General features: G+C 36.8%; 64 protein-coding genes, 2 tRNA genes and 1 other RNA gene (2 of these 67 only partly in view). 52 read left to right on the forward strand and 15 right to left on the reverse strand.

Features of this window, described 5'->3' with window-relative positions; translation table 11 throughout:
• A protein-coding gene (locus tag CP352_RS01445) for an APC family permease (protein WP_035443094.1) crosses the window boundary here: on the reverse strand, positions 1-1335 show its 5' portion. The gene continues 291 nt to the left of window position 1, outside the view; the window shows 1335 of its 1626 coding nt (coding positions 1-1335); its start codon is at positions 1333-1335; the stop codon falls past the left edge of the window.
• Positions 1336-1710: 375 nt separating this feature from the next.
• On the opposite strand from CP352_RS01445, the gene CP352_RS01450 reads away from it, so the two are divergent.
• The 19 genes from CP352_RS01450 to CP352_RS01540 all read left to right on the forward strand — a co-directional run bounded on the left by CP352_RS01450 (position 1711) and on the right by CP352_RS01540 (position 16443).
• Entirely contained in the window at positions 1711-1896 is a 186-nt protein-coding gene (locus tag CP352_RS01450; RefSeq protein WP_005718732.1) for a type Z 30S ribosomal protein S14, read from the forward strand.
• A gap of 28 nt (positions 1897-1924) precedes the next feature.
• The gene (locus CP352_RS01455) at positions 1925-2569 is read left to right on the forward strand and encodes an SDR family oxidoreductase (protein WP_023488033.1); all 645 of its coding nucleotides are present in this window, start codon (positions 1925-1927) and stop codon (positions 2567-2569) included.
• 70 nt (positions 2570-2639) lie between these two features.
• Entirely contained in the window at positions 2640-3161 is a 522-nt protein-coding gene (locus tag CP352_RS01460; RefSeq protein ID WP_005722771.1) for a VanZ family protein, read from the forward strand.
• Between the two features lie 84 nt (positions 3162-3245).
• On the forward strand, positions 3246-3974 hold the full coding sequence (locus tag CP352_RS01465) for a YebC/PmpR family DNA-binding transcriptional regulator (RefSeq protein WP_005718738.1): 729 nt from the start codon (positions 3246-3248) through the stop codon (positions 3972-3974).
• Positions 3975-4172: 198 nt separating this feature from the next.
• Positions 4173-5147: a competence type IV pilus ATPase ComGA gene (gene comGA, locus CP352_RS01470; RefSeq protein ID WP_005718739.1), complete on the forward strand. Its 975-nt coding sequence runs from the start codon at positions 4173-4175 to the stop codon at positions 5145-5147.
• Positions 5116-6117 (forward strand): type II secretion system F family protein, encoded by a 1002-nt coding sequence (locus tag CP352_RS01475; protein ID WP_057726482.1) that lies wholly within the window; start codon positions 5116-5118, stop codon positions 6115-6117. Before comGA ends, CP352_RS01475 begins: the two co-directional genes overlap by 32 nt.
• A 60-nt stretch (positions 6118-6177) precedes the next feature.
• A complete protein-coding gene (gene comGC / locus CP352_RS01480; protein ID WP_005721477.1) occupies positions 6178-6519 on the forward strand; it encodes a competence type IV pilus major pilin ComGC in 342 nt (113 codons plus the stop codon).
• Complete coding sequence (locus CP352_RS01485; RefSeq protein ID WP_005721476.1) at positions 6494-6919, forward strand: hypothetical protein; 426 nt, start codon at positions 6494-6496, stop codon at positions 6917-6919. Before comGC ends, CP352_RS01485 begins: the two co-directional genes overlap by 26 nt.
• Positions 6916-7185 (forward strand): hypothetical protein, encoded by a 270-nt coding sequence (locus CP352_RS01490; protein ID WP_005728527.1) that lies wholly within the window; start codon positions 6916-6918, stop codon positions 7183-7185. The genes CP352_RS01485 and CP352_RS01490 overlap by 4 nt, the downstream gene beginning before the upstream one ends.
• Complete coding sequence (locus CP352_RS01495; RefSeq protein WP_089142998.1) at positions 7139-7666, forward strand: ComGF family competence protein; 528 nt, start codon at positions 7139-7141, stop codon at positions 7664-7666. Before CP352_RS01490 ends, CP352_RS01495 begins: the two co-directional genes overlap by 47 nt.
• Positions 7667-7860: 194 nt before the next feature.
• The gene (locus tag CP352_RS01500; protein WP_005718747.1) at positions 7861-8862 is read left to right on the forward strand and encodes a class I SAM-dependent methyltransferase; all 1002 of its coding nucleotides are present in this window, start codon (positions 7861-7863) and stop codon (positions 8860-8862) included.
• A 44-nt stretch (positions 8863-8906) separates the two neighbouring features.
• Complete coding sequence (locus CP352_RS01505) at positions 8907-10091, forward strand: acetate/propionate family kinase (protein ID WP_057726486.1); 1185 nt, start codon at positions 8907-8909, stop codon at positions 10089-10091.
• 53 nt (positions 10092-10144) lie between these two features.
• Positions 10145-10513, forward strand: a transfer-messenger RNA (tmRNA) gene (gene ssrA, locus CP352_RS01510).
• Positions 10514-10721: 208 nt separating this feature from the next.
• Complete coding sequence (locus tag CP352_RS01515) at positions 10722-11612, forward strand: DUF3737 family protein (protein WP_089147351.1); 891 nt, start codon at positions 10722-10724, stop codon at positions 11610-11612.
• Positions 11613-11620: 8 nt separating this feature from the next.
• A complete protein-coding gene (locus CP352_RS01520; protein WP_089147350.1) occupies positions 11621-12784 on the forward strand; it encodes a MalY/PatB family protein in 1164 nt (387 codons plus the stop codon).
• Between the two features lie 92 nt (positions 12785-12876).
• Entirely contained in the window at positions 12877-13839 is a 963-nt protein-coding gene (manA, locus tag CP352_RS01525) for a mannose-6-phosphate isomerase, class I (protein WP_089147349.1), read from the forward strand.
• Between the two features lie 35 nt (positions 13840-13874).
• Positions 13875-14264, forward strand: coding sequence for an SdpI family protein (locus CP352_RS01530; protein WP_005721386.1), 390 nt, complete (start codon positions 13875-13877; stop codon positions 14262-14264).
• A gap of 2 nt (positions 14265-14266) precedes the next feature.
• The gene (locus CP352_RS01535; protein ID WP_089150920.1) at positions 14267-14989 is read left to right on the forward strand and encodes a response regulator transcription factor; all 723 of its coding nucleotides are present in this window, start codon (positions 14267-14269) and stop codon (positions 14987-14989) included.
• Complete coding sequence (locus tag CP352_RS01540) at positions 14989-16443, forward strand: HAMP domain-containing sensor histidine kinase (RefSeq protein ID WP_089147347.1); 1455 nt, start codon at positions 14989-14991, stop codon at positions 16441-16443. The genes CP352_RS01535 and CP352_RS01540 overlap by 1 nt, the downstream gene beginning before the upstream one ends.
• A gap of 43 nt (positions 16444-16486) precedes the next feature.
• On the opposite strand, the gene CP352_RS01545 is transcribed toward CP352_RS01540, so the two are convergent.
• Positions 16487-18685, reverse strand: coding sequence for an LTA synthase family protein (locus CP352_RS01545; protein WP_179210810.1), 2199 nt, complete (start codon positions 18683-18685; stop codon positions 16487-16489).
• A 124-nt stretch (positions 18686-18809) separates the two neighbouring features.
• Between CP352_RS01545 and CP352_RS01550 the strand changes: the two genes are divergently transcribed.
• The 3 genes from CP352_RS01550 to CP352_RS01560 all read left to right on the forward strand — a co-directional run bounded on the left by CP352_RS01550 (position 18810) and on the right by CP352_RS01560 (position 22332).
• Positions 18810-19412 (forward strand): VanZ family protein, encoded by a 603-nt coding sequence (locus tag CP352_RS01550; protein WP_005721383.1) that lies wholly within the window; start codon positions 18810-18812, stop codon positions 19410-19412.
• An 87-nt stretch (positions 19413-19499) separates the two neighbouring features.
• Positions 19500-20837 carry a glucose-6-phosphate isomerase gene (locus tag CP352_RS01555; RefSeq protein WP_089150921.1) on the forward strand — a complete coding sequence of 446 codons (1338 nt, stop codon included), beginning with the start codon at positions 19500-19502 and terminating at the stop codon, positions 20835-20837.
• 121 nt (positions 20838-20958) lie between these two features.
• Positions 20959-22332, forward strand: coding sequence for a DHA2 family efflux MFS transporter permease subunit (locus CP352_RS01560; RefSeq protein WP_089143004.1), 1374 nt, complete (start codon positions 20959-20961; stop codon positions 22330-22332).
• A 108-nt stretch (positions 22333-22440) separates the two neighbouring features.
• Here the strand turns inward: CP352_RS01560 and CP352_RS01565 are convergent, their stop codons facing one another.
• On the reverse strand, positions 22441-23451 hold the full coding sequence (locus tag CP352_RS01565) for a serine hydrolase (RefSeq protein WP_089147344.1): 1011 nt from the start codon (positions 23449-23451) through the stop codon (positions 22441-22443).
• 81 nt (positions 23452-23532) lie between these two features.
• Here CP352_RS01565 and CP352_RS01570 point away from each other — a divergent pair.
• The 3 genes from CP352_RS01570 to CP352_RS01580 all read left to right on the forward strand — a co-directional run bounded on the left by CP352_RS01570 (position 23533) and on the right by CP352_RS01580 (position 24809).
• Positions 23533-23604: transfer RNA gene (locus tag CP352_RS01570), tRNA-Glu, on the forward strand.
• A 5-nt stretch (positions 23605-23609) separates the two neighbouring features.
• Positions 23610-23682, forward strand: a tRNA-Gln gene (locus CP352_RS01575).
• Positions 23683-24407: 725 nt separating this feature from the next.
• Positions 24408-24809 carry a hypothetical protein gene (locus CP352_RS01580; RefSeq protein ID WP_089150922.1) on the forward strand — a complete coding sequence of 134 codons (402 nt, stop codon included), beginning with the start codon at positions 24408-24410 and terminating at the stop codon, positions 24807-24809.
• Between the two features lie 714 nt (positions 24810-25523).
• Here the strand turns inward: CP352_RS01580 and CP352_RS01590 are convergent.
• From CP352_RS01590 to CP352_RS01615, 6 genes are all read right to left on the reverse strand, one after another.
• Positions 25524-26492, reverse strand: a complete 969-nt coding sequence (locus CP352_RS01590; protein WP_089147071.1) for a replication initiation factor domain-containing protein — start codon at positions 26490-26492, stop codon at positions 25524-25526.
• Positions 26493-26652: 160 nt separating this feature from the next.
• Positions 26653-26979, reverse strand: a complete 327-nt coding sequence (locus tag CP352_RS01595) for a helix-turn-helix domain-containing protein (protein ID WP_089150924.1) — start codon at positions 26977-26979, stop codon at positions 26653-26655.
• Entirely contained in the window at positions 26969-27304 is a 336-nt protein-coding gene (locus CP352_RS01600; RefSeq protein ID WP_089150925.1) for a hypothetical protein, read from the reverse strand. The genes CP352_RS01595 and CP352_RS01600 overlap by 11 nt, the downstream gene beginning before the upstream one ends.
• 14 nt (positions 27305-27318) lie before the next feature.
• Entirely contained in the window at positions 27319-27891 is a 573-nt protein-coding gene (locus CP352_RS01605; protein ID WP_089150926.1) for a hypothetical protein, read from the reverse strand.
• Positions 27872-28285, reverse strand: a complete 414-nt coding sequence (locus CP352_RS01610; protein ID WP_089150927.1) for an HTH domain-containing protein — start codon at positions 28283-28285, stop codon at positions 27872-27874. The genes CP352_RS01605 and CP352_RS01610 overlap by 20 nt, the downstream gene beginning before the upstream one ends.
• A 114-nt stretch (positions 28286-28399) precedes the next feature.
• Positions 28400-28588 carry a helix-turn-helix domain-containing protein gene (locus tag CP352_RS01615; protein ID WP_089150928.1) on the reverse strand — a complete coding sequence of 63 codons (189 nt, stop codon included), beginning with the start codon at positions 28586-28588 and terminating at the stop codon, positions 28400-28402.
• A 147-nt stretch (positions 28589-28735) separates the two neighbouring features.
• On the opposite strand from CP352_RS01615, the gene CP352_RS01620 reads away from it, so the two are divergent.
• Both CP352_RS01620 and CP352_RS01625 read left to right on the forward strand, forming a co-directional pair.
• Complete coding sequence (locus CP352_RS01620) at positions 28736-29572, forward strand: helix-turn-helix transcriptional regulator (protein ID WP_089150929.1); 837 nt, start codon at positions 28736-28738, stop codon at positions 29570-29572.
• Positions 29573-29857: 285 nt separating this feature from the next.
• Complete coding sequence (locus CP352_RS01625) at positions 29858-31030, forward strand: tyrosine-type recombinase/integrase (protein ID WP_089150930.1); 1173 nt, start codon at positions 29858-29860, stop codon at positions 31028-31030.
• A gap of 190 nt (positions 31031-31220) precedes the next feature.
• Here CP352_RS01625 and CP352_RS01630 read toward each other — a convergent pair whose 3' ends face one another.
• A complete protein-coding gene (locus CP352_RS01630; RefSeq protein ID WP_089147343.1) occupies positions 31221-32573 on the reverse strand; it encodes a Mur ligase family protein in 1353 nt (450 codons plus the stop codon).
• Between the two features lie 135 nt (positions 32574-32708).
• Here CP352_RS01630 and CP352_RS01635 point away from each other — a divergent pair, with 135 nt between their 5' ends.
• From CP352_RS01635 to CP352_RS01720, 18 genes are all read left to right on the forward strand, one after another.
• Positions 32709-33308 (forward strand): thymidine kinase, encoded by a 600-nt coding sequence (locus CP352_RS01635; protein ID WP_005718762.1) that lies wholly within the window; start codon positions 32709-32711, stop codon positions 33306-33308.
• Positions 33309-33324: 16 nt separating this feature from the next.
• Positions 33325-34413, forward strand: coding sequence for a peptide chain release factor 1 (prfA, locus tag CP352_RS01640; protein WP_089143151.1), 1089 nt, complete (start codon positions 33325-33327; stop codon positions 34411-34413).
• On the forward strand, positions 34406-35251 hold the full coding sequence (gene prmC / locus CP352_RS01645; protein ID WP_089143152.1) for a peptide chain release factor N(5)-glutamine methyltransferase: 846 nt from the start codon (positions 34406-34408) through the stop codon (positions 35249-35251). Before prfA ends, prmC begins: the two co-directional genes overlap by 8 nt.
• Before the next feature lie 5 nt (positions 35252-35256).
• Positions 35257-36258 (forward strand): L-threonylcarbamoyladenylate synthase, encoded by a 1002-nt coding sequence (locus tag CP352_RS01650; RefSeq protein WP_005721381.1) that lies wholly within the window; start codon positions 35257-35259, stop codon positions 36256-36258.
• Between the two features lie 84 nt (positions 36259-36342).
• Positions 36343-36972, forward strand: coding sequence for a uracil phosphoribosyltransferase (upp, locus tag CP352_RS01655; protein WP_005718766.1), 630 nt, complete (start codon positions 36343-36345; stop codon positions 36970-36972).
• Positions 36973-37094: 122 nt separating this feature from the next.
• Entirely contained in the window at positions 37095-37808 is a 714-nt protein-coding gene (atpB, locus tag CP352_RS01660) for a F0F1 ATP synthase subunit A (protein WP_005728516.1), read from the forward strand.
• Positions 37809-37828: 20 nt separating this feature from the next.
• Positions 37829-38053, forward strand: a complete 225-nt coding sequence (gene atpE / locus CP352_RS01665) for a F0F1 ATP synthase subunit C (protein ID WP_005718768.1) — start codon at positions 37829-37831, stop codon at positions 38051-38053.
• 56 nt (positions 38054-38109) lie between these two features.
• Entirely contained in the window at positions 38110-38616 is a 507-nt protein-coding gene (gene atpF / locus CP352_RS01670; RefSeq protein ID WP_089143153.1) for a F0F1 ATP synthase subunit B, read from the forward strand.
• On the forward strand, positions 38616-39164 hold the full coding sequence (gene atpH / locus CP352_RS01675) for an ATP synthase F1 subunit delta (protein WP_013086110.1): 549 nt from the start codon (positions 38616-38618) through the stop codon (positions 39162-39164). Before atpF ends, atpH begins: the two co-directional genes overlap by 1 nt.
• A gap of 14 nt (positions 39165-39178) precedes the next feature.
• The gene (gene atpA / locus CP352_RS01680) at positions 39179-40690 is read left to right on the forward strand and encodes a F0F1 ATP synthase subunit alpha (protein ID WP_005721378.1); all 1512 of its coding nucleotides are present in this window, start codon (positions 39179-39181) and stop codon (positions 40688-40690) included.
• A gap of 10 nt (positions 40691-40700) precedes the next feature.
• A complete protein-coding gene (locus tag CP352_RS01685) occupies positions 40701-41663 on the forward strand; it encodes a F0F1 ATP synthase subunit gamma (protein WP_005728513.1) in 963 nt (320 codons plus the stop codon).
• Positions 41664-41685: 22 nt separating this feature from the next.
• A complete protein-coding gene (gene atpD, locus CP352_RS01690; RefSeq protein ID WP_005718775.1) occupies positions 41686-43125 on the forward strand; it encodes a F0F1 ATP synthase subunit beta in 1440 nt (479 codons plus the stop codon).
• An 11-nt stretch (positions 43126-43136) separates the two neighbouring features.
• A complete protein-coding gene (locus CP352_RS01695) occupies positions 43137-43577 on the forward strand; it encodes a F0F1 ATP synthase subunit epsilon (protein ID WP_005718776.1) in 441 nt (146 codons plus the stop codon).
• A 66-nt stretch (positions 43578-43643) separates the two neighbouring features.
• Complete coding sequence (locus CP352_RS01700) at positions 43644-43874, forward strand: DUF1146 family protein (protein WP_013086111.1); 231 nt, start codon at positions 43644-43646, stop codon at positions 43872-43874.
• 83 nt (positions 43875-43957) lie between these two features.
• Positions 43958-44947 (forward strand): rod shape-determining protein, encoded by a 990-nt coding sequence (locus CP352_RS01705; RefSeq protein WP_013086112.1) that lies wholly within the window; start codon positions 43958-43960, stop codon positions 44945-44947.
• A gap of 13 nt (positions 44948-44960) precedes the next feature.
• Complete coding sequence (yidD, locus tag CP352_RS01710; protein ID WP_089143154.1) at positions 44961-45254, forward strand: membrane protein insertion efficiency factor YidD; 294 nt, start codon at positions 44961-44963, stop codon at positions 45252-45254.
• A gap of 8 nt (positions 45255-45262) precedes the next feature.
• A complete protein-coding gene (locus CP352_RS01715) occupies positions 45263-45490 on the forward strand; it encodes a DUF2969 domain-containing protein (RefSeq protein WP_013086114.1) in 228 nt (75 codons plus the stop codon).
• A gap of 21 nt (positions 45491-45511) precedes the next feature.
• A complete protein-coding gene (locus CP352_RS01720) occupies positions 45512-46705 on the forward strand; it encodes an FtsW/RodA/SpoVE family cell cycle protein (protein ID WP_013086115.1) in 1194 nt (397 codons plus the stop codon).
• 81 nt (positions 46706-46786) lie between these two features.
• Here the strand turns inward: CP352_RS01720 and CP352_RS01725 are convergent, their stop codons facing one another.
• The 5 genes from CP352_RS01725 to rpsD all read right to left on the reverse strand — a co-directional run bounded on the left by CP352_RS01725 (position 46787) and on the right by rpsD (position 50382).
• Entirely contained in the window at positions 46787-47251 is a 465-nt protein-coding gene (locus CP352_RS01725) for a universal stress protein (protein ID WP_005718784.1), read from the reverse strand.
• A gap of 60 nt (positions 47252-47311) precedes the next feature.
• The gene (locus CP352_RS01730; RefSeq protein ID WP_005718786.1) at positions 47312-47593 is read right to left on the reverse strand and encodes a hypothetical protein; all 282 of its coding nucleotides are present in this window, start codon (positions 47591-47593) and stop codon (positions 47312-47314) included.
• A 310-nt stretch (positions 47594-47903) separates the two neighbouring features.
• Positions 47904-49211 (reverse strand): replication-associated recombination protein A, encoded by a 1308-nt coding sequence (locus CP352_RS01740; RefSeq protein WP_013086116.1) that lies wholly within the window; start codon positions 49209-49211, stop codon positions 47904-47906.
• The gene (locus tag CP352_RS01745; RefSeq protein ID WP_013086117.1) at positions 49212-49679 is read right to left on the reverse strand and encodes a YueI family protein; all 468 of its coding nucleotides are present in this window, start codon (positions 49677-49679) and stop codon (positions 49212-49214) included.
• A 91-nt stretch (positions 49680-49770) separates the two neighbouring features.
• Positions 49771-50382 carry a 30S ribosomal protein S4 gene (gene rpsD, locus CP352_RS01750; protein WP_005721374.1) on the reverse strand — a complete coding sequence of 204 codons (612 nt, stop codon included), beginning with the start codon at positions 50380-50382 and terminating at the stop codon, positions 49771-49773.
• 284 nt (positions 50383-50666) lie between these two features.
• On the opposite strand from rpsD, the gene ezrA reads away from it, so the two are divergent.
• The 7 genes from ezrA to CP352_RS01785 form a co-directional block, all read left to right on the forward strand.
• A complete protein-coding gene (gene ezrA / locus CP352_RS01755) occupies positions 50667-52379 on the forward strand; it encodes a septation ring formation regulator EzrA (RefSeq protein ID WP_005718795.1) in 1713 nt (570 codons plus the stop codon).
• Between the two features lie 87 nt (positions 52380-52466).
• On the forward strand, positions 52467-53627 hold the full coding sequence (locus CP352_RS01760) for a cysteine desulfurase family protein (RefSeq protein WP_089143155.1): 1161 nt from the start codon (positions 52467-52469) through the stop codon (positions 53625-53627).
• A complete protein-coding gene (thiI, locus tag CP352_RS01765) occupies positions 53627-54844 on the forward strand; it encodes a tRNA uracil 4-sulfurtransferase ThiI (protein WP_089143156.1) in 1218 nt (405 codons plus the stop codon). Before CP352_RS01760 ends, thiI begins: the two co-directional genes overlap by 1 nt.
• Positions 54845-55243: 399 nt before the next feature.
• Positions 55244-56032: a helix-turn-helix domain-containing protein gene (locus CP352_RS01770; protein WP_089143157.1), complete on the forward strand. Its 789-nt coding sequence runs from the start codon at positions 55244-55246 to the stop codon at positions 56030-56032.
• An 89-nt stretch (positions 56033-56121) separates the two neighbouring features.
• Entirely contained in the window at positions 56122-56637 is a 516-nt protein-coding gene (locus tag CP352_RS01775; protein WP_089143158.1) for a hypothetical protein, read from the forward strand.
• 251 nt (positions 56638-56888) lie between these two features.
• A complete protein-coding gene (locus CP352_RS01780) occupies positions 56889-57404 on the forward strand; it encodes a Panacea domain-containing protein (RefSeq protein ID WP_023488088.1) in 516 nt (171 codons plus the stop codon).
• An 11-nt stretch (positions 57405-57415) separates the two neighbouring features.
• Positions 57416-57671, forward strand: partial view of a hypothetical protein gene (locus tag CP352_RS01785; protein WP_023488089.1) — the beginning only. It continues 497 nt past the right edge of the window; only the first 256 of its 753 coding nucleotides appear in the window; its start codon is at positions 57416-57418; its stop codon lies beyond the right edge, outside the window.

Here is a 57671-nt window from a genome sequence, read left to right on the forward strand (position 1 = left end):
AGTTCCTTGCTTAACATCTTGTGGTGCAAAGCCAAGGATAGTTGCAGCAGCAGTGACTAATAGTAATAGTAAACCGACAAGCCAAGCTAACTTATCGTTTTTAATATAAACATATTGTGATGGAAACTTCTTGGAATTCTTTCTAATTCGCATAAATGAGTAGAAGATCCAGCAGGTTACACCTGGTGAAATAATTGAGTTAAGGTTCAATAACCAGTTAAAAATATCATTCATATCAGGTAGGAAAATACCCAAGATCATAATGAATGATGAAAGAGCAACAGTTAAGATATAGCCGTTAACTGGCAAGCCATTCTTATCCTTTTTACGCAAAAACTTAGGCATGTACTTGTCACCAGTGTCTGAAATCAACATTCTGGTCATCGCGTCAAGCAAGACTGCAACCAAAGCACAATTGAAGAACAGTGATGTCCAAGCCCAGAAGTAAAGTAAGAAGTGTCCCATGCCGAATTGTTTTCCTAACATATCGAAGAGGTAGTAAGCACCATTCATCTTCAAGTCATTAGGAATATGGTTAGCGTCGAAGTAAATACCTAAGGCAAATGAACCTAAGATAGTCAAGAAGGCAGTCATTACGGCTAAAGCAATCATGGCCTTAGGAAAATCAGTTTTAGGTTTTTTCATCTTGGTTACGTATGGTGCAACCAATTCACAACCATTCATGGCGTAAATCAACATACCAACTGTTGACCAGTAGTGTAAGTTGAAGTTAGGCACAATTGAATGGAAGCCAAAGTTTTTGGTTGCCATATGGCCACCAGATTTAACCAAGCCGAAGAAGGCTAAAATCACGAATAAGATAACCATGATAATCATCAATCCACCACCAATCGTGGAAAGAAATTCCATTGAGTTAGAAAAGTGGTGTTCGACAATGATAAAGACAATAAACACTACAAAGGTTAAAATTGCAAACAATGAAGTTGGAATCTTATCTTGGAAGTCTTTAGTTCCAGTTACAGCCCAACCCAAGTCAACGATAATTTCATTGGCAGAGTCAACTGCATAAGGAATGGAAGCAGCCCAATAAGTCCAAGCCGTGAAGTAACCTAAGAATTCACCGTCAGTACCACGTACCCATGAAGAAAGTCCGCCGCCTTCTTTATCAAAAGTAGAACCTAGTTGCCCTACCATTAGTGAATAAGGTGTGACATAAAGTAAACACATGATAATCCAAGAGGTGATAACAGGCATCCCTTGGTTTTGAAAGTTGTACATGATATCGTCTAAACCGATAACTGTACATAAAGCCATTAGGGTCAAAACAGGCCAAGTGATGGTCTTCATTTTATTTGTTGAAATTAAATCGTCCAATTAATTCTCATCCTTCTCTTTAAAAACTTTTACTCTCTTAAAAGAATAAGAAGGCTGGCGATTTGTTTTTACACTTTTCGTTCATTTCTTCTCCTCATTGTGAAAGTATCTAAATAGATTCTAACTATTATATGTGTTGATGACTAGTGTTAAACGCTTTCTATTTTTTTGATAAAAATGTTTAACTTATTAAATGTAAGTGATATAATAATCACTGACGAAAAGTAAGAGACTAATAAAGCAAATTGAAAGGAAGAAAAACGTATGACTGGACAAGTAATGGCAATTGGAATTATTATTTTGGCGTTGAGATTGTTAACTAGAGATAAGAAGCCGGCGCCTCAAAGAATAGAAAGACGTAGATAGAGGTTTAATATGGCAAAAACATCACAAATTATTCGTAATAAGCAAAAAGCAAAATATTCAACTAGAGAGTACACCCGTTGTGAACGCTGCGGGCGACCACATTCAGTTTATCGGAAGTTTGGTTTATGCAGAGAATGCATGAGAGAATTGGCTCATCAAGGTCAACTTCCAGGTGTTAAGAAGGCTAGTTGGTAAACCTCACAATGAATAGGAGGAATTGATTATGCAAGTACTTGTAGCAGGTGCAACAGGTCGTGTTGGTAAGGCTGTCATTAAAAGATTAGTTGATGAAGGATACGATGTAATTGCTGCAGCTAGACGTGAAAATGCTGTAGAAGTCGTCGATCCAGAACATGTGACTGTTCAACATTTAGATTTTCATGATTCATTGGCAAAGATTGAGGATGAAATTGGTCATCCGGATGCAGTGATTTTTGTAGCAGGTTCTCGTGGAAAGGACTTATTGCAAACTGACTTAAATGGCGCAGTTAAGCTGATGAAGGCTGCTGAAGCTAATGGCGTTAAGCGTTACGTTCAACTAAGCTCCGCCTTTGCGCTTGACCAAGACAAGTGGGCAGAAATTCCTTCTCTTGCAAGCATTATTGATTATGATATTGCTAAGTACTTTTCCGATGAATGGTTAATTCATAATACTAATTTGGATTATACGATCATTCAACCAGGTAACTTAATGGAGAAGCCAGCAACGGGTAAGACATCATTTACTCCAGAAGGTGGAGAAAATTCGATTGATGATGTTGCTCAGGTATTGGTTGATAGCCTAAAGTATGATAATACGATTCATCAAGTAATTATTATGCATGATGGGGACACACCAATTGATGAAGCATTAAGCAAAGTTAAATAATTTATAAAACGGGTCAAGTTTAACCCGTTTTTTGTTAAAGTAAGAAGTAAAAAAGAGAGAAGAAATAGCAATGGATAAATTTCATTTTACTAAACGAGAAAAAATCTTTTTACTGCTTGCTTTATTGGTGCTAGTTGCATTGTTCATTTCTAGTTCAATGACTTATCAACAGCAGGAAATTCATGACAATAAAATTAACCGTTATTTTGGCTGGTTAGAGAATATCGTTGCTGGCTGGGATTTTACTTACGGTGGTCGTATTCACAATGTGCAAGTTGATGGTCGAGCAGGGCTGGCCCAATTTGTTTTACGTAAAATGGCTCACTTTGGTTCTTATTTTTTACTAGGTGGTTTTGGCTATTTAGGATTAAGAAGAATTTTCAAAATCAAATGGGTAGCACCAGTTTTAACTTGGTTTATGGCAATTGCATTTGCTGCGTTTGATGAATATCATCAATTTTTAACAGGTGATAGAACACCGAGCGTGCACGATGTAATGCTTGATGGAGCAGGGGCTTTAACGGCAATTTTGCTGATAATGCTAGTATTGTTTATTAAACACAGATTTTTTGACCAGAAAAAACAAGTTTAAATGGTTGACACCATTGAATTTTAAAGTACTGTGAGTTAAGATAATAACGTTAATTAATATTAGAAAAAAGAAAGAAGGATCCTTATGTCAGGACATTCAAAATGGCACAATATTCAAGGCCGCAAGAATGCGCAAGACGCAAAGAGAGGTAAAATTTTCCAAAAGTTATCTCGTGAAATTTATATGGCTGCAAAGAGTGGTGGTCCTGATCCTGATGGGAATCCTACATTACGTATGGTAATTGATAAGGCACGTTCAAACAACATGCCTAAGGATAACATCAAGCGTGCCATCAAGAAGGCCGAAGGTGGTTCAGAAGAACACTACGACGAAATTACTTACGAAGGTTACGCTCCAGGTGGTGTTGCAGTCTTTGTTGAAGCTTTGACTGATAACAAGAACCGTACAGCTTCAGACGTTCGTGTTGCTTTCACTCGTAACGGTGGTTCACTTGGTGCTACTGGTTCAGTTGCTTACATGTTTGACCGTAAAGGCTACATTGTAATTGATCGTTCAACTACTGATGCTGATGAAGATCAAGTATTACTTGATGTTATGGATGCTGGTGGTGACGATCTTCAAACTAGTGATGATGCATACGAAATCTACACTGATCCAAAGCAATTTGCAGGTGTACGTGACGCCTTAATTAAGGATGGTTACAAACTAGCAGATGCTGAATTAACTATGATTCCACAAAACACCACTCCAGTTCCAGCAGATAAGAAGGAACAATTTGAACATTTAGTTGATGCTCTTGAAGATAGTGACGATGTTCAAAATGTTTATACTGCAGCGGCTGATGAAGATTAATTAGTTAATGATGAAATAGCTTAGCCAATGGCTAAGCTATTTTTTTGTGTACTTTTTTAATTACTTTTTAATCTTGAAATGCTGTTAGATCAACGTTTTTTAGAGTTGAGAAAATTTTTTGTGTTTTTTTCAATTTCTCACAAAAAAATCGACTTTTTTTGCGTAATAAATAATGTGAGGCAAAAAAGGAGGATTTTTATGAAGATCAAAGAAATTGTCAGTGAATTATTGATTGAGGCAATTAAAGTTAAAGCAAGTGATATTTTCTTTTTCCCGAAAAAAGAAAACTTGATGGTTAAATTTCGGACCGGTAAGGGTCTAATTGAATATGCAGGTTTTACTTTGGAGACGGGAAAGGAAATTATCAATTTTTTTAAGTACAGTGCTCAGATGGATATTGCAGAACATCGTCGCCCGCAGGTTGGCGCAATGACATATGAGAATGAAGGACATGAATATTTCTTGCGTTTATCTAGCTTAGGAGATTTTTCCGATCAAGAGTCACTGGTTATTCGAGTCATCTATGGGATTGACCATAGTCAATATTTTATTCCAGAGCAGCTGGGAACAATTGAAAAGTTGGCTAAGAGTCGCGGATTGATTATTACTAGTGGTCCAACTGGCTCGGGCAAGACAACGACAATGTATGAAATTGCTAAGAAAATGAGCCAAAACAAAGTAGTAATGACAATCGAGGATCCTGTTGAAATTCATGAGTCTTCTTTTTTGCAAGCACAAGTCAATAACGAAGCGGGAATTGATTACCAAAACCTGTTAAAGGCGGCATTACGGCATCGTCCAGATATTTTAATTATTGGAGAAATTCGTGATCAAGGAACAGCACGTTTAGCAGTTGATGCAGCTTTAAGTGGACACCTGGTTTTTGCGACAGTTCATGCTAAAAGTACTTTGCAAACTATTTCTCGACTAGAGGGATTAGGTATTAGGTGTGACGAACTGACAAATTGTCTAACTGCAGTGTCGTATCAGCGATTATTAGTCAGTCAAGGAAAATTAAAGTGCTTGATGGATATTGCGGCAGATTCTTTGCTAAAAAAAGAGCTAGGCAAATCGGTTCGTGGTGAATTCGTTAATTGGCAGGAAAATCTAGAGCGTTTGTGGAAAGGAGGAGAAATTAATCATGAAGTATATTGGCAATTCCAAAAAGGATAAGTTAAATGGCGAAGAACAATTGGCCTTTTTGGATTATTTAAAACATAGTTTAGATAATGGTTTTTCTTTGCTCAATTCAATTGAATTAATGCCGGCATTGTGGCCAAAAAGGCGTCAGTTGATGGAAAGAATGGCTAGTCGCATGAAAGAAGGAGCAAGTTTTAGTACTGAACTGCTTAAACTAGGCTTTTCTAAAACGACAGTAACTCAGGTTAATTTGGCTTTACAGCAAGGAAACCTAGTTGAATGTTTGCAGCATTTAGCAACGTTGAATCGACTAAAACAGGAGCAGATGAAAAAACTGCGGGCTGAATTATCTTATCCGTTGGTTTTAGCGATAATGATGGTGATTTTACTGGTCTTTATGCAATCGTTTATTTCGACACAATTCAGCGATAGCAGTGATCATTCAGGAGATATGGTCATGATTGGTCTGATCATTATTGTATTGCTGGGCTTATATTTTTTTGCTAAGATCGTTACTTTGCTCAATAAACAGGATTATTCATCAATGAAAAAACTGAGTAAATATCCGTTAATTGGGCAGGTAGTTATGCTGTATATTCATTATTTGTTGGTTTATGATATTGGACTGCTGCTAGCTAGTGGCTTTTCATTGCAGCGAATGTGCGAATATGCGGCAGATCAAGAGAAAGGTTCATTGCAGCAAGCACTGGGACAAAAGATAGGGCACGATTTAGCTGAAGGAAAAAATTTAGAAGAAATTATTAATGCAGAGGATTTTTTGCCTAATAGTTTATTAGTTTTATTGCAGACTGGCTCTGAGCGAAAGAGCTTGAGTAAGCGCTGTTTGTTATTAGGACGTAGCCTATTTTTGGATTTAACTGAAAAAATTGAGAAATTAGTCGTCAATGTTCAACCAGCTTGTTTTATTTTAATTGGCTTATGCATTATTGGAATGTATTTGAAGCTGTTATTACCAATGTATTCAATGATGCAAGGATTATAGAAAAAGTGACGTTAAAGATAAAAGTAAAAAAATAGAGTGAAGAAGAGGATTAAGTTAAAAATGAAAGAGAAGATGAAGAAGTATTTAGCAAACATTATGGCTAAGCGCCGCAAGCAAGAGGGTTTTACTTTGATTGAAATGGTTGTGGTAATTGCCATTATCGTGATTTTGATTTTGCTAATTGTGCCTAATTTGATTAATCAAAAGAAGAATGCTGAAACTAAAACTGCGGATGCATTTAGGACTACTGTGCAAACGCAAGTTGAGTTATATAAGGATAAATATGGTGAACCTAAAGATTTTGAAGATCTAAAAAAGGACGATTACTTAACTGGTGATCAAATTACTAAAGCTAAAAAGAATTTCACGTTAGACAGTGGCGAAGTTGTTGAAAAGAAATAAATTAGCCGGCTTTTCCCTACTAGAAGTAATAATTACACTTGGTGTTTGCTGTGGCATTTTGTTGATTGGTAGTTTGCAGTTAAAAAGATATCAAGAAAAACTGATTTTTGATAATACTGTTAAAAGAGTTACGACGGCACTTGATCAAACTTCGAGGTACAGTACGATCAAGGAGGTTACTATTGGCGTATCATATCTAGCTAGATCCAATCAAATTTTATTCTCTGGCGGAAAATATCACAAAAGTATTCCAGTTGATCAAAATATCAAAATTACTGGCTTGGATCATTTTAAATTCAACCTGACTGGTTATTCTAAACCAGGTACGGTGACTTTTAGTGGCTACGGAATGGAAAAAAGCCTGAAATATCAAATGCTGTGGGGGAGAGTAGCGGAATGATAAAAGTTAAAGGATTTCTAGTAATTGAGAGCTTTATAGCAATTATAATTGCTGTGATTGCTGTTAGTTGCTTTTATATAACTGTAGCTGAAAATCAGAAAAATGGTCGTGAGATGGAATTAAAAACAGATCGTGCTTATGCTTACCATATACTGACTAAAACTGACCTGGAGCAAGTAACAGTTCACGATCGAATTTATCAAAAGGCAGGACGTAATCATGTTTGGGATGCAACGACTAAACAAACTTTTGCCGTCAAAGAGTAAAGGTTTTATGTTAGCTGAAGCAATGTTTTCGCTTTTTATTACTATGATGGTGCTGCTAATTTTACAAAATTTATTGTTGAGTGTTAAAAAAGCAAACTTGAATCAAAATCAGCATGTCAATGAAGTAGCCTATGCTTATGTACAGCTAGAAAATTTTATGCGGGCTGACAAAATTAAGGCAGTGTATCCAGTAACTAAATTAGCTATAAGTAATAGTGCTTCCTTTAAGTGCATCGATCAAAAAGGCGATGCAACTACTTACCGAATTGAATACTATAAAAAGAACGTACTTAAAGTATCTGGTGCAGGGAAAGGCTATATGCCGTTATTATTTAACGTTGAAAAGGCTGCTTTTAAAACCACTAAAGATAGCATCATTATTAGGGTAACAGAGAAAAATAAGGGTGCATCAGATTTAGTTTTTCAGCTTGATGAGGAACAGGAAAAGAAAAATGCTAAAACCAAAGAAAAAGACGCATAACGTAAAAGGCAGTGCCTTACTAAGTAGTGTATTAGTTTTAATGACCACGCTTTTGTTTATCAAAATGTATCAAGATATTTATCATGCTAGCATGGAGAACAATCGCCTAATTATCGAATGCTTAACGGATGATTGACTTTCCTTGCACCTCTTTATCCCTTTCTATAAAATAATTAAGGTATGGAGGGACCGCTATGGAAAATTTTGAAAAACTTTTTAATCAGTTTTTAGACTGTGTGCAAACTTTGCAAACGGCATTAAATGTTTCATTTACAGAAGCCTTAGTAGAGACTTTTGATAACTTAGAAAGTGGCAAGATTAAGGTTGAAAATGGTGCACCGGATGAAAAAACAGTGGCTGAATTAAGTCAAAAGTATCAAGCAATAGATTATGACGAAATTAGCCAAAAAGAAAAGGCTCAAGTCTTTACTTTTCTAACTTTAAAGGCAGTTAATGATGATGGCTTTGATGTTAACCAAATGCCTACTCCACCTGCAATTGCTACAGTAGTAGCAATGTTGATGCATAAATTATTAAAAGATCAAAAGATGGAAATCGTTGATCCTGCTGTGGGTACAGGGAATTTGTTGTTTTCAATTATTTCTCAACTTAAGGCACTCAATCATTCTAAGGATAATTATCAATTGGTAGGGATTGATAACGATGAAGATATGTTAAGTTTGACAGATGTGGCTGCGCATCTGAATAATATTGACATTGAGTTATATCATCAAGACGCTTTAATGCCTTGGATGTGTCCTAACGCTGATGCAATTGTAAGTGATTTACCTGTAGGCTATTATCCAGTTGATGAGAATGCCAAGAATTTTGAAAATCAGGCTAAGAAAGGTCATTCTTTTGCTCATTTGTTGTTAATCGAACAAATTATTAATAATTTAAAGCCTAATGGCTATGCCTTTTTGGTAGTTCCTAAGTCTATTTTGTCAGGCAAGATTGGCGCTGATTTTATGCCATGGTTAACTAAGAAAGTTTACTTGAAGGCAATTGTAGAATTGCCAGATGATATGTTTAAGAACAAGTTTAATCAAAAATCGGTTTTAGTTTTCCAAAATCACGGTGATGAGGCTAAAGCAAGCGAAGTTTTACTTACCAAACTCGGTTCCTTGAAAAAAGAAGAGGCTTTAATTCAATTTAATGTTAAACTTAACGAGTGGTATGCAAAGATTAACCATTAATTGATAAAGCACTTATTTTTTTGAAAGAAGAGGAATTAATTTTTATGAAAAAAGTTTTGGCAATTAACTCTGGTAGTTCATCTTTTAAGTACAAATTATTCTCATTACCAGATGAAAAGGTTCTTGCCAAAGGAATGGCTGATCGTGTAGGTCTTGAAAATTCATCATTTGAGATTAAGTTAGCTGATGGTACTAAGCACGTTGAAAAAACTGAAATCCCAGATCAAGAAGCTGCAGTTAGCTTATTGATCAAGTTTTTAAAAGGATACCATGTTGTTGAAGAACTAACTGAAATTGTCGGTGTAGGACATCGTGTTGTTAATGGTGGAGAGTACTTTAAGGATTCTACTATTATTACTAAGGAAAATCTGCCTAAGATCTACGAATTGTCAGATTATGCTCCGCTTCACAATCCTGCTGAGGCTCGCGGAATTGAAGCTTTTATGAATGTTTTACCAAATGTGCCAGAAGTTGCGGTTTATGATACTACTTATCACCGTAATCTTGATCCAGTACATTATTTGTATTCACTTCCTTATGAATATTATGAAAAATATGGTGTACGTAAATATGGTGCTCATGGTACTTCAATTCGCTATACAGCACCGCGTGCTGCTAAATTACTAGGTAAAGATTTAAAAGACTTAAAGTTAGTCATCTGTCACTTGGGATCAGGCGCATCAATTACTGCAGTTAAGGATGGCAAGTCTTACGATACCTCAATGGGCTTTAGTCCAATTGCCGGAATTACAATGGCTACTAGAACCGGTGATATCGATCCTTCACTCGTGCAACATCTAATGAAGGTAGAGCATAAGTCGATGGATGAAATGATTTATATCATGAATAATAAGTCTGGTTTGTTGGGCTTGTCAGGAATTTCACCAGATATGCGCGATGTGCGTGAAAGTGATAGCGAACGGGCTAAGTTAGCAAGAAAAATTTTCATTAATCGTATTATTCGCTACGTTGGTGCTTATATTGCCGAAATGGGCGGCGTTGATGCAATTATCTTTACTGCTGGTATTGGTGAACATGATACTGGTGTGAGAAAAGCGGTTCTTGACGCTTTCGCATATATGGGTGTTGTTGTAGATAATGAAGCTAATGAAAGTGTTAGTGAAGGACTAATCACAAAAACAGATTCCAAAGTTGCAGGAATGGTTATCCCAACTAATGAAGAATTGATGATTGAACGTGATGTGGTACGTTTGACTAATATTGATTAAGCATTTTTATCGCATGTAATGTGTGTCTATGCTATAATGAATAAGTATCTCAAGGGGATGTTTTGGGATTCGACAGGCGTAGACCCGCATTGACTGCGGTTCGTAGGTTACGACTACGTAAAAACGTTACAGTTAAATATAACTGCAAATAACAAAAATTCTTACGCATTAGCTGCTTAATTTAAGCGCATGTGTTGCTCCTTGTCGGTTTACTCGTGGCTGACACCGAGTATCAACTTTAGCGAGTTACGTTTAACTACCTCACCTGAATAGTTAAAAAGAGTCTTAACAGGTTAGCTAGCCCATCCTAGCCCTGTTATATGGCGTTTTGAGCTAGTGAAGTTCAAGTAATATAACTATGATCGTAGAGGTCAGTGACGAGATGCGTTTGGACAGGGGTTCAATTCCCCTCATCTCCATAGATAACCGTTCTAGATGTTGTTCTAGAGCGGTTTTTTGTTTTGCTAAGATATCCGTTTGACCGAAGTTTAACCGAAATCTCGATTCGCATTATAAATTTATGTTATGCATTACCCATAAAAATAAGTATTAAACATTATAGGAAGGAAATCATATAATAAATACTAACTTAAAACTTACTTTAGATAATCAGCGAAAAGGTGAAGCATAATGATTGAATATAAAAATAAATATTTTGCAGGTGAAAGAATTCTTTATGGATTAACTGATGCAATCCTTGATGGTATTACATTTGGCAGTGGTGAATCTCCCTTAAAAGAAGCTAAAAATATCAGATTAAAGAATTCAATTTTTAAATGGAAATATCCACTTTGGTATGATGAAAATGTGAAAGTTGAAAATACCACGTTTGAAACTATGTCACGGTCTGGAATTTGGTATACCAAGAATATTTCAATTAAAAATAGTGCTTTACAGGCACCTAAATTATTCAGAAGGACAAGTCATATTATTTTAGATAATGTTCATTTTGCTAACGCAGAAGAAACAATGTGGACTTGTAATGATATTAAGATTACCAATTCTCAAATTAATGGTGATTATTTTGGTAAAGATAGCCAGAATATTTATCTTGATCACGTTTCCATTGTGGGAAATTATGTTTTTGATGGTGCAGAAAACATTGAAGTTCATAATTCAACTTTTATCTCTAAAGATGCTTTTTGGAATTGCGATAATGTCACGATTTACGATTCAATTATTGATGGTGAATATTTAGCTTGGAATACTAACAACATTACGTTAATTAATTGTAAAATTGAAAGTGATCAGGGCTTGAACTACATTGATCACCTGGAGATTAAGAATGGTTCCTTGATTCATACAGATTTAGCTTTTGAATATGTTTCTAATTTAGATGTGGAGCTTAATACAAAGATTGATAGTATTAAAAACCCAATTTCTGGTAAAATTACGGCACCTGAGATTGGTACTTTGATTATCGATCCAGATAAGGTAGATCCATCTAAAACCGAGCTTAATTGCCCGAAAATAGGTACAAAAATTGTTCATTCTGATACGAACCAAACACCAAAGGATTAGTGAGATATATGCAATATGATTTTGAAAATGCACCAGATAGGTCAAAGACTGATTCAGTAAAGTGGGATGTGAAGTCTGATGAATTACCAATGTGGATTGCCGATATGGACTTTAAGACGGCACCTGAAATTATCGAGGCAATGCAACAAAAATTGACATTAGGTGCATTTGGTTATGAGTTCCCACAAGCAGATTATTTTAATGCTGTCGCTGATTGGTATGAAACAGAACATAATCATCGGCCACAAACAAATTGGATGATTTTTACTACTGGAGTAGTCCCTGCTATTTCATCAATTGTACGCCGCATTTCACATATTGGTGATAATGTTTTAGTACAAGAGCCAGTTTATAATATTTTTTATAATTCCATTTTGAATAATGGGCGCCATGTTTTGTCGAGTGATTTAGCTTTCGATGGTAAAAGTTATTCAATTGACTGGGCTGACTTGGAACAAAAATTAGCTGAGCCGCTAACGACTTTGATGATTTTTTGTAACCCACATAATCCAGTAGGAAAAGTTTGGACTAGTGAAGAAGTACAAAAAATTGCGGATCTTTGTCACCAATACCATGTAACATTACTATCGGATGAGATCCATGGTGATTTGGTTAGACAAGGTCCAGATTACACGCCAGCCTTTTCTGTAACAGGTGAAGCACAAAATAGTGTGATTTCACTAGTGTCTCCAAGTAAAACCTTTAATGTTGCTGCTCTTCATGCTGCTACGGCGATTGTTCCTGATGAGAACTTACGGAATATGGTTAGCCGCGGTTTAAATAGTGATGAAGTAGCCGAGCCTAATTTATTGGCGATTCCAGCAACGATTGCGGCTTATGAGCAAGGCCATGATTGGCTTAATGCTTTGAAAAAACAGTTAAAGCAAAATTTTGCGTATGTGCAGAATTTTATTGAAAAAAACATTCCTGAAGTACAAATCATTTCGGGCAATGCGACATATTTGATGTGGATCGATGTGCAAAAGATCAGTACTGATTCACAGGAATTAGCAGAGTTCATTCGCCAAGAAACTGGGCTGATTATTTCAGCTGGTAGTGTTTATCGTGGAAATGGCCATGACTTTATTCGAATTAATCTAGCTTGTCCTTTGACGATGGTCAAGGATGGGATGCAAAGATTAGCTACAGGTATTCGTAAGTATAACAAGTAGCTTTACATGTAAAACAAATAGTATACATATATCTAAGAAAAGGGTTTCATTTATTCTACCTTAAAGTTTATACTTTAATTGAGGTGATTTAAATGGAACCATTATTTTTAACCCCATACTTTAGGCCAAAAATTTGGGGTGGACGTAAATTAGATGATATTTTTCACTATGATATTCCAGAAGGAAAAGTTGGAGAAGCTTGGATTATTTCAGGTTACAAGGATGACGCGTCAACTGTAACAGATGGGCCACTTAAGGGAATGTCATTGCGGGATGTTTACTTGAAGCATCCGGAATTGTTTGGCAACCCTGAGGCCAAGGAATTTCCATTATTGGTAAAATTCTTAGATGCTAATGATAATTTATCAGTTCAAGTACACCCGGATGATGATTATGCTCGCAAAGTAGAAAATGATTCTGGTAAGACTGAGTCTTGGTATGTAATGCAAGCTGATCCAGATGCTTATATTATTTATGGTCATCATGCAAAAAGCCGTGAAGAATTAGCTGATATGATCCACAAAGGCGAGTGGGATAAGTTGCTCAGAAAAGTTCCGGTTAAAGCAGGCGATTTCTTCTATGTGCCAGCAGGTACAATTCATGCTTTAACTAAGGGATGCTTAGTAATTGAAACTCAACAGTCAAGTGATGTAACTTACCGCTTGTATGACTACGATCGTGTGGGCAAGGATGGTAAAAAGCGTGAGCTTCATACTCAAAAGTCAATTGATGTGACCACTGTTCCCCATGTTGATCCTAAGTTAGATGTTAAGACTAGCCAAGATCAAGATGCAGAAATTAAGACATTGGTTGAACCACCACTTTCACCACACTTTTATTTGTGGCAAATTGACCTTGATGGTACTTGGAAGACCGGCTTAAAGGATCATCCATACCTGTTAGTTTCCGTTATCAAAGGCGAAGGAAAATTAGAAGCTGATGGCAAGTCATATGATTTGAAGATGGGAACTAATTTAATTATTCCAAATGAGATGAAGAATTTTACTTTCACTGGTAAAATGAGAATAGTTATGTCTGCACCAGGTGAGGAATAACCGTTTAAATTTATCAGAATTAGGAGTGAGAAATCGTGATCTATGTCGCTTGTGGCTTAGTTATGGTGGCGGTAGGGTTGATTTGGCTGATTACGCCAGCCAAAAGGCCCAACCGAATTTATGGCTATTTATCTTATCTTGCGCAAGTTAACCAGGATAGTTTTAAGTTTGCTCAGAAGAGGGCAAGTTGGTATTGTATCCTGTTTGGGTTTATTCAAGCACTGTTAGGAGTAATCATTCACTATTTGAATTGGGATCGCTATTTTCTCATTTGGCTGTTAACATTTTATTTATTTATTTTATTGCCAATTGTTTATACCGAAAAAAGTTTGAAAACATTTTTGTCTAAACGACATGAATTGCCACATGACTATGTCGATCCTGATCAAGTGAAGCATAAGAGAACAAAAGGATTTAGGGATTGATAATGAGTTTGAGAATATTAATGGTCGAAGATGACACTTCCGTAGCTGAAATGATGGGAATGTTTTTCAAAAAAGAAGGTTGGCAACAAGACATTGCTGTTGATGGTGTCGAAGCCGTCAATATGTTTAAAAAGAACGCGGATAAGTATGATCTGATTACGTTAGATTTGAATTTGCCAAAAAAAGATGGGATTCAAGTAGCTAAAGAGGTACGGGCAATTTCGCCGACAGTGCCAATTATTATGCTTACTGCTCGTGGCAGTGAATCAGATCAAGTGTTGGGGCTAGGTATCGGAGCTGATGAGTATGTCACTAAGCCATTTAGCCCAATTGCTTTGATTGCCCGCATTAAGGCTTTGCATCGCCGCGTGATGATGGAAGAAGAACCAGCTCATACTCAAGAAGATAATCAAGACTATGAGATTACGACCGATCATTTGAAGATTTCAAAAAATAGACGAGAAGTTTTATTTGATAATCAGCCGGTAATGGGTTTGACACCAAAAGAATTTGATTTGCTGTATACAATGGCACAAAAGCCTAGACAAGTCTTTTCTCGTGACCAATTACTAGAACTAGTTTGGGGCTATGAGTATTATGGTGAAGAAAGAACTGTTGATGCTCATATTAAAAAGCTTCGACAGAAATTAGAGAAGGTTGGTGCCAAGGTGATCCAAACTGTCTGGGGCGTCGGATACAAGTTTGATGATTCGCAGGTCAAATAATGAAATTAATTTACCAAAATATGTTGAGTTTCTTACTCATTATTGTGACAACTATCTCGATTATTGGTTACTCAGAGATTGGTTATGCGCGTAATCAAGCTTATACGCAAAACTACCAGCGGATGGAAAGCTACGCTAACTCTTTGGGAAACTTGGCGGAAGCTGACAGCCAAAATGGGACTGCATTGCTTAGCAATAACTTCTTGAATCAATTAGAATATGTTCTTCGTGGTGATGATGCTCATTTACGTATTTTTAATGATAAAAATGAGCAGATTTATCCCAAAACAAAGGCTAGAATTCAGCTTTCGCAAGAAGTTTTTACTACTTTAAAAAATGGGCAAGAGATTAGAATTCAAAATAATCATAATGAAAATTCACCGATTAGTTCAACTAAGGATGCCTACACGGGGGTTTTGGTTCCATGGATGAATGGCAAAAATCTTGTTGGCATTGTTTGGATAGGATCGAGAGTAAAGCATGTTGAGCGACCGATTTTAATGGCTAAACGCAATTTGTTGCGTGCATTGTTAATTACTGTAGCGGTTGGATTGTTGCTGAGCTTTATTATTTCTTATTATTCAACTAAACGAATTAAGCGATTATCACGTGCTACGCAAAAAGTTGCATCAGGTAACTTTAATGTGCAAATTGAGCATAAAGATAGCGATGAAATTGATCAATTGGCTGAGAATTTCAACAAAATGGTGCAGGCTTTGAAGCAGTCGAACGAAGAGGTTAAGGCCCAAGAAGAGCGACGAGACCAATTCATGGCTGATGCTGCTCATGAAATGCGGACGCCATTGACAACAATTAATGGCATTCTAGAGGGCTTGCAATACGATGCTATCCCAGAGGATTCTAAACCGAAGTCAATCGCGTTAATGCAGCGCGAAACTAAACGATTAATTCGGTTAGTCAATGAAAATTTGGACTATGAAAAGATTCGAAATAATCAAATTATGCTGGTTAAGACTAACTTTAATGCCACAATTATTCTGCATGATTTGAAGTCGCAATTAAAACAAAATGCAACTAAAGCCAACGATGAGCTGGTTCTAGAGGCACCTGATCAGTTGCCTATTTATGCAGATCGTGACCGTTTTACCCAGGTAATGGTTAACTTAGTTCAAAATGCGATTCAATTCACTCATGATGGCAAAATTATTATTTCGGGTAAACGGATAGAGCATGGAACACAATTATCGGTTAAGGATAATGGTATTGGCATGAGCAAGAATCAGACTAAGTATATTTTTGAACGCTTTTTCAAGGCTGATCCATCGCGTGCTCGAATGGGAACTGGCGAATCAGGCTTGGGACTTGCGATTGTTTCTTCTTTGATTAAGCAACATGGTGGCAAAGTAGAAGTATTTTCCACACCAGGTAAAGGTTCAACATTCACCGTGACCTTTTATGACAAGGGCTATGAACAGTTTGTAGCTAAAAACTAAAAAAAGAACGCACAGTTTTTCTTGAAAGGTCTGTGCGTTCTTTTTAGTTATTGGTATTTTCTGAACTGTTTTTGTTTTTCTTATTCTCTTTAATATTTTTAACGCTGTCAGGAACTTGGGTAATTTCTTGTTTTCTATCCTTTAGTTCAGCGGCATCAGTACGGTAAAGATTAGTAGTTGTACCGCGATGTCTGCTATAAAGCGAGGTGGAATTGCCAGCTAATTCATTTCTGATAGCGATCATTTTTTGATAATTGACGGAATAATCAAATTGGGTTGGATCAGTTGGAACAAAGTCAGTTGGGGTGTAGAAGCGTAACAAATTGTGGTTGTTTAATAAATCAGAATAGTGTAATGATGCCTTGGCCTTTTGTGCTAGCTCAGAGATTTCTTTTTTCTCTTGAGGAGTAAAATTAATGATTTGTTTACCGCTAACTCGGTCATAAACGGTACCTTTGATTCCTTTAGCACCAACTATGATATATCTGGAGCTGACAATGGTCCCATTACGAAAGACGATCCAATTTTGTCTTTTAGGCGAAAGCATGTCGCTACCGAATTGGACATAGTTTTTATTGTTAATACCGAGCAAATGCATCAGTGTTGGCAAGACATCAATTTCACCAGCAATTTCATGGTTAATTTTTCCTTTCAAATTATTGGCATGAATCATGAATGGAACACGCTGCATTTGAACATTATTGTAAGTATTCCACGTGTCAGAGCTTTCACCAATAATTGGTGCTAAGGTTTCATTTTCAGAATTACTTAACCCATAGTGATCACCATAAATGACTACCATTGAGTTTTTGTAAAGACCAGAAGACTTTAAGTAGTGGAAAAATTCACGCAATGCCTCATCTAGGTAGTGGGCAGTTTCAAAGTAATTGTTGATAGTTTGGTCGGCAGTGTTTGTAGTCTTAAAGTTAGGGTCCTTGTCTTCTTTATCTAAGTTAAACGGAATGTGGTTGGTTACCGTAATGAACTTAGCATAGAAAGGCTGCTGCATCTGCTCTAAATATTTAACGCTTTCGGCAAAAAGCAGCTTATCTTTTAACCCATAGCCGCTTGCATCTTTACTTTGGGAGCTATAGTAATTTTTATCAAAGAAATAATTATAGCCCATATTTTTATAAACATCATTTCGATTCCAAAAACTACCGACGTTGCCGTGAAAGACAGCGGAAGTATAGCCATCTTGACGCAAAATTTGCGGTGCAGCTTGGAAGGTGTTTTCCGAACCTAAAGAAGTGAATAAAGATCCGTCGGGAATACCGTAAGTACTAGTTTCTAGCATGTTTTCCGCGTCACTGGTTCTACCTAGACCAACTTGGTGGTAGAAGTTGTTAAAGCTGAGCGTATGTTTATTTTGATAAAGTGAATTTAGGAACGGCGTCACTTCTTTGCCATTAACCTTAAGATTAATTAAAAATTGCTGGAAACTTTCTAAGTGGATGATAATCACATTGCGGTTTTTCTCAATACCAAAATATGAGGAAGATGGAGCAGCATTTTGTTTTTTTGTGAAAGTTAAAATCTGGTTCAAGTCTGCAGCGTTGGCATTTTTAGTGACTTGAACATTTTGCGCACTCTTGAAGCAATCATAAGCGGTAAAGGTGTCAATACCAAGGTATTTAACGACATAGGAGCGATCAAAAGTGTTGCGCAATAAGCGCGGACGAGAAGTTTCTGCCAAAAAAATGTTAAGGGTTAGGATAAATGCGCCTACTGAGGTAATCGCAAATGGAGTGGATAAACCATAAGATCTTTGATCAATTTTGATTTTATGAATGATCAGTAAAGTAACAATAACGATCAAATCAATCCAGATAATAATGTCTGTTGGATGCAGAAGGGCAACGGTACTTTTACCTAGACCCTGCGAAACTTTACCAACGTTAGACATCGTTTTAATTGTTAAAAAGTCCGAAAATTGACGATAGTAGATAATATTTGCAAAAAGCAATGCCGTATTGGCAAAGTCTAAAATTAACATTGTGATGTAAGAGATCAGCGGTTTAGGAATATAAAAACCGAAGCTGATTAAAATGATGGCGGACCCTACGGGGCTGAGCCACATAATGAAATGTTGATACGGGTCGCTCAAGCCTAAATTGAAATCAAAATAAGCTGCAAAAATATATTTCAGCCAGAAACAAACAACTAAAAGGGTTAAAAAGCCCGTTCGTGTTTGAATAAAACTGATAATTTTCTTTTTTTCCATATAATGCTCCTTTAACATCTTTTAATTTTAATGGTTCACCTCTTTTAAAACAATAATTTGCTAAGAGTTATCTTTTTTTTAAGATTTTCCAGCCGTGAAAATAGGTATAATCTATAATGAATATTTTGGAAAGAGGCAAAGTATGCTATTTTTGGGCCCACTTTATAGTTTTTTAGCTAAACAGTATGCAACTAATATTAACCACTTTGCATTAGTTAAATTAACCTTATTAGCGCTGGATAAAACAATATTTTATTTTTTAATTTTTGCTGTATTGCGTTTAATTTGGCTTCTTTTGGTGCGCCGCAGAAGATCAATTAGGTCTGAAGCTAGCGTTTGGGTCTTTTCTTTTTACATAATCTTAGTTTTGATGCTGACAACTTTTAGAAATACCTACTTTCCGTGGCAGCTTGATTTTAATTTCTCTAGGCCATTGAGTGATATTAACTTGGTATTCATGAAGGAAACTTGGAAATTAGTCTATGCTCCCAGTCATTTGGATTTCTTTTATAATTCTTTTGGCAATGTCTTGTGCTTTGTGCCGTTTGGCATTTTTTTCCCCATTGTTTTTTCAAAAAGAGCAACGTTTTTAAGGACGGTACTGATGGGGATGCTGTTTTCAGTGGGAATTGAGACTCTGCAGTTTTTGCTGGTGACGGGGGTTAGCGATATTGATGATGTTTTCTTCAATACTTGTGGAGCAATTTTGGGTTATGTGATTTTTAAAATTGTCAAAAAAGCCTGAATGCGCTTATAATGTACTGGTATTTATAAATCAAGATTGTTAAAATAGGTTTGTGAAAAATATTTTATTTAGTTAGGAAGCAGATTTATGAGTTTAATTAAATTTGATAGTAGTAAACTAACACCATTTGTTCATGAAAATGAATTAAGCGAAATGCAAGCTATGGTTAACGCTGCTAATACTGAACTTCGCGATGGAACTGGTGCAGGTAACGATTTCCGTGGTTGGCTTAATTTGCCAGTTGACTATGACAAGGATGAATTTGCCCGCATTAAGAAGGCAGCCAAGAAGATTCAAAACGATTCAGATGTTTTAATTTGTATCGGTATTGGTGGTTCATACCTTGGTGCACAAGCTGCAATTGAATTCTTGAACAGTAACTTCTATGGTAAGGCTGACAGCGATATGCCAACTGTTGTCTTCTGTGGTAACTCACTTTCAGGTTCATACCTTTACGACTTAATTGAATGGTTAGGCGACAAGGACTTCAGCATTAACGTAATTTCTAAGTCAGGTACTACTACTGAACCATCAGTAGCATTTAGAATCTTTAAAGATAAGTTAATTAAGAAGTACGGTAAAGAAGAAGCTGCTAAGAGAATTTACGCAACTACTGACCGTCAAAAGGGTGCTTTAAAGACTGAAGCTGATGCTGAAGGTTACGAAGAATTTGTAGTTCCTGATGATGTTGGTGGTCGTTACAGTGTTCTTTCAGCTGTTGGTTTACTTCCAATCGCTGCTTCAGGTGCTGACATTGACGAATTGATGAAGGGTGCTGCAGACGCACGTGCTGACTACACTGATACTGATTTGTCAAAGGCAACTCCATACCAATACGCAGCACTTCGTAACATCCTTTACCGTAAGGGTTACACTACTGAAATTGTTGAAAACTATGAACCAAGTTTAAGAATGTTTGGTGAATGGTGCAAGCAATTAATGGGTGAATCAGAAGGTAAGGATCAAAAAGGTATTTACCCATCAAGTGCTAACTTTACTACTGACCTTCACTCACTTGGTCAATACATCCAAGAAGGTTTACGTAATTTATTTGAAACTGTTATCCGTGTTGAAAATCCACGTCATGATGTTAAGATCCCAGGCGATGAAAAGAACCTTGACCAACTTAACTTCTTGGAAGGTAAGAGCTTGAACTACGTAAACGATCGTGCTTATGAAGGTGTTGTTTTGGCTCACACTGATGGTGGTGTTCCAGTTATGACTGTTAACATTCCAGACCAAAGTGCACATACTTTAGGTTACATGATTTACTTCTTCGAATTAGCAATTGCTATTTCAGGTTACTTGAACGGTATTAACCCATTCAACCAACCAGGTGTTGAAGCTTACAAGCGTAACATGTTTGGTTTACTTAACAAGCCAGGTTACGAAGATTTACACGACGATTTAGCTAAGCGTCTTTAATATTAGATATACTCAGCATATTTGATAGTATGCGTATTAATATAATTAGCTGTGCTAATTAAAGAAAGAGTAGGAAACAAAGGTTTTTTGCTCTTTCTTTTTTTGTGGAAAGGATTTTTGCGTGAAAGAGAATACTAAAAATGTTTTAGCAGTATTATCAGCTGCGTTTATGTCATTTGTCGGAATTTTGACGGAAACTAGTTTAAACGTCACTTTTCCTACGATGATGAAGCAATTTGGTGTCGGTTTGGATATAATTCAATGGACGACAACAGGATATTTATTGGCGATTGCGATTATTATGATTTGTTCTTCATATTTGAATGAACGTTTTACTGCGCGGCAATTGTTTATTGTTGCTTGCGTTGGTTTTATGATTGGAAGCGTAATTAGTGCTGTAGCACCTAATTTTCCTATTTTACTGTTAGGTCGGCTGATTTCAGCTCTAGGTGCAGGATTAAGTACACCGTTGATGTTTAACTTAGTAACCGAAGTTATGCCTCGCGAAAAATGGGGCGTTTACATGGGAATCGCCGGCTTAGTAGTAGCTATGGCACCGACTTTAGGACCAGCATTTGGCGGTATCACTACTTTTTATCTTAACTGGCGCTGGATTTTTGGTTTTGTTACAATTTTTGCGATCATTGTTTTTGTTGCCGGGCTATTTGTAGTCGGTAAGTATCATGAACAAACTAAAAATAGTTTTGATTGGCTATCATTTATCGTTTTAGCTATAGCATTTATTACTTTGACATTAGGCGTAAATCAAATTAGTAATGGATTTGTTAATCCTTTAATGTGGATTTTATTAATTGTGACTGCAATTTTAATTTGGCTATTTGTTAGATTATCTAAAAAATCATCCAAGAAATTGTTAGATCTAGCCGTATTTAAGCAAAAAGCGTTTGTTTATGGTGCGTTAGCTTACTTTTTATTGCAATTTAATAATATTGGTATCAGTTTTGTATTGCCTAACTACATCCAAATTGTCGGAAAGCAAACATCTTTAGTTGGTGGTTTGATTTTGCTACCAGGTAGTATTATTGCAGGGCTACTCAATCCATATTTTGGTAGCCTATATGATAAAAAAGGAGCTAAATTGCCACTTTATTTAGGTGGCTTCTTAATGGCGATCAGCTGCTTGTTATTTGCTATTTTTGGCTTAAATTTGACTGTGATGATGATCATTATTATTTATGGCATCATGATGTTAGGACACAGAATGTCATTTTCTAACACGCTAGCTGAAGCTTTGAAGGTAGAAAAAGGAGCATTGCGCGCCGATGCAACCGCAGTTTGTCAGACTAGCCAGCAATTAGCCGGTTCTGTAGGAACAACTATCTTAGCAGCAATTATGTCGATTTGGCAGAAAAAGGGTGCAGCGTCCTATGCACTGGCGACAGCTCAAGGTAGTCAGGCAGCCTTTTATTTTACTTTATTAATGGCATTAATCATTTTAATTAGCTACTGGAAAATGTTTAAAGCAGAAAAATAATATTTGACTAGTACATTAGCGTTAAAATAAGTTATAATACTAGGCGGATGATGAAATTTAGTGAGAGATAAAAAGACGACTGACACACAGCCGTCTTTTTTCTATAATTTATATTTTGGCGTTTTCGTTGATAAAACTACGGATAATTTTTTCGCGCATAGCTAAGAAAACAGTGTTGTGTCCAGTCGGATGGACTCGATTGGTCAATAAAATTAGACCAGAGCGTTTGATGCGATCAAGAATAATTAAAGTACCAGTAAAACCGGTGTGCAAAATGATCGGATAATTTTGCTTTGGATCAAACCGAAGGTCCCATCCCCAAGAGCGTGGTTTTATGCCTTGGGGATTTTTATTATCAAATAGCTGGCTGACAGTCTTTTGACTATAAGGTAAAACATCCTTTAGTCCTAAATAACCTTGGGCGAAGGTAACTAAGTCTTGAAGATTGGAAAATAAGCCAGCAGAACCGCAATCTATTCCAAGTTGTCTAGCTTTAGGATCATGTGGAATACCTTGCAAGACATGGCCATCAACTAGGGCAGTAGGCACGCAATCATCCTTTTGTGGTGAAAAAGTAGTATTTTCAAGCGGCATTTGATTGAGGACTTGCTCTGTGACTACTTCTTGGACAGGTTTACCAAAAATCTTTTTAATAACTAATCCAAGTAAGATAAAGTTTGTATCGGCATACCGCATCTTGTGTTCAAATTCGTCAGTTACTGGCAGATTGATAATTGCTTGTAGTAAGGCATCATGATCTAGTTTGTCGCGGTGGGGGATCCAGCCACGAATGCCACTAGTATGGGTTAGCAAGTGATAAAGGCGTACACGCGGGTCTTTAAATTCAGGAATAAATTGCTGCAAGGGCTCAGTAAAGTTAAGTTTGCCTTGGTCATAAAGCTTAAGCAAGACATTTTCTGTTGCTAAAACCTTAGTCAAACTAGCTAGGTCGTATTCTGCAAAAGGGCTCAGCTGAGTAACTTCTGGGTAGATACTAGCAAAACCAGTAGTTGATGTAAAAATTCGCTTATTTTTGATAAAAGTGTAATTGACGCCTGGAACAACGCGTTCAAAAACCATTGATTCAATTAAATGCTGTGTTTTATTAAAGTCGATCATGTTTCACCATCCATTAGCATTATTATAGTCAAAATTACTTGACAAGCATAGAAGAAAAAAGCATAATTATAAATGTTGATTCGCCCGTTGGTCAAATGGTTAAGACGCTACCCTCTCAAGGTGGAGTTATGAGTTCAATTCTCGTACGGGTGATTTACTGGGATATAGCCAAATTGGTAAGGCACAGGATTCTGGTTCCTGGATGTTTGGGTTCGAGCCCCAATATCCCAATAATTAGAGATTCAAGTAATTTTTAATAACTAAAATGCTTGATATTAAAAGGTTTTACAAAATGTTGTTCTTTGAAACTAATTGAAGTTGTCCCCCGAGGGGGGCAATATCAGGGGGCAATATTTTTAAAGCCTTAAATGATTGGTAAAGTTGTTAAATTGGTATAGTTGACGCTTAACAATCTGCATAAATAGGTTAATCAAAGGTTTTTAATCTGGTGAAGATTAATGCTATAATTTGATTGTTCTTAAATGTATCTTATTCATAATACTAAAAAGAGCCTAGTTCACTCACTGGGCTCTTTTTTATTACCTCTATTTAATTTTATTTCATGTCATGTGTAATCATACTAAGACATATTCAAACGCCTTAAATCGAATTATATTGAGTTTAATAATTTTAATTTGTACAGGGGGTTTTCGGAGGGTTGTACAATGATGCGCACAATCTCACCACCGTATTTACAGATACGCACATAAAATTATATGGACTATATCAACCTACAAAAACCTACGGTTCAAACATGTTCACCTAAAAGTTACCATGTTCAAAGAAACGTCTTGTATATATTGGTCAATACATGCGTACCTAATGTACGGTATTGATACAGGGTTTTATAAGGGTTGTTGTACTGCCATGACATGAGGGCGGCGTGTACTTATTGAATATCCTGCCTTTCTTTGTTGATATAATCAATGTGAACTAGATTGCAGGGAGGTAAGCACATGACAACAAAAATAAAAACATCGCATTTTCTTAAATATGAGCTAGATAGATTTCTAGCTTTTTCGGCAAGGCATCGAACCGACTTGAAACCCGCCAACATTCAGAACCTGCATCCCTTTGCTGATAGGTTTTCCGAATATATCAAGGCTAGCGAGCGTATAACCTACTGTGTGGCAAAAGCAATTGAGCAACTAGAAAATAAACCTAGAAAACCATATCAAGACATTTTTATTTATTATTATCTTGATGAATACACCAGCTTCAAAACTGCCGAACTAGTGGGCTACGCTATGAGCCGTTACCATTATTTCAAAAGGCAAGCAATGAACGAATTTACGGGCTTCTTTAATTCCTTTGCGGCAAAAGAGGGGCTAGCGTCTGTAATTGAGCTGGTAAATTAACCGGCTGCATAAAATTGTGCCGTCAAATAACTACAAAATTAACAAAGATGTAAAGTTTTGTCAGGTTTTAACACAGGGTTTTCTAAGGGCTCTGTTTTGCGTAATCGTTGATATATCAGCATTGTTATTAAAGCCGTTCAATTGGACATCATACGGAACATATTCAATAAAAAATAAGAGCGTCTAACCTTGTTTCTAGGTCGTACGCTCTTTTTCTTATCGTCTAACTAGTCCTATGTTCTTATATGCGGTGGTTACGTGCTTGCCGAATCTGTGGCGAGTTTGATAAACAAAGCCCATTAATTGCATCTGTCGCTTGAACTGCCATGAACTAAGCGGGACTAACGAATTTTGTTGGCAAAAACTGCAATATTTATCATATGTCTTCTTACATGGGCTATAAATGCGCCTATCTTTTCTCACATATGAGCTATATACAAATTGCAGGGCGGTTTTGTCTGCCTTGCCTCTGTTTCTAATGCGAAAATAGTTATCTTTTATGGACGGGGCTAGCAATTTTTCTAGTTTTGCTCTCATAATATCGATCTTCTTTTTTAGGGTGTCTCTTATGTCTATTTATAAATTGCTACGGTTCAAAAAATAGACCTCTGGCGGGGTAGTTACATATGCAGTTAGAAAAGCTAATTTGCTTTCTAATTTCTAGCAAAAATTCGTTATCAAATACGGTATAATTTACATAGATTAATTAAGATTTTACGACTGATTGAGTGCTTTAAATGGTGCTTGATCTTTTTTGTTTGTCTCAAAGAAGCTATTAATTTCTCGTTTAATTTTTTCAGCATTAGCATCTAGCGTTTTCATAGCTGTATCGGTCATAGAAGTATCAAAGCCATGGTTATCTTTAATCATTTTTCTATATTTTGCCTTAGTTCCTTTTGCTAAATCATTAAACTTTTCAGGATGTTCAAGAATCCCAGTAAGCATAAAGTAACTTTTAGGGTCTTTATCTGCTATTGTGGTTAGGTTAGGGCGTTTAAAGTAACTTAGCATTTTCATTGCTTCTTTGTACCAATTGCTTGCCACCTTCTTACTTCTTAATTGCAGTTCTAGCCGTTCCCAGCTGGCTATATTGTTAGGTAAATGCTGTTTGTTTTTATTTCGCTCTAATTTCTTATCATAATAGCGGTACTGTACATTAGATTTACGTTTGCCATAATAAGTTGTTTCAATTTTGCCCGCCTTATTGTATCTAACGGTTATGGTCGTATTAGGCTTGAATATTTTGTAATTCATCCCAGCATGTTCATAATTAATAAAATCTATTGCAATATCTAGACGGGTAACGTGTGGCGAACTAAATAGAGCAATGATATTGCTGATAAACTGCTTTTCTTTTGGGCTTTGTATGTGATTAGATGTGTCTATGCGCCAATTGTTAGCCCTAAATTTATCACGTATAAGCGTAGCTATTTGTTCAAATTCGCCATTTTTATCTACTCGATCTAACTCAAACGTTAACGGTCGCCCGTCTAATTCCTTTACTTGTCGCCAATGATTTTCTTTTAGTGTGGTGTAATGCTGTTCTGCGTGGAATTTACCACTAATCGAAATTCGATCTATCGAAATTGAACAGTAATTAGAATTGGCACGGTTCAAAAAATAGACCTCTGGCGGGGTAGTTACATATGCAGTTAGAAACTCACTTGTTGGATTTTGGTTCAATGAAATTTCACCGCCTACCTAGTAAAAAAGCATCCCCAACAAAACAAATTTTTATCTAGGGATGCAATTAATTAAAAATTTCGGATTAACCCATTTATGCGGACAGGGTATTTTACTAATCTGCTATAATGTTCATGCAATGCTTTTTATAGGCTCGTAACTACTGCAATAGTTGCGGGCTTTTTGGTGTCTTTTGATGTTGATAGGGCGTTTCTGTGGTGATTTCATGTTCTTTCAACCATTGGTTAACTGTCTTTTTGCCGTACAGTTTGCGCCCATCAATGACAGCAACAGGTAAACCAATTGCAACCCATGCACTAACGGTTGATTGTGATACACCCAAATACTTAGCCATGTCGGTACGGTTAAGGTAAGGGCGTGAATCGCTTTTAGCGTCTTTGACTGCATCTTGTACAGTGGCTACGATAACGGGCTTTAATCCTGCAATGATCTGCGCTATTAGTGCATCAGTTAAATTAATATTCATTGCGTTCATCTTCTTTCTTTTTGAACTGATTGAAATTAGCTTTCAATTCGTGGGATGCAAGCCGTGTTGTGTTTCTATTCCATGAATCAAATTCATCATCGCTAAAAAACATTTTATTTTTCCAAATGAAGCCGTATAACTGCGGCGTTAATCTAAATAAGACTAGCTTAATTTGATTTAGTGGTACTTTGACTGTCTCACCTGTACTCTTGATTGTGATAATTGTGTGAGGGGTAACAGGCTTTTTGAAGCTAATTGAGCCAAAAAGCGGATCTATCTGCGGATTTAATGAAACGATTGTGTCATTTAATCTAATTTCTTTCATTTTTTCTACGCTTTCTAGTTTTCATACTTGTCTTCATATCGTTCAAACCATTCTTGTTGGTCTGCTAGGTCTAGCGCTAATTGTGCGACTTCATACCAACCATGAGATGCGGGGTAAGTTGTCCCATCTACAATTGTCGGCGCTTCATTTTCTGCGCATTCAACAAGCCGCTTCAATGTGCTAATATCCTGCGTCATTTTCTTAGCATACTTATCAAATTCTTGTTTTGATTTAATGCTAGGCTGTGGGCTAGGCAACTTAACAACCTTAGAATCATGATCGTTGTATGTGTTAAGGACGTATTTAGCTTCATCCACAGGCACTAACTGAGTAGAGATAAGAATAAACTCTATTCTAGGCTCTTGTTTGCTGGCGATAATATCGCCTTGCATTAATGCGGTGGTGTTTTGGTCGTTACCACCTTGAAAAATTTCAGCGTTAACACCGTTTTCAATTAAGCGACTATCATAATTCTTTGAAGCTGGTTGACTACTTAAAAAATCACTTTCTACTTTTGAAAAATCAATCTTGTAAATAGTTTGTCCAATTCTAACTGTGTCATTATCGTTAATTAGATATTTTGTCATTTTTTAACCTTTCTTTGCTTAAATTGTTTAGATTTGCTGTTACCTGTTGAGCCATGGGCGTGTGCTTCATAGCATTTAACACTTGATAGCGCCGTGCCTGCTCTTTTTCAGCAGCTGCCATATATTCCAAGTATTCGTGTGGGTCTTTGAATCGGTAATAGCCGATATCTCTTAGACTACCTATGTCGCAATGTTTCAACCGCAAACGCCTTATATTAGCTGTTACAGTCCGTGTGTCGATGTCTAGCGTTTTCGCCAGATATTCAGCCGACACGGCTTTTTCTTTGCCTATGGGTATTAGGTCATAACATTTTGTTTCAATCTTGGTGAGCGTTGATTCAGGATTAGGGAACGTCAGCCCGTCAAAATTGAAAGCTGTTTGTACTGGTTCCATTTATTCACCTTCTTTCTTGGTAGGGATGCAAAATGTGAAAACTGCTACAATTCCACGCATCCCCAAACAGTAGCAATATTTCAGGTAGGGCGGTTAGTGCCGCTCTTTTTTTTGCTACTTGATAGTTGTGTTAACTGTTTTGTGTTCTTGAATGAACTTCTTTAAATCATCAATATCAATACGTTTGGAACTTCCGACCTTTACGACTGGTAAGCCTTGATTTACGTATTCGCGTAAGGAAGCGGCGGACTTAAAACCAAGATAATTCTGCGCTTCTTTGAATGAAATTAGTTGTTGTGTCATGGTCTCATCTCCTTTATTTACAAAATATGTAAATAACTTTTACATCATTATGGTAACTTACAAAATATGTAAATACAAGTAATTTTACAAAATTTGTAAATAATTTGTGCAATTTTGTGTATAATAGCAATTAAAGAAGGTGAAAAAATGAAGAATAGGTTGAAGGAACTACGGCAAAAAGAAGAGCTTTCACAAAAAGAATTTGCAAAAGCCTTTAATGCTTTTTTGATAAATAATAATTCTGTTAAAGATAGCAATGGAAATATTAAGAAAATAAGTTATGCTACCGTATCGAGATGGGAAAATGAACAAACCCCAATTCCTAGTATTTACTATGAAAGTCTAGTGAGTTTTTTTGGTGTAACTCTTCAATATTTACTAGGAATAACAACATACTATACAAAAATTGATGTAGTAAAAGTGTTAAATGATAACTATTTAGAGCAAATACATTCTGTAAATATTCACGAAATTCTATTAGAAGTATTTCATTTCTCGGCTGATATTCCTAAGCCTGAAAAGTATTTTACGAATGATGAAATAATAGCATTCACAAAGACAGTTCAAAATTACTGGTTGAAGTATTTTTCTTTTCTAACAGATCATGTAATGATGCAATTTATTTATAAAGATACAGTTTCACCAATGAATAATATTGTACTAGTAGAAAACATATACGATTTATTAAAGGATCACACAGTGTTAATTACTGAAACTGAACTAAGTCAAAACTATGAAGATACATTTCAAGGGGATATTGATGCTTTTAATAGCCATATGATGTATGAAACTAGATTCGGTAGTAAAAAAAGAATTTATAAGCTAATAAATGATTTAATTGCAAACGCCGAAAAGTTAAAGAAAAATATTAATAATTTACCAGATAACAAAGCGAAAGAGCGTCCTATAAACTTTTTAGGTGAAAGACATTTCAATAATATTGAACAGATGCGTAAATATGTAAAAGAACATAATAACGACTAATATCGTACCATCGCTAAGATGTCCACAATTCTGCGGAGATGTTAGCAATGTTTCACGTGAAAAGCACTAAGTCAAACCGTACATCCCTTGCTAGATGATTCTTTGTAGTACGCTTCATGCTACTCACAAATGAGCTGCTAGAATCTGTGTTTATGTATGATCTTTAAAGGGATGAAATACCGCTCGAACGAGGTAACTTTTAGGTGAACTCGTACACCAACAACATAATTAAAAATCTTTGATTAGCCTATTTATGCGGACAGGTGAGCAAAAGAGGTTTTAATTATGAATAAGAGCATTAAGAAATACACCACTAAGAGCGGTAAGACGTGTTATAAGATTAAAGTTTATGTTAGCAAAGACCCAAAAACTGGAAAATCTATTTGGATTAGAAAACAGGGCTTTAAAAGTAGAAAAGAAGCGGAGAAAGCTTTTTTTGAGTACAAGGCAAAAGCGTTAAACGGTGAATGTACACCGAAGACAGCCGAAAAGCGAACTTTTAAAGAGTTGTATAAATCATGGTTGAAAGTATACAAGCATGAAGTAAAAGAAAGTACCTTTGCAACAACGATTAGGTACTTTGATGACCATATTCTTAATATCTTGGGTAACAAATACGTTGATAAGATTACGCCACAAGATTGTCAAAATGCGGTTGAAACGTGGTATAAAGAAGCGCCCCGTACTTTTGACCGTTTTAAGCGGTATTCATCTAATGTTTTTCAATATGGGGTTGATATGGAACTTCTTTATAGAAATCCTATGAATAAGGTTCATATGCCAAAAAAGCCAGCCAGTAAACTAAATTCTAAATATTACACTAAGGATGAATTAAATACGTTTCTTGAATGTGCTAAAAAAGAAAATTACAAGGCGTTCATGTATTTTAGATTATTAGCTTTTTTAGGATTGCGTAGAGGTGAAGGGCTTGCCCTACGTTGGGACGATGTCAATTTTGAAGATAACACAATTCGTGTTAGTAGAACTTTGACCACAGGACTAAACAAAAAGACAGGCAAAAACAATAGAGAATATGAATCCGATACGCCAAAAACAAAAGGTAGTATTAAGACCTTTAAAGTTGATGCTGAAACTATGAATTATTTAAAAGATTGGCGCTTAAAACAACAAAAAGAAATGCTAAAACTAGGTTTTAACTTCTTAGATGCCCATAACCTTATTTTCCCTAATGCAAATAATGAGTTAACGGCACAATCAAAACCTAGACAATGGAAAGAAAAAATCTGTAAGTTGTGTGGGCTGAATCCTATTAGAGTTCATGATTTTAGACATACTTATGCTACTTTGCTAGTACAATCAGGCGTAGGCACTATAAAGGATGTCCAACAACGGTTAAGGCATAGCGATGTCAAGACCACATTAGGTATTTATACTCACGCTTCAAGACAAAGTGATGATGTTGAGGCATCTAAATTCGCTGAATGGATGAAGAAATAAAAGACAAGGGGGCAAAATTAGGGGGCAATATTTATTTAAAGAAAAATTGTTTCCTATAATGTTAAGGTTTGACGGCTCTAATTTGATAAGAAATTCGAGCCCCAATATCCCAATAATTAGAAAGGCTGTAGCATTAGAGCTACAGCTTTTTTTGTACACAAAAAAGGATTCCCGCGGGAATCCTTTCTATTTACATACCAGCCTTAATGATTTTCTTTTCGGCCATCTTCTTTCTAAGTGCAAGCATTGCAGTATAAGTTGAAAGAATATAGACCTTCTTAGTTGGCAGTTTTTTAATTTTTTCAATTAGGCTATCATCATCTGGATTAGTACTCATTTGTCCTGGATCAAAGCCAGCAATTTCAAGTCTAAAGCCCATATCATGCCAGCGTTGACCACCGACGAGGATCTTTTTAATCTTTTCTTTGTCTAATCCTTCAAAATCAGCATCCCAAATCCAAGAAGTATCAATTCCATCAGCGTGGTTGGCATTAAGCAAGGCAACTAGTGAATAATCATCTTTTTCTGTATTAAGCATGTGCAAGACTTCATCCAAACCAACTGGGTTTTTAACTAGAATTAAATCGATATCCTTATCGCCATAGTGAATTAATTCTTGACGACCAAAGATCCGTTTATTTTCTGCAAAAGCTTGAGCAACTTCAGCTTCAGTTAATCCAAAGTGGCGTGCAACAGAATAGGCGGCTAAGGCATTATAAATGTTATAAGTACCACCAATATTAATGGAATATTGCTTGTTGCCCATTTGGAACGTTGAGCTATTAGGTGTTTGATCAATAATCTTGTTAACTGTAAAAGTTAAATCAGGACGGTGGTAGCCACAGTTAGGACAGAAGAAGTCACCTAAGTTGGCATAAATACGTTCATGATAATGTAAAATGTGGTCGCATTTTGGACAAAGAACACCATCGGTATTGACTGGAGCCTTGAAGTCGTTTTCAGGTTTGTCATCAGGAAGTTTAAAGCCATAAAAAATTTTCTTATTAGGCAATTCAACTGATGAAAAAATGCTTGCATCTCCGTTAGCGATAATTGTAGCGTCAGGTGCTAATTTAATACCATTAACGATCTTGTCATAAGTGGTATAGATTTCACCATAACGGTCCATCTGATCACGGAAAATGTTGGTTAATACAAAGACGCTAGGATGAAGTAATTTGGTCACCATTTTAACATTTGCTTCATCAACTTCTAGAACAGCGATTTTTCTTTTAACTCTCTTGTGCTTGTGAGCCAAAAAAGCGGTCACTATTCCTTGTTGCATGTTGGAACCAGATGGATTAGTTAACACATCACCATACTTTTTCTTTAAAGCTTCAACAATCAAAGCAGTAGTCATTGTCTTACCATTAGTTCCCGTGACAATAACAGTTTCATAGCCTTTGGCTAAAGAATTTAAAACTTCTGGATCAATTTTCATTGCTAATTTGCCTGGAAAACTGGTGCCGCCCTTAAGGGCATTATGCAAAAACCAATAGCTTGATTTACCGGCAACTTTAGCAATTCCTGATTTAAAACTCATGTACATCCCTCACTTTAAAACTATGTCTAAGTTTAGCATAGAGCGAGGATGAAAACGAGGTTTAATACCTACACAAATTTATTTTTTCCTCTATACTATTAAGGCGAAGACTTTTTGTTAAAAGGGAGGGCCAGCATGGCGCAATTATTTTTTCGTTATGGTGCAATGAGCAGTGGCAAAACAATTGAGATCTTGAAAGTAGCTCACAATTATGAAGCACAGGGGCGCAAGATTGCCCTAATGACCAGTGGCTTGGATAATCGTAGCGGTGTAGGAACCGTTGCTTCTAGAATTGGACTTCACCGAGAAGCAATTCCAATTACTGCTGATATGAATCTATTTGATTATATTAAAAAGATGAACAAAGCAGATGTTGCTGATGGTGATGGTAAACTAGCTTGTGTGTTAATTGATGAGGCACAATTTTTGAAGAGACATCATGTCTTAGAATGCGCTAAAATTGTGGATGTGTTCAATATTCCAGTAATGACCTTTGGCTTAAAAAACGATTTTCAAAATCATCTATTTGAAGGTAGTGAAAATTTATTGATTTTTGCTGATAAAATAGAAGAGATGAAGACCATTTGTCATTATTGTGGACACAAGGCAACAATGAATTTGAGAATTAATAATGGCAAGCCTGTTTATGAGGGTGAACAAGTACAAATTGGTGGCGATGAAAGTTATTATCCTGTTTGTCGCTATCATTACTTTCACCCAGGTGTTGAAAGATAGAGAGGATTTTTAGTTTATGGATAAAGTTATGGCTCAATTAGAGGGTCTAGTAGCTCACTATGAAGAACTTCAGGAAATGATGGCCGATCCTGAAGTTATTAATGATACTAAGCGCTACATGGAGATTTCTAAGGAAGAAGCCGATTTGCGTGAAGTAGTACAAAAATATAAGAAGTACAAAGAGGATAAAAAAGAGATTGAAGATAATAAAGAAATTATCTCCAGTGAAACTGATCCTGATTTAATTGAAATGGCTAAGGAAGAAAATTCTGAAATTGAGAAAGAAATTCCCGAGCTTGAAGATCAAATCAAGATTTTGATGTTGCCTAAGGATCCTAACGATGATAAAGATATTATCATGGAAATCCGTGGTGCTGCCGGTGGTGACGAAGCCTCTTTGTTTGCTGGCGATTTGCTTAGAATGTATGAAAAATATGCTGAACGTCAAAACTGGAAGGTTTCAATGATTGATTCAGACCCTACTGAGGTTGGCGGCTATAAACGTGTGGCAATCATGATTACTGGTGACAAGGTTTATTCGAAATTAAAGTATGAAAATGGTGCACACCGTGTTCAACGGATTCCAGTAACTGAATCTCAAGGACGTGTTCATACTTCAACTGCCACTGTTGCTGTTATGCCTGAATATGAGCAAGTAGACATTGATATTGATCCTAAGGATATTCGTGTTGATGTTTACCGTTCAAGTGGTGCCGGTGGTCAGCACATTAACAAGACCTCTAGTGCCGTTAGAATGACTCACTTGCCAACCGGGATTGTAGTTGCAATGCAGGATCAACGTAGTCAACAACAGAACCGTGAAAAGGCAATGCAAATTTTGAAATCACGTGTTTATGACTATTATGAAAGTCAAAATCAAGCTCAGTACGATGCTAAGAGAAAGAATGCAGTTGGTACTGGTGATCGTTCCGAAAGAATTAGAACATATAACTATCCACAAAATCGTGTAACAGATCACCGCATCGGCTTAACCATTAACAAGCTTGATCGTGTGATGAACGGTGAACTTGATGAAATTATTGATGCATTAATTCTTTACAACCAAACTAAGCAATTAGAGGAGTTGGCTGATCAAAATGCCTAAAATGACTTTAAAGCAGATGCGTATTAAAGCGGGTGAGAGTGCTGAAAATGCGCGTCCTGAGGATGTTGATTATGTTCTAGCAGAGCGCTTAGGCTTGACACCAAGTGAATTTGAACTGAAGCAAGAAATGGACTTAACTGCTGCCCAGATTAAGCAGGCCAATAAAGATATCGAAAAATTGGCTAAGGGCATATCTCCACAGTATATTTTGGGTTATGCTTGGTTTTTGGGCTATAAAATTATGGTGCAACGCGGTGTCTTGATTCCTCGTTTTGAAACTGAAGAATTGGTTGAATGGGCATTGCAGACACTTAAATCAGGTGATCAAGTCCTTGACTTGGGTACCGGTTCTGGCTGTATTACCGTGGCTTTAGCTAAAGAAGCACAGAAGAAAGGCATTACAGATTTAACTTTATATGCTAGTGATGTAACGGATACTGCCTTAAGAACAAGTGAGGAAAACTTTTTAACTTATGATCTTGATGTAACTACTCGTAAAGCCAACGTGCTGTTGGGCTTAGAAGAGTTTGATAAGATCATCTCTAATCCGCCGTATATTAAGACAAGCGAAAAGAATGCAATGGATGAAAATGTCTTGCAAAATGAACCTAAAGAAGCTCTTTTTGCTGGCAAAGATGGTCTAGACTTCTATAAGAAATTTGCTAAGCAAGTGCGTGAGCATTTGAATAGCCATGGAGAATTTTTCTTAGAATTTGGTTTTAGCGAAGAAGAACAACTGAAGGAATTGTTTGCTAAAGAATTGCCTGATTTTGAAATCGAATTTAGAAAAGATATGGCCGGCAAGCCACGCATGGTTCATGGAAGGTGGAAAAAATAAGAACGATGGAAACGAAGATTTTTAAAAAAGATCAAATCAATGATGCAGTTAAGTTGTTAGCTAAGGGTGAATTGGTTGCTTTTCCAACTGAGACAGTCTATGGTCTAGGTGCAATTGCAACCAAAGAAAAGTCTGTGAAGGGCGTTTATGCTGCTAAGGGACGTCCAAGCGATAACCCATTGATCGTTACTGTTTCTGACGAAGAAATGATGGCTAAGTATGCTAAAGAAGTTCCAGAAAGAGCTAAGAAATTAATTAAACATTTCTGGCCAGGTCCTTTGACATTGCTATTGTTTGTTAAACCAGGAACTCTGCCAGATGCAGTTACTGGGGGACTTGATACTGTAGCATTTCGTTGTCCTGATGATCAATTGACTCATGATTTAATTGCTAAATTGGGTTATCCAATTGTAGGACCATCGGCTAATACCTCAACTAAGCCTAGTCCTACTACTGCAGAGCACGTTTACCATGATTTAAAAGGGAAGATTGCCGGAATTATTGATGACGGCCCTACTCGTGTGGGATTAGAATCGACAATTATCGACTTATCGGTAGAAACACCAATCGTTCTTCGTCCTGGTGAAATTACTCCAGAAGAGTTAAGCGAAGTTTTAGGTGAAAAAGTTTTAATTAACACGGGCAAAGTGTCAGACAAAGATATACCTAAGGCACCGGGGATGAAATACCGTCATTATGCGCCAAGTGAGCCGGTAGTCGTGGTTGATGATCCTGCTGATTTTGCAAAAATTGATTTTAATGAAAAAACTGGTGTAGCAGCTTTAGCGCCAGTTTTAGCTAAAATTAATTTACCTCAAGCAAATAAATTTGATCTGGGCAACAATTTAGTTGATGCCGACCATAACTTATTTGGTGGCTTGCGCTATTTCGATGATCAAGATGATATCGAAACTATTTATGTACAAGGATTTCATGAAGGTGAAGAAAGTTTAGCTTACATGAATCGATTGAATAAAGCTGCAGGTGGACATCATTTCAATAAATAAAAAATAAAACGCAAAGGGCTTTAAACCCTTTGCGTTTTTGATTAAAATATTTAATGATCATATTATTTTTTATAGGAGGCATATATGGGAAAGTTCGTAGTTTTGGATCACCCATTGATTCAACACAAGTTGACTATTATTCGTCGCAAGGATACGGGGTCAAATGAATTCCGTCGCATTGTTGGTGAAATTGGTGGGTTAATGACCTATGAAATCACTAGAGATTTGCCACTTGAAGATGTTGAAATTGAAACACCAATGGGTAAGACTGTCCAAAAGGAAATTGCTGGTAAGAAGTTGACAATTGTGCCAATTTTACGTGCCGGTATGGGGATGCTTAATGGTGTCCTTGAAATGGTTCCTTCAGCTAAGATTGCCGTTATCGGGATGTACCGTGACGAAAAGACTTTGAAGCCACATGAATATTTCTTCAAGGCTCCAAAGGATATTGCTGAACGTGAATGTTTAGTCGTTGATCCAATGCTTGCAACTGGTGGCTCAGCTAATGATGCCATTGCTGCATTGAAGAAGCGTGGTGTTAAGGAAATTAAGCTTGCTGTTTTGGTAGCTGCTCCAGAAGGTATTAAGGCAGTTCAAGAAGCAAATCCTGACGTTGACATTTATGCAGCTGCTGAAGATGACAAATTGATGGATAATGGTTATATTTTCCCAGGTTTGGGTGATGCTGGTGACAGACTATTTGGTACTAAGTAATCGTCCTTTTTAGAAAAATATTTTCTCTAATGCGCTTTCATTTTACACAAAGACCTTTTTTGGTGTTAAGATGATTTACGTGTTCGAGTTTTATTCAGCACGAGAAGGGAGGTCACGAAGTAATGGAGAAATCATTTGTTTTTAAATTCATGGGCTTGAATTTTGAACTTTCTGGTATTATCGGTTCAACGCTAATGGCTTTAGCAGTTTTATTTATCTGCATTTGGCTTTCAAGAAAAGTTGAAATGAAACCCAATAAGAGACAAAATGTGTTCGAGTATTTACTTGATTTCACTAACGGCATTGTTAAAGATAATGTTAGCGACAAGGATGCTCAAAATCACCTATCACTATATGCATTTGTTTTATTCCTGTTTATTTGGTTTATGAACCAATTAGGGATGTTCATGGAAGTCAAAGTTGATGATTGGATGTTTATTAAATCACCAACTGCTGATCCAGTAGCGACAATGTCGTTTGCAATGATGACCTTGCTTCTATCGTTCACATTCGGCGTACAACGATTTGGTGTTGGCGGATATTTGAAGAGCTATACGCAACCAGTTGGTTTTATGCTTCCAATTAATTTAATTGAAGAGTTTACCAACTTTTTAACCTTATCATTACGTCTATATGGGAATATTTATGCTGGTGAAGTTTTGCTAACTTTAATTGGTAATGATCTAGCACATGCTGGTGGACCATTTACGTTAGTTTTGGCAGCTCCATTAGCCATGATTTGGCAAGGTTTCTCTGTCTTCATTGGCTCTATCCAGGCATATGTTTTTGTAACTTTATCAATGGTTTACATTGGTAAGAAGGTTACTACAGAATAAATTTTTGGAGGTATAAATTTATGTCAGAAGCTTTTAAATATCTTGCTGCATCCATTGCAGCTGGTTTAGCAGCTTTGGCTGCATCATTGGGTAACGGTAAAGTTATTTCAAAGACTCTTGAAGGTATGGCTCGTCAACCTGAAAGTGCAGGTAACTTGAGAGCAACAATGTTTATTGGTGTTGGTTTGATCGAAGCCGTTCCTATTTTGGCTATCGTTGTTGCCTTCTTGATTTTGTTCCTTTAATAAAAAGAGATAATTTTCTGTTTAAAGGAATAGTATTAAAGAGAGAAGGGCAGTAAATGACTATTCAAACATTATTTGCAGCCTCACATATTTACTTAGGTAATGCTATCTGGTATTTGATCTGTTTTGCCATCTTGATGCTTCTTATTAAGCACTTTGCTTGGGGACCAGTATCAGATATGATGGAAAAGCGGCGGCAAAAAGTTATTAATGACTTGGATTCAGCTGCTAGTGAACGAAAGAAAGCTGAAACGCTTGCTAATGAGCGTGAAGCTGCCTTGAAGAACTCAAGACAAGAAGCAACACAAATTCTCTCTGACGCTAAGAGTAACGCGCAAAACACAAGTAAAGAAATCGTAGCAAATGCAAACGAAGATGCTGCAGCAATTCGCAAAAAGGCTAATGAAGATGCCGCTCAGGCAAAAGCAGACGCTTTGAATTCTGCACGCGATCAAGTTGCTGATATTTCTGTAGCAATCGCTGAAAAAGTAATTGCTAAGAATTTATCTGCTAAAGACCAAAAAGATTTAGTCGACCAATTTATTAAGGGGTTGGATGATTAATGGCTTTAAGTAGAGAAGAAATTGCAGCACGCTACGGTGCCGCACTATTTGGTTATGCGCAAGACAATGATGCATTAGACACTGTTTATAATGAAATGGTGGAATTAAAAAAGGCTGCTGAAGCCAATCCACAAATCATTAGTGTCTTGAGCGATCCTATTTTAAGTAATAAAGATAAAAAGGATCTTTTGACTGCAATTGAAAAAGATTTTTCAGATGAGGTTCAAAACTTTTTGAATTTGTTACTTAAATATGATCGTTTTGCTGATTTGATCGATATTATTGATCGCTTTGTCTTACTTTATGATAATGAAAAGAAGGTCGCATCTGGCGTTGCAACTACGGCTGTTAAGCTAGATGATGATCAACTCAAACGTTTAGGTGAAAGTTTTGCTAAGAAATATAACCTAAACGTGGTGCGTCTAGAGAATAAAGTTGATCCAAGTATTTTAGGCGGCGTGGTTCTTCAAGTAGAAGATCGCGTGATTGATGGATCAGTTAAGAATAAACTGAAGAAGATCCGTGCGCAGATAATTGATAAAAATTAAAAGAGGTGAAACCATTGAGCATTAAAGCGGAAGAAATTAGTTCCTTGATCAAGCAACAACTTGAACATTACGACGATAAGCTCGACATCAGCGAAGTTGGTGTTGTAACTTATGTTGGTGATGGTATCGCCCGTGCTCACGGACTTAACGATGTTTTGTCTGGTGAGTTATTGAAGTTTGATAACGGCTCATACGGTATTGCACAAAACCTTGAATCAAATGATGTAGGTATCATTATTTTGGGTCAATTTGACAATATTCGTGAAGGTGACCGTGTTCAAAGAACTGGACGAATCATGGAAGTTCCTGTTGGTGACGCCTTAATCGGTAGAGTAGTTAACCCATTGGGTCAACCAGTGGACGGTTTGGGTGAAATTAAGACTGACAAGAGTCGTCCAATTGAAGCCAAGGCTCCGGGGGTTATGGATCGACAATCAGTTGATCAACCACTTCAAACTGGTATTAAGGCTATCGATGCCTTAGTTCCAATCGGTCGTGGTCAGCGTGAATTGATTATCGGTGACCGTAAGACTGGTAAAACTAGTTTGGCCATCGACACTATCCTTAACCAAAAGGGGCAAGACGTAATTTGTATTTACGTTGCTGTTGGTCAAAAGGAATCAACCGTTAGAACTCAAGTAGAAACTTTAAAGCGTTTTGGCGCAATGGATTATACCATTGTTGTTGAAGCGGGCCCAAGTGAGCCAGCACCAATGCTTTATATTGCACCATATGCTGGTACTGCTATGGGTGAGGAATTTATGTACAATGGCAGGGATGTATTAATCGTATTTGACGACCTATCCAAACAAGCCGTCGCTTACCGTGAACTTTCCTTGCTTCTCCGTCGTCCGCCTGGTCGTGAAGCTTATCCAGGTGATGTCTTCTACTTACACTCACGTTTGCTTGAACGTAGTGCTAAGTTGAATGACAAACTTGGCGGCGGTTCATTAACAGCTTTGCCAATTATTCAAACTGAAGCTGGGGATATTTCTGCATATATTCCAACCAACGTAATTTCAATTACTGATGGACAGATTTTCTTGCAAAGCGATTTGTTCTTTGCTGGTACTCGTCCAGCCATCGATGCTGGTAACTCAGTTTCTCGTGTTGGTGGTAACGCCCAGATCAAGGCAATGAAGAAGGTTGCTGGTACTTTGCGTACTGACCTTGCAGCTTACCGTGAACTTGAAAGTTTCGCTCAATTTGGTAGTGATCTTGATCAAGCTACTCAAGCTAAGTTGAATAGAGGTCAAAGAACCGTTGAAGTATTGAAACAACCACTTCATGATCCAATTCCTGTTGAAAAGCAAGTTGTGATTCTTTATGCTTTGACTCACGGATATCTTGACGCTGTTCCAGTTGAAGATATTGCTCGTTTCCAAAACGAATTATTTGATAACTTTGACAGCAGTCATGCTGATTTGCTCAAGACAATTCGTGAAACTGGTCAATTGCCAGATGATAAGAAATTGTCAGCAGCAATTGAAGAATTCAGTGAGAGCTTTACACCAAGTGAGAAATAGGAGGTAGAATATGCCTGCATCTTTACTTGAGTTAAAGAAAAAAATTGCTTCAGTAAAACAAACTGGTAAGATTACAGAAGCTATGAGAATGGTCTCTGCTTCAAAGTTGAATCAAACTGAAAATCGTGATAAAGGTTATACCGTTTATAACGACCATATTCGTAGAACTATTTCTCGTTTAATTAGCTCAGAAGTAGTTGATAATCTACGTGAAAAAGACGTCTCAATTGATAAGAACAATGTTGCTCAAATTGATTATACTGATGTCTTTGGTTTGGGGATTACAGCAGATATGATTCAGCCACGTAAGAATATCAAGACAACAGGTTTCTTGGTAATTTCAGGTGACCGTGGTCTTGTAGGTTCTTATAACAGCAATGTCATTAAGAATATGATGAGTATCTTTGAGGACGAACGTGCTCAAGGACACGATATCAAAGTTCTTGCTGTAGGTTCGGTTGCGGCACAATTCTTTAAAAAGAACAATATTAACGTTGTTTATGAAAAGAATGGTGTTTCAGATGTACCAACTTTTGATGAAGCATTACCAATTGTTTCAACCGCAATTAAGATGTTTTTGAATGGTGTCTATGACCAGCTTTACGTATGTTATACTCACCACGTTAACTCATTATCATCTGCTTTTCGTGTTGAAAAAATGTTACCAATCGTCGATTTAGATATTGGTGTCAAAGAAGCTGAAGCACATAAAGAATTAGAATACGATATTGAACCAGATCCAAATCAAGTGTTAATGAAGTTGTTACCACAATATGCACGTTCTACTATTTACGGTGCTATTTTGGATGCTAAGACTGCCGAACATGCTAGTTCAATGACAGCCATGCAGAGTGCGACTGATAATGCTAATGATCTGGTATCAAACTTAACTACAAAATTAAATCGTGCTAGACAGGCACAAATTACTACTGAAATTACTGAAATTATCAGTGGTGCAAATGCCTTAGAGTAATAAAGAAAAGGAGGTAGATGTTTTGAGTGAAGGTGAAATCGTTCAAGTAATCGGCCCAGTTGTCGATGTTAAATTCCCAATTGATAAGAATTTACCTGATATTAACAATGCCTTGCGTGTAATTAAGTCAGAGGATGAAAGCATTGTCCTTGAAGTTACACTTGAGCTTGGTGATGGTGTCTTAAGAACGATCGCCATGGAATCTACCGATGGTCTTCGTCGTGGTATGAAAGTCGAAGATACTGGCGGTCCAATTTCCGTTCCAGTTGGTGAAGATACTTTAGGACGCGTGTTTAACGTTTTGGGTCAACCAATTGACGGTGGTCCAGAATTTTCAAAAGATCACCCTCGTGAAGGTATCCACAAGGAAGCACCTAAGTACGCAGACTTGACTACTAGTCGTGAAATTCTTGAAACTGGTATCAAGGTTATCGACTTGCTTGAGCCATATGTACGTGGTGGTAAAGTTGGTTTGTTCGGTGGTGCCGGTGTTGGTAAGACTACTATCATTCAGGAATTAATTCACAACATTGCTCAAGAACATGGTGGTATTTCCGTATTTACTGGTGTTGGTGAAAGAACTCGTGAAGGTAACGACCTTTACTTCGAAATGAAAGCTTCAGGCGTTTTAAGTAAAACGGCCATGGTATTTGGTCAGATGAACGAGCCGCCTGGTGCCAGAATGCGTGTTGCGTTAACTGGTTTGACACTTGCTGAATACTTTAGAGATGTTGAGGGTCAAGACGTGTTGCTCTTTATCGACAATATCTTCCGGTTTACTCAGGCTGGTTCAGAAGTTTCAGCTTTGCTTGGTCGTATGCCAAGTGCCGTTGGTTATCAGCCAACTTTAGCAACAGAAATGGGACAATTGCAGGAAAGAATTACTTCTACTAAGAAGGGTTCAATTACTTCAATTCAAGCCGTTTATGTTCCTGCCGATGACTATACTGACCCAGCTCCATCAACCACATTCGCACACTTGGATGCTACTACTAACTTGGAACGTAGCTTAGTAGAACAAGGTATTTATCCAGCTGTTGACCCACTTGAATCTTCATCAAGTGCCCTTGACCCTGAAGTTGTTGGTGAAGAACACTATGAAGTAGCTACTCGAGTACAACATGTTTTACAACGTTACCATGAATTACAGGATATTATTTCTGTTTTAGGTATGGATGAATTGTCTGATGAAGAAAAATTGATCGTTGCACGTGCACGTAAGGTCCAATTCTTCTTGTCACAAAACTTCTTTGTTGCAGAACAATTTACTGGTGTACCAGGTTCATATGTTCCAATTAAGGAAAGCATTAAGGGCTTTAAGCTTATTTTGGATGGTCATCTTGATGACTTACCAGAAGATGCCTTTCGTGGTGTCGGCCCAATTGAAGATGTTTTGAAGAAAGCACAAGAAATGGGTGTAACTCCAAGTGATCCAGAAGCTAAAGCTTTACTAGAAAAGTAGGGTGATGTCAAATGGCAGATCCAGAGAAGCTTTTTAAAGTAGATGTTGTAACTCCTAATGGAATGATTTATTCACATCGTGGAAGTATCGTTGATGTACGTGCCGTTGATGGTGAACGTTCAATCATGTATAACCACGTACCACTTTTAACTCCACTAGTTATTAGTGAGGTTAAGATTAAGCGAAGCCGTGAAATGGATTCAGTAGTTGATCATATTGCGATTTCCGGTGGCTATATTGAGTTTTCGAATAATGTTGCTACGATTATTGCAGATAGTGCTGAACGCGCAAGAAACATTGATGTTTCTCGTGCTGAGGCAGCGAAGCAACGCGCTGAGCAACGTTTGAAGGAAGCACGGGAAAAACATGACGAACAAACTATGGCACGTGCTGAAGTTGCTTTAAGACGAGCAATGAACAGAATTAGCGTGTACAACACTAAAGGTCACTAGAAGAAGGAAGAGACGAATGCACAAAATGCTGCATCCGTCTTTTTTTGTCAAAATTGAGGAAAATATATGTTTCAATTAGGCGTTCATGCCATTATTAGTATCATTATATATTTGATTGCGATTGGCTTATCTTTTCAAGCAGTTAAAGCAATTCAACTAGATAAAATTATTCGTAAAGGCCATGTTTTTGAAACGCAATTATTATATTTATTTATTGCAATTGGCTTAGGTTTTTTAGTTGGCAATTTTGTCATTACTTTTATCGATACTTCAATGCAATTGAGTAATTTGTTTTAAAGATTGTGTTAAAACAAGGACAGTAAAGGAAAGTCATGATTATTTATGGTAAAATGGACGATGAATAATTATGGAGGGTTATCGTGGCACGAGATATAGGAATTGATTTGGGGACAGCAAACGTACTGATCAATGTCTCTGGTAAAGGTATCGTATTAAATGAACCTTCTGTTGTAGCTGTAAATACCGATACAAACAAGGTAGTTGCAGTTGGTTCAGAGGCATATGAGATGGTGGGAAGAACTCCAGGTAATATTCGAGTAATTCGCCCCTTGAAGAATGGGGTAATTGCTGATTTTGACATTACCGAAGCAATGCTGTCTTACTTTATTGAAAAATTAAATGTAAAAGGCTTTATGTCCAAGCCAAATATTTTGATTTGTGCTCCTACTGGAGTTACTTCAATTGAACAAAAAGCAATTATTCAGGCAGCTGAAAAGTCTGGTGGCGGCAAGGTTTATTTAGACTTTGAACCTAAAGTTGCGGCTGTTGGTGCAGGCTTGGATATTTTTAAACCGCAAGGTAATATGGTGATTGATATCGGTGGTGGTACCACTGACGTTGCAGTTTTATCAATGGGAGAAATTGTAACTTCTCAATCATTGCGTTATGCTGGCGATCGGATGAACCAGGCTGTCATCAGTTACATTAAGAATAAGCATAATTTGTTAATCGGTTCTAGAACTGCCGAACAAATTAAGATTGAAATTGGTAGCGCCTTTGAACCAGACCAAGATGAACAAATTACTGTTCGTGGTCGTGACGTAGTTGATGGTTTACCTAAGCAGACTACAGTTACTGCACCAGAGATTCAAAAGGCTTTAGAACCAGGCTTGATGTCAATCATTGCAGCAGCTAAAGAAGTATTGGAAACAACTCCACCAGAGCTTTCAGCAGATATTATTGATCGCGGAATCATGCTAACAGGTGGTGGAGCCCTATTAAAGAATATTGATAAGTTGATTTCTTATTATTTGCAAGTTCCAGTTTTAATTGCTGATCATCCATTGGAAGCAGTAGCTTTAGGAACTGGTACTTTGCTTAAAAATATTGAAAAGCATCAACGTCACTAAGTGAGGAAATTACTTGCGTAAGATTTTGATTTTTATTGTACGTATTTATCAGACAGTGATTTCACCGTTATTACCACCAAGTTGTCGTTATTATCCCACGTGTTCTAATTATATGATTGACGCGTTGAAAAAACATGGCCCAATTTTAGGGTTAATTATGGGAATTTGTCGTATACTAAGGTGTAACCCTTTTATTAGGGGCGGGGTAGATCCAGTTCCTGATAATTTTACTATTTTTCGAAATCCACATCCGGATCGATATGAAGACCCGATTATATCTTCTAAGTTTCATCCGGATAGCAAGTAGGAGGATTTATGTCTAAAAAGTTAGAAAATATTGATATTGAAGTTAATGAACTTAAAGGAAAGAATTTACCAACTTGGGAAGTTATTATTCCTAACAAGAAGTCCATTGGTTTAATTGAAAAGGTGGAAGGTCGTTATCGCGCTACTACTTCTAAGACTAGTAATATTTTATTTGCTAATAGTCTTGAAAGCAGTATTAACGATTTACTTTCATACTTCACCTTACATGAAAAATAAAATTTAAGTAGTGATTGTTTAATGGCAAAAGTTGAAAATGAAACGAGTCTATTCGATCGATTAGCCTGGAATATTATTATACCAGTGCTACTCTTGGCTTTAATTAGCTTGTATTGTATCTATGTTGCTGCATTAGGTGATCCTAGTCATATTGGTTCACCTGTTAGGGCAGTAGTTATGCAGGCATTATGGTACTTGATTTCAATTGCAATTATTGTGGTTGTGATGCAGTTTGATGCAGAACAGTTGTTTAAGATTGCGCCAATTTTCTTTGGAATCGGAATATTTTTGCTGATTGCGGTGCTATTCTTATATAACAGAAGCGTAGCTGCAGATACAGGTGCGAAAAGTTGGTTCAAACTAGGGCCGATTACTTTTCAGCCTTCAGAAATTATGAAGCCAGCTTTTATCTTGATGTTGGCTCGAGTGGTCAAAGAGCATAATGATAAATATGGTCACACGATTAAGACCGATTGGTTGTTATTAGGCAAAATTATTGCTTGGCTGGCACCGGTAGCAATTTTACTAAAGTTACAGAATGACTTTGGTACTATGTTAGTATTTATTGCCATCGTTGGTGGCGTGGTTTTAGTATCAGGGATTTCTTGGAAAATTATTGTACCGTTATATGGTATTGTGATTTTAGCAGCTATTGGGGTTATTGTCTTAGTAACTACGTCGGCTGGGCAATCATTGTTGAGTCATTTCTTTCAAGCATATCAATTTGAACGAATTAAGTCTTGGCTCGATCCATCTGGTGATACTTCATCAGGAGCTTATCAGTTATGGCAAAGTATGAAAGCCATTGGTTCTGGTCAACTATTTGGTAATGGTTTTGGCAAAGCTAGCGTTTATGTTCCAGTTCGTGGATCAGACATGGTTTTCTCGGTAATTGGTGAAAACTTTGGTTTTGTCGGCTGTGTAGCATTGATTTTGATTTATTTATACCTGATTATTCAAATGGTAAAAATCTCGTTCGATACCAGAAATGTATTTTATTCATACATTGCAACTGGTGTTATCATGATGATCTTGTTCCACGTATTTGAAAATATTGGGATGAACATTGATTTACTACCATTGACTGGTATTCCGTTGCCATTTGTTTCTCAAGGTGGTTCAGCTTTAATGGGGAACATGATTGGGATTGGTTTGATCTTGTCGATGAAGTTCCATAATCGTGATTACATGTTCAGTACGGCTGGCGATTTTTAGAAATAACATTAAAAAAATACCTCCAAAAATTCAAATCTGAATTTTGGAGGTATTTTTTTATCGGTTATTAAAGCTAAATAATTAGCCTTGCAAAGCATCCTTAACTTCTTCAGTACGACATACCAAGACGTCACATTTAGAAGTTCTGGTTACGTATTCGGTAACACTACCGATGAGCAGACGTTCAACAGCGTTCAAACCAGTAGCACCCACAACGATTAAATCAATATTGTGCTTCTTAGGGAAGTCATGTCCAATGATTGTCTTAGGTGAACCAAATTCAATAGAGTAGTGAACATCTTCAGCACCAGCCTTAGTAGCACGAGCTTGGTAATCCTTCATTCTCTTTTCAGCATCTTTAGAAACTTGTTCTACCATTGCTGAATCAAAACTTGAAACATTTTGGAAAGAACGAGTATCAATTACGTGTAAGATTTCTAGTGTTGCATGGTTACGCTTGGCGATGGCTACAGCCTTGCTGAAGGCCAAGTCAGCTTCTTTTGAACCATCAACTGCAACTTGAATATTCTTGTATTGTGAAAGCATATATAAGCACCTCTTCCTATATTCTATTTTACCAAAATTTTGCTTGTCATTAGTGAATTATTATTCTTTATTTTGAGTAATTGATAAACCAAAAGCCAAAATAGTTAATGAAGCTAAGAATAAGGTGATTAAGTTCAAATATTTATTACCCATGAATAGCAAAATAATTCCTAAAATACTTTCAGCTAAAAGGGCGACTGAAGTCCACTTAAGAATATTGCTCAAGCGTGGATCGCCACCAATGTCATAAATTAAAAAATGTCCGTTCCTTCTGTGCCACATGTACCATGAGGTTAACAGTAGGAGAAGGATAAAAATAATCATTACAATCTTTATTGCCATTTAACAGTCTCCACTATAGAAAAAGACGGTCAATTGAGACCGCCTTTTTTAATATTCTAAAGAAATCCGAGTTGACTAAACATAGCATAATGACGCTTGTTGAACCCGCAATGTTCAAAATTTTAGCTGGCATCGCAGCGAATATGGATCCTGCAACAAGGCAGTATTCCGATTCGGTAGTTATTTGCCAACCCCCACGTCTTATAGTTTGATCGGTCAACTTTATACATTTAAGCTTGTCGATCAACTCAGATCACTTATTATAATACGCATATTACAGGTGCTTGTCAACCATATTGAATGCGCGAGATTAGTGATTATTGCGCAAGTTATCAGATTGCATTTGTTTTAATTTTTGATAGGTTGCCTTATATCTAGCTTCGATTTTAGAATTGCCTTTAGGTGCAAAGTAGCTGGCATGAAGTAGGTTATTAGGCAAGTATTGCTGTGCTACCCAATCATTTTGATAATCATGAGGATAAAGGTAGTTCACGCCATGTCCAAGCTTTTTGGCACCAGAGTAATGAGCATCTTTTAGGTTGGCGGGAATTGAGTCAACTTTTTTGGTTCGAATATCAGCTAGTGCAGCATCAATTGCTGAAATGGCACTATTGCTTTTGGCAGAAAGAGCTAACTCAATAACCGCATTAGCCAGTGGAATTCGTGCTTCAGGCAAGCCAACCATTTGTGCAGCTTGGATGGCTACTATAGCGTGTTCAGCTGCGGCTGGATCGGCTAGTCCAATATCTTCGTAGGCAATTACTGCTAGTCTTCGACAGATAGAGACTAAGTCACCAGATTCAATTAATCGGGCAAGATAGTGCAGCGCTGCATCTGTATCAGAGCCACGAATTGATTTTTGAAATGCTGAGACTAGATCGTAATGTCCATCACCAGAAGCATCAAAGTTTTGCACCTTCATTTGAATTGAATCAGCCATTTCTTTTTGAGTGATGATAATTTTTTGATCATCTTGGTGTTTATCTTGCAATTCTTGCTTAGTTGAAAGAACAGCTAATTCTAAACTATTCAAAGTAGACCGCAAATCACCGTTGCCTTTTTCAATCAAAAGAGCACGCGCATCATCTGTTAATTCAACATTATATTTGCCTAGACCTTTTTCTTTATCGTTCAATGCGCGATCGATTGCATGAGAAGCATCATCTGTAGAAAGAGGCTTTAATTCAAAAATTTGGCAACGTGAACGAATAGCAGGGGAGATCGAAATATAAGGATTCTCAGTAGTTGCCCCAATTAAAATGATTTGTCCCGATTCTAGCAAAGGCAGTAAGAAGTCCTGCTTAGTTTTGTCCAAACGATGAATTTCGTCCAGCAATAAGACAACTGTCCCACTCATTTTGCCTTCTTCGGCTACTTGTTGCAATTGCTTTTTGCCGTCAGTAGCTGCATTGAGCTTTCTAAAGGCATATTTAGTTGAGCCTGCAATAGCACTAGCAATACTTGTTTTACCGATGCCAGGAGGGCCGTAAAGGATCATTGAAGACAGAAGTCTAGCTTCCACCATTCGGCGAATAATTTTGCCTGGACCAATCAGATGCCTTTGACCAACAACTTCGTCTAAATTAGTTGGTCGCATACGATATGCTAATGGTTTCATTTACTTATCTCCGTGAAAAAGTTTATGCCAAAAACTTTCTTTTGTTTTAGGTGCGGCTAATTCTTCTTTAGGAAATTCAGGTGGATAAACTTGCTTTAGCTCAATTCGTGGTCGATTGATAGCGTTCTTCGCTACAACTAGTACTGCCGTATCATGTGGTCCTGTTTTTGCGGTTTCATTGTTAACTAAAGTGAAGGGAATATCATATTTGCTGCAACTGGCTTCAACGTCTCCCAAGAAGCCATCATCAGTGATATTGCCATTGATCAAAATAGTATAGCCCTTAAAGTCAGTGATATGTTTAAGAAATAGGGCAGTTAATTCAGGATTTTTAACTTCAGTATTGTCCATACGGATTAAGCAGCGCTCACGTAATGAACCTAAAAATCTGCGGCGTTCATCAGGCTTAGTTTGTGGAGTAATACCTTGAGCTGCTTGTTCAACACGTTTATTTAAATCTTCAGTCATCTAATCATCCTTTCTTTTTATGTACTTATTGTAGCAAAGAAAAAAGCCTTTCTCGATTGAGAAAGACTTTCGACAAAATAAAATGTAAAAATTAAAGTAACTTGTTGTACCATTCAACAACTAAGGCTTCATCAATTTCTGGTTCCATTTCGTCACGTTCTGGTAAACGTACAAGAGTACCTTCCATTTTGTTTTCATCAAATGAAACAAATGATGGACGAGCAGTAACTGCTTCTAAGGCATCCTTAACTTGTTGCAAGTTCTTTGACTTTTCCTTCAAGCCAATAGTTTGACCAACCTTGACTTCGTATGAAGGAATGTCAACACGTTTACCATCAACAGTAATGTGACCGTGGTTTACCAATTGTCTAGCTTGTTCTCTAGTAGTAGCTAAACCAAGACGGTAAACAAGACTGTCCAAACGACGTTCAAGCAAGATCATGAAGTTAACACCGTGTTGACCTTCACGAATCTTACCAGCGCGGGTGAACAAAGTTCTAAATTGACGTTCGTTTAAGCCGTACATCCAACGTAACTTTTGCTTTTCGTGCAATTGTTGACCGTATTCTGACAAACGACCGCGGTTGTTAGGACCGTGTTGACCTGGAGCGTAGTTACGACGAGAAATTTCCTTACCAGTACCTGAAAGGGAAATACCCAATCTTCTTGAACGTTTCCAACTTGGACCTGTATATCTTGACATAAAAAATCCTCCATAAAATTTAAACAATAATTTTTGGAGTAAAATATTAAGCATAAGTTCAACATTCGTGCATCTTGGATTTACATTTTCGCCCAATGCAGCGCGGGTTACTCGTTCACTAAAGCGTTTCAAGATGTTGACGTTCTTGTCACTTATTGCTGCAAATATTTTACACGAATAGTATTATATAGAGTTCAGAATAATAAATCAAGAAAATAGAACAGCTTTTTGCACCTATTAGGGTCAGGTTTTGTTATAATTATGATAGTTTTGGAGGATAAACTATGTCATCAATTCAAGCTATTATAATTATTGCCGTGGTGATCCTAATCATTGTCGTAGTTGCAGCAATGCTAATGATCAATCGTAAACAACTAAAAGAAATTGAAGCGATTGATGCAGCAGTGACTGAAATTGAGAAGATGCATCTAGAAGATGATATTACGCGACTGGATAAAATGGATTTGGCCGGCGAAAGTTTAACTACATTAAATACTTGGCGCAAGAGCTACACTGAAGCAGCTAAGAAAAAATTACCGCGAGTGCATAAGCTAGTTGAAGAAGCTGCTAATGAAAATGCAACTTATCGCTTGTTTAAAGCAAGAAAGAATATTAAACAAGCACAGGAGATTATCAAGCCAACGCTCGAAGATGCTCGTAACACCAAGGCAGTTTTCACGGAACTACTTGAATCAAATAAGGAAAATCAAATTCAATATGATGCTTTGATTAAAGTTTATCGTGAATTAAGAAAAGATATCTTAGCCAATTCCTTTGAATATGGTGCTGCGATTGATCAGGTTGAAGATCAACTAGCATCAATGGAGAGTGACTTTGAAGAAGCAAAAAATCTTTCTTCACAAGGTGATCATGTTGAAGCTAAGCGAGTTTTGTCCAAGATTCGGATGTCTTTGGGTAACTTACAAAAACGCTTAAAACCGCTAAAAGAGGGCTATCATCAACTTGAAGTAGTGTTCCAAGATCAGCTTAAGGAATTGTCTGATGCTTATAAAAAAATGATTTCAGAAAAATATTACCTTACTAGCGTAGATGTTTTGGGCAGAATCAAGGAAATTCATGATGAAATTGATGGTGCGCGCAAATTGCTAGCTGAGACTAAGGTGGATGAATTAGCCAAGGAAAATAAAAAGATCTCTGGCGAAATTGACGATCTATATGATGTTTTAGCTAAGGAATACAAGGCAAGACCATTTGTTGAAAAAAATCAAAGTAAAATGCTGACTTTGATCTCACATCAGCAAACCGCGTCAAAGAAGCTGGTAGAAAAGTTGCGGCATATTGATGAGAGCTATGAATTGACTCATGGCGAATTGGAAAAGAGTAAAGACTTAGAAAAAGAAGTCAATGAAATGTACCATCAGTACACTATTGATACACAGAATATCGCAGATGGTAAGGGTGTTTACTCTGCTATTCAAGATTCATGGCTCCAGATGCTAGATCGCCTGCGTGAAATTGATGCAGAGCAGGCTAAGATGTCAACTGACGTTGATGGACTTTATGATTCTGAAAATGTAGCTAATGATTCAATCAAGCGCTTTAAGCAAGAAGTTTCATTAGTTTACCGTCGACTTGAAAGACGAAATTTGCCAGGTAATCCTGATAGCTTTGTTCAAATGTATACTTTGGTGGTCAACGAGATTGGTCATGTCAGCAACGAATTAAGTCAGGTCCGGATTAATATGGAAAAGATCTCAGCTGAATTAATTCAAATTTCTGATGATGTGGAGCGGCTTAAACGTGAAGCAGATGACATCATTAATTCCGCTAACCTAGTTGAATTGACGATGCAGTATTCAAATAAATATGCAGATAAGGATTCAATTGCGCAAGCACAAAAGACAGCGATGCAGCTATATAATGAATATAACTATAAGGAAGCCCTTGATACAATTGCTACAGCAATTGAAAAGGTAGAGCCAGGTAGTTATCAACGACTTGAAAATGCATATTATTCAGAAGAGAAGAGTAATTAATTGAAGCGATTCATTATTTAAGCTAAAATTGAAAAGTCTTGAAACGGTCAAGCGATTGACCGTTTTTTAAATGAAGGGGTAATGATAGTGATTTATTTTGATAATAGTGCAACAACGAAGATAGATCCACAAGTATTGGATACTTACAATAAAGTAGCGACTAATATTTGGGGCAATCCTTCGAGTTTGCATAAGATGGGTGATCGTGCACACCAATTGCTTGAGGCGTCACGTAAACAAATTGCTGATTTGCTGGGGACTAAGCAGCATGAAATTTTCTTCACTTCTGGTGGAACAGAATCAAATAATGCCGCAATTAAGGGGACTGCAATTCAAAAGCGTGAATTTGGTAAGCATATTATCACTTCTAGCGTGGAACATGCATCTGTAGCCAATAGTTTTAACGCGTTAGAGAATTTGGGTTGGCGCGTTACCAGATTGCCAGTTGATAAGGAAGGCCGAGTTAACGTTAATGACTTAAGAAACGCGATTGATTCTGATACAACTTTGGTTTCAATCATGGGCGTTAATAACGAAATTGGCACCATTCAACCAATTGATGAAATTAGCGATTTGCTTGAAAATTATCCAACGATTCAGTTCCATGTTGATAACGTTCAGGCACTTGGCAAAAATATTTGGGATAAGGTTTTTACACCAAGAGTAGACCTCTCGAGCTTATCTGCGCATAAGTTCCATGCACCACGTGGTATAGGTATTTTATATAAAAAAGAGGGCAAGATGCTCACACCTTTACATGATGGTGGTGGCCAAGAAAAGGGCCTGCGTTCAGGTACTGAAAACTTACCAGCAATTGCGGGAATGGCTAAGGCAATTCGCTTACTCTTGCAAGATGAACCAGAAAAGGCCAAGCGTGAAGCAGAAATTAAGGCTAAAATTGTTGATTATCTAAAAGATAAACCAGGGATTGATATTTTTTCACCAGTAAGCGATGGCTTTGCACCACATATTCTTTGCTTTGCTTTAGAAGGAATTCGGGGCGAAACTCTGGTTCATACGCTAGAAGATCAAGATATTTATACTTCAACTACTTCTGCTTGTGCATCAAAGACGGCAGATGAGGCTAGCACCTTGGTTTCTATGCGAATTGATGATAAGATTGCTACTAGTGCAATTCGTTTAAGTTTTGATGAGACGAATACGCTTCAAGAAGCGGATGAATTTATTAAGGTCTTTGACAAGATTTATAATCATTTTGCTAAAATTAATCATTTGGGAGAAAATTAATGGAATACACAGAAGTTATGGTTCGCTATGGCGAGCTTTCAACTAAGGGGAAGAACAGAAAGGACTTCATCAATCGCTTAGCAAGTAACGTTGAAAAAGTTCTTAAGGATTTCCCACAAATTGAATTTCATCCTCGTCATGATCGGATGCACATTGTCCTGAATGGCGCACCATTTAGGGATGTTGACCAACGTCTGAAGAAGGTATTTGGAATTCAAACTTACTCACCAGCAATTAAGATTCCTAAGACTCTTGAAGATATTGAAAAGACTTCTTTGGAATTGATGCAAGAGACTTTTAAGCCAGGGATGACCTTTAAGGTTAATACTAAGCGTAGTGACCACAAGTTTGAATACGACACTAATCAATTGAATAATCTGGTTGGTGACTACTTGTTTGATCATATGGATGGCTTGAAGGCTGAAATGAAGCATCCTGATTTGGTCTTGAGAATTGAAGTTCGTCAAGATGCCGTTTATATTTCTAATCAGTTGCTCCATGGTGTTGGCGGGATGCCCGTTGGTACTGCTGGTAAGGCTGTGATGATGCTTAGTGGTGGGATTGACTCACCAGTTGCTTCATGGCTGGCATTGAAGCGCGGAGTAGATATTGAAATGGTTCACTTCTTTAGTCCACCTTACACTACTGAAAAGGCCTTGGCTAAGGCTAAGGAATTGACTGGTATTTTGGCAAACTACGCTGGTAAGATTAATTTTATTGCTGTGCCATTTGCGGAAATTCAGGAAACGATCAAGGAAAAGTTGCCAGAAGGCTACTTGATGACTGTGCAACGTCGTTTTATGTTGCAATTAGCTGACCGCATTCGTGCTCAACGTGGTGGCCTAGCCATCTTTAATGGTGAGTCAGTTGGTCAAGTTGCTTCTCAGACTTTGCAATCAATGGTGGCCATTAATGATGTAACAACGACTCCAGTTATTCGTCCAGTTGCGACAATGGATAAGACGGAGATTATTGCCAAGGCTGAAGAGATTGGTACCTTTGATTTATCAATTCAACCATTTGAAGATTGTTGTACTATTTTTGCTCCGCCACGTCCTAAGACTAAGCCAAAGTTGGAAAAAGCGCGTGAATATGAAGCTCGTCTTGACGTTGAAGGCCTGATTGAAAGGGCAATGGCTGGTATTGAGATTACGCCAATTTATCCAAATGAAAAGTTTTTGGATGATAAGGCTCAGGAAGATAAAGATTTATTGTAAGAAAAAAGAATTGCATTTCTTAAGCTGTTTAGCTTAGGGGATGCAATTCTTTTATTTGTCCTAATAAAAATAGTCATTTACGAAGATTTCAAGATTTTTGTATCAACTATCTATATTTTAAATATGGAATAAATATTGTTAACAAGGGAGAAATTATTAGGATGAATAAAAAGATTAAAGTTACTAGTGTTGCTGCTGTAGCATTAGCTAGTTTAGTGTTGTCAAATGTAAATTTGAGTAATGAAGTTAGCTTTAAAGAAGTAATTGATTTTTAGATAACAAAGCAAAGAACATTAACCGAAAATGGCGAATGCTATTTTTGCCTGTTCACTGATAAATTTGTTAAAAATGATCAATTAGCTATGTAAACCAAGAATTTATTAAACAAAGGGGTTAATTATGTTAGTAGGCGAACGTTTAAAAGAAGTCCGTAAATCTTTGAAGTTAAATAAAACGCAGAAGGTATCTGGTACTATTAGTCGATCTTTTTACTCTCGAGTTGAAAAAAATGAAAACATGATTAACGCCAGAGATTTGATGGAAATTATGTATTCCCATGAAGTGCCGATGGTTAAATTTTGCCAAGGATTAGGCAATACTCGGCCTCAAATTTATGCTTATCATGAGAGAATTTTATATGCTTATTTAAAAAAGGATGTAGATGCTCTGAATGATATTTATCATAAAGGTAATTTTGCAGATCTGAGAATTAAAAGTTTTATTATTCTGCTAATTTCTAAGCTTGAAGGGCAAACTGAAGAAGCAAAGAAGATAATACAGCAAGATCCGAGCTACAATTGTTTGCAGGGGAATAACTGGAATGAAGAAAATCTCTGGTTTACTTTTTTTATCTTAGATCTTTATGATTTTAACCAAGTTCGAAATTTGATTGATATGTTTTTCAATAAGTATCATGCCAAAAATGTAGATGAATATACGATGCGTTTGGTGTCTAGAATTTTAGTTAAATATTTAGATCTTTGTTTTAAGCAAGGTAAAAGAAATAATGAGATGAATCAGGCAATCAAGTTTTTGAAGCTTTTACCAAACAAGGTTGAATTTGGAATCTATAAGATTCTAGCAACTTATTACGAAGAATTATTAGATAATAATTTTGAGAATGCTCAGTTGATTGCTGATCTTCTGCAAGATGAAGATTTGGATTATGAGAATGTATCTGATAAATAATTGTGCAAATATGAAGAAAAGACTGTATTTTTTCAATAAAGAGATACAATAAGACAGAATTTAAAGTTATTTAGAAAGTGTAAAAACTGATGAAGAAGATTTTTAAATGCGGCTTAATCGTGGCAGGGATGCTCGCATTGGCTCCAATTAGCATGACAGCCGTCAACACACCAACGCCTGTTTATGCTGCACAAAAGATTTATGGCATGGGAAAAATGTATACAATCCCTAAAAGCTTGCGTGGGACTTGGTATTCTAAATCTAGAAAGGTTAGAATTACTGCTCATACTTATAATGGTAAAACTGTTTATCATCAAAATACGAAGGCTATTCCAGAAAGAATCTGGAATCCAAGTAATAAGGCACAGATGCGAGAACAGAATCGTTTGATACATGCAACTAGAAATAAACTAGCGGGTTACTATACTAATCGTGCTGGTGGTAAGTACTTCACTGTTGCTCCTTGGATTGGTTTTGAAGAGTGGGACATGTTTAAAGCTAAGACTATGAAGGTTAATGGCAAGACCGTTAAGTATCTTGATTATTCTAATGGCTATACAGGTACTAAGTTCTTCAAGAGTAGAAGTTTAGCTAGGAAGTATTAGTTCAAAAACAGCTTATGTGACTTTAAGCTGTTTTTTGATTGGAAATTGAAAAGTTTATTAATCTTTAGAAAAATAAGTTTAACTAGGATCTAAATTAAAAATAATTATTTTAGGATTTACAAGTCTTTAATTAAACAATTCTTTACTTTCTGTTTGTCAACATTTAGTGATTCACTATCAAACCAACGCAAGGTATCTTGTGGCTAGAAACATGCTATGATATCATGATTTTTTATAGGGGGCTGGAAATTATGGCAGAAAGTTTAAAGACTCAAGAACCTATTGCTGTTGCAAACTTCGTGATAAATTTGGCTAATGAGAACAAGCTATCTGTCACTAATTTGCAACTTCAGAAAATTTTGTTCTTTTTGCAAGGCTATACTTTAGATAAATACCAAGTTGGAATAGTTAATGGTACTTTTTCAAAATGGCAGTATGGTCCTGTTCAAAAGAATGTATATCGCACTTTTAGAGATAATGGTGCTAGTCCAATTACAAATGAGTATTCAGATGCTTACTTTGATGAGTTAGGACAATTTAGAACTCAGACTCCTGAGATGAAAAGTATAGATAATAATGTGCGAGATGTACTTAAAAGTCTTGTACTTAAATTGCTTAGAATTCCCGTATGGAAGCTAGTTGATTTAACTCATAAGGATCCTAGTTGGTGTAATTATAAAGATGAAATAATGGAATATCAGGCATCTGATTATAGAAATGAAGAAATAGAATCATGTTTTGTTAATAATGAAGCAGAATTGAAATAACTTGAATTTTTATGAGTAATAAGAAAAAATTTATTAAAGATGTCATACAGCAATTTACTGTGAAAATAAATCAAGATGAGGCTAATGATCAGTTGATCCATAGCCTTATTTTTTTGGGTGAACATGAAAGTTACTGCAGATCATATCCAGAAATTAGTGATATTATTTATCATCTAGAAAAAGATAAGTTTCACATACTGAAAGAAAACTTTGCCTTATTAGATGAAATTACTGAAAACAAATTTGCTGCATTATTGAGTAATGAAA

The sequence above is a fragment of the Lactobacillus sp. UMNPBX1 genome, assembly GCF_002554085.1.
In the GTDB taxonomy this organism is placed as follows: domain Bacteria; phylum Bacillota; class Bacilli; order Lactobacillales; family Lactobacillaceae; genus Lactobacillus; species Lactobacillus crispatus.

Bases quoted from the DNA above. Each gene is read 5' to 3' on its own strand.
- CP352_RS01450 (WP_005718732.1), top strand. From the start codon at position 1,711: ATGGCAAAAACATCACAAATTATTCGTAATAAGCAAAAAGCAAAATAT.
- CP352_RS01455 (WP_023488033.1), top strand. From the start codon at position 1,925: ATGCAAGTACTTGTAGCAGGTGCAACAGGTCGTGTTGGTAAGGCTGTC.
- CP352_RS01460 (WP_005722771.1), top strand. From the start codon at position 2,640: ATGGATAAATTTCATTTTACTAAACGAGAAAAAATCTTTTTACTGCTT.
- CP352_RS01465 (WP_005718738.1), top strand. From the start codon at position 3,246: ATGTCAGGACATTCAAAATGGCACAATATTCAAGGCCGCAAGAATGCG.
- comGA (WP_005718739.1), top strand. From the start codon at position 4,173: ATGAAGATCAAAGAAATTGTCAGTGAATTATTGATTGAGGCAATTAAA.
- CP352_RS01475 (WP_057726482.1), top strand. From the start codon at position 5,116: ATGAAGTATATTGGCAATTCCAAAAAGGATAAGTTAAATGGCGAAGAA.
- comGC (WP_005721477.1), top strand. From the start codon at position 6,178: ATGAAAGAGAAGATGAAGAAGTATTTAGCAAACATTATGGCTAAGCGC.
- CP352_RS01490 (WP_005728527.1), top strand. From the start codon at position 6,916: ATGATAAAAGTTAAAGGATTTCTAGTAATTGAGAGCTTTATAGCAATT.
- CP352_RS01495 (WP_089142998.1), top strand. From the start codon at position 7,139: ATGTTTGGGATGCAACGACTAAACAAACTTTTGCCGTCAAAGAGTAAA.
- CP352_RS01500 (WP_005718747.1), top strand. From the start codon at position 7,861: ATGGAAAATTTTGAAAAACTTTTTAATCAGTTTTTAGACTGTGTGCAA.
- CP352_RS01505 (WP_057726486.1), top strand. From the start codon at position 8,907: ATGAAAAAAGTTTTGGCAATTAACTCTGGTAGTTCATCTTTTAAGTAC.
- CP352_RS01515 (WP_089147351.1), top strand. From the start codon at position 10,722: ATGATTGAATATAAAAATAAATATTTTGCAGGTGAAAGAATTCTTTAT.
- CP352_RS01520 (WP_089147350.1), top strand. From the start codon at position 11,621: ATGCAATATGATTTTGAAAATGCACCAGATAGGTCAAAGACTGATTCA.
- manA (WP_089147349.1), top strand. From the start codon at position 12,877: ATGGAACCATTATTTTTAACCCCATACTTTAGGCCAAAAATTTGGGGT.
- CP352_RS01535 (WP_089150920.1), top strand. From the start codon at position 14,267: ATGAGTTTGAGAATATTAATGGTCGAAGATGACACTTCCGTAGCTGAA.
- CP352_RS01540 (WP_089147347.1), top strand. From the start codon at position 14,989: ATGAAATTAATTTACCAAAATATGTTGAGTTTCTTACTCATTATTGTG.
- CP352_RS01545 (WP_179210810.1), bottom strand. From the start codon at position 18,685: ATGTTAAAGGAGCATTATATGGAAAAAAAGAAAATTATCAGTTTTATT.
- CP352_RS01550 (WP_005721383.1), top strand. From the start codon at position 18,810: ATGCTATTTTTGGGCCCACTTTATAGTTTTTTAGCTAAACAGTATGCA.
- CP352_RS01555 (WP_089150921.1), top strand. From the start codon at position 19,500: ATGAGTTTAATTAAATTTGATAGTAGTAAACTAACACCATTTGTTCAT.
- CP352_RS01565 (WP_089147344.1), bottom strand. From the start codon at position 23,451: ATGATCGACTTTAATAAAACACAGCATTTAATTGAATCAATGGTTTTT.
- CP352_RS01580 (WP_089150922.1), top strand. From the start codon at position 24,408: ATGACAACAAAAATAAAAACATCGCATTTTCTTAAATATGAGCTAGAT.
- CP352_RS01595 (WP_089150924.1), bottom strand. From the start codon at position 26,979: ATGAATATTAATTTAACTGATGCACTAATAGCGCAGATCATTGCAGGA.
- CP352_RS01600 (WP_089150925.1), bottom strand. From the start codon at position 27,304: ATGAAAGAAATTAGATTAAATGACACAATCGTTTCATTAAATCCGCAG.
- CP352_RS01605 (WP_089150926.1), bottom strand. From the start codon at position 27,891: ATGACAAAATATCTAATTAACGATAATGACACAGTTAGAATTGGACAA.
- CP352_RS01610 (WP_089150927.1), bottom strand. From the start codon at position 28,285: ATGGAACCAGTACAAACAGCTTTCAATTTTGACGGGCTGACGTTCCCT.
- CP352_RS01615 (WP_089150928.1), bottom strand. From the start codon at position 28,588: ATGACACAACAACTAATTTCATTCAAAGAAGCGCAGAATTATCTTGGT.
- CP352_RS01620 (WP_089150929.1), top strand. From the start codon at position 28,736: ATGAAGAATAGGTTGAAGGAACTACGGCAAAAAGAAGAGCTTTCACAA.
- CP352_RS01625 (WP_089150930.1), top strand. From the start codon at position 29,858: ATGAATAAGAGCATTAAGAAATACACCACTAAGAGCGGTAAGACGTGT.
- CP352_RS01630 (WP_089147343.1), bottom strand. From the start codon at position 32,573: ATGAGTTTTAAATCAGGAATTGCTAAAGTTGCCGGTAAATCAAGCTAT.
- CP352_RS01635 (WP_005718762.1), top strand. From the start codon at position 32,709: ATGGCGCAATTATTTTTTCGTTATGGTGCAATGAGCAGTGGCAAAACA.
- prfA (WP_089143151.1), top strand. From the start codon at position 33,325: ATGGATAAAGTTATGGCTCAATTAGAGGGTCTAGTAGCTCACTATGAA.
- prmC (WP_089143152.1), top strand. From the start codon at position 34,406: ATGCCTAAAATGACTTTAAAGCAGATGCGTATTAAAGCGGGTGAGAGT.
- CP352_RS01650 (WP_005721381.1), top strand. From the start codon at position 35,257: ATGGAAACGAAGATTTTTAAAAAAGATCAAATCAATGATGCAGTTAAG.
- upp (WP_005718766.1), top strand. From the start codon at position 36,343: ATGGGAAAGTTCGTAGTTTTGGATCACCCATTGATTCAACACAAGTTG.
- atpB (WP_005728516.1), top strand. From the start codon at position 37,095: ATGGAGAAATCATTTGTTTTTAAATTCATGGGCTTGAATTTTGAACTT.
- atpE (WP_005718768.1), top strand. From the start codon at position 37,829: ATGTCAGAAGCTTTTAAATATCTTGCTGCATCCATTGCAGCTGGTTTA.
- atpF (WP_089143153.1), top strand. From the start codon at position 38,110: ATGACTATTCAAACATTATTTGCAGCCTCACATATTTACTTAGGTAAT.
- atpH (WP_013086110.1), top strand. From the start codon at position 38,616: ATGGCTTTAAGTAGAGAAGAAATTGCAGCACGCTACGGTGCCGCACTA.
- CP352_RS01685 (WP_005728513.1), top strand. From the start codon at position 40,701: ATGCCTGCATCTTTACTTGAGTTAAAGAAAAAAATTGCTTCAGTAAAA.
- CP352_RS01695 (WP_005718776.1), top strand. From the start codon at position 43,137: ATGGCAGATCCAGAGAAGCTTTTTAAAGTAGATGTTGTAACTCCTAAT.
- CP352_RS01700 (WP_013086111.1), top strand. From the start codon at position 43,644: ATGTTTCAATTAGGCGTTCATGCCATTATTAGTATCATTATATATTTG.
- CP352_RS01715 (WP_013086114.1), top strand. From the start codon at position 45,263: ATGTCTAAAAAGTTAGAAAATATTGATATTGAAGTTAATGAACTTAAA.
- CP352_RS01720 (WP_013086115.1), top strand. From the start codon at position 45,512: ATGGCAAAAGTTGAAAATGAAACGAGTCTATTCGATCGATTAGCCTGG.
- CP352_RS01725 (WP_005718784.1), bottom strand. From the start codon at position 47,251: ATGCTTTCACAATACAAGAATATTCAAGTTGCAGTTGATGGTTCAAAA.
- CP352_RS01730 (WP_005718786.1), bottom strand. From the start codon at position 47,593: ATGGCAATAAAGATTGTAATGATTATTTTTATCCTTCTCCTACTGTTA.
- CP352_RS01740 (WP_013086116.1), bottom strand. From the start codon at position 49,211: ATGAAACCATTAGCATATCGTATGCGACCAACTAATTTAGACGAAGTT.
- CP352_RS01745 (WP_013086117.1), bottom strand. From the start codon at position 49,679: ATGACTGAAGATTTAAATAAACGTGTTGAACAAGCAGCTCAAGGTATT.
- rpsD (WP_005721374.1), bottom strand. From the start codon at position 50,382: ATGTCAAGATATACAGGTCCAAGTTGGAAACGTTCAAGAAGATTGGGT.
- ezrA (WP_005718795.1), top strand. From the start codon at position 50,667: ATGTCATCAATTCAAGCTATTATAATTATTGCCGTGGTGATCCTAATC.
- thiI (WP_089143156.1), top strand. From the start codon at position 53,627: ATGGAATACACAGAAGTTATGGTTCGCTATGGCGAGCTTTCAACTAAG.
- CP352_RS01770 (WP_089143157.1), top strand. From the start codon at position 55,244: ATGTTAGTAGGCGAACGTTTAAAAGAAGTCCGTAAATCTTTGAAGTTA.
- CP352_RS01775 (WP_089143158.1), top strand. From the start codon at position 56,122: ATGAAGAAGATTTTTAAATGCGGCTTAATCGTGGCAGGGATGCTCGCA.
- CP352_RS01780 (WP_023488088.1), top strand. From the start codon at position 56,889: ATGGCAGAAAGTTTAAAGACTCAAGAACCTATTGCTGTTGCAAACTTC.